Here is a 54177-nt window from a genome sequence, read left to right as displayed (position 1 = left end):
GAGTCGGCGTGAGGCGTTGCAGCCGGAGGACGTGGGTATGCCGCGTGGGCAGCGTCGTCGCACCAGCGGGCTGCGGCGGGAGGAGGTCGCGACACTGTGCAACATGTCGGCGGACTACTACTCCCGCCTGGAGCGGGAGCGTGGACCGCAGCCGTCGCTGCAGATGCTCGCGTCGATCGCGCAGGGCCTGCACCTGTCGATCGACGAGCGTGACCACCTGTTCCGGCTCGCCGGGCACAACCCGCCGGCCCGAGGCTCGTCGAGCGAGCACATCAGCCCGGGGCTGCTGCGGATCCTCGACCGGTTGGAGGACACTCCCGCGGAGATCGTCACGGAGCTGGGCGAGACCTTGCGGCAGACTCCGATGGGGGTGGCGCTGACCGGGGACACGACCCGGTTCACGGGGCCTGCGCGAAGCAATGGATACCGGTGGTTCACCGACCCGGAGGCGCGGGATCTCTACGCGCCCGAGCAGCACGCCTTCATGACGCGGATGTACGCCGCGGGTCTACGAGGACTGGTCACGTTGCGCGGCCCTGACTCCCGGGCGGCGTATCTGGCTGACCTGCTGCTGGGCAGCAGCGAGGAGTTCCGCCGGGTATGGGACGAGCACGAGATCGGGATCCGGCCGCACGAGGTCAAGCACTTCGTGCACCCCGAGGTCGGTGCCCTTGAGCTCACCTGCCAGCGGTTGGTCGATCCCGACCAGGCCCACGCACTGATGGTCTACACCGCTGTTCCCGGCTCCGAGAGCTACGAGAAGCTGCAGGTCCTGTCCGTCATCGGTACACAGACGCTCCGTTGACCCGGCGCCCCGGAGCGCTCGCCGGCGACCCGGCGGGCCGGCCGGTCGCGCACGCCCTACCCGCCACCAGGGAGAGACACCATGCCCAGTCGTATGAATGACGCGTCGGTCGACGACGCCCGCTCCGAGTCGCTGCTCACCCGGTCGCGATCCAGGACAGTGAGCTCGTCGTCGCTCACGCCGCCCCCTGGTCCGGCGGCCGGCGCCGTCACCGGCGCCGAGGCGTTGCTGCGGTCGTTGTGCCAGGCGGGGGTCGACGTGTGCTTCACCAACCCGGGCACGTCAGAGATGCACACGGTGGCCGCTCTGGACGCGGTGCCGCAGATGCGGGGGATCCTGTGTCTCTTCGAAGGGGTCGCCACCGGCGCGGCCGACGGTTTCGCCAGGATGACCGGGCGCCCGGCCGCGTCCCTGCTCCATCTGGGGCCCGGTCTGGCCAACGGAGTGGCCAACCTGCACAACGCCCGGCGTGCGCACAGCCCGCAGGTGGTGGTCGTCGGCGACCACACCGACGAACACAAGGCGCTCGACTCGCCGCTCGAGTCCGACATCATCGCCCTCGCCGCGACCTGTTCGCGGGCGGTGCGCAGGGTGGCCGGCGTCGACGACGTCGGACCCGCGGTGGTCGCGGCGGTGGCCGCCAGCCGCGCGGCCTGGGCTCCCGCCGACGACGATCCCGCGCACGTGGCGACAGGAACCTCGGGGCGGGTGTCCACGCTCGTCGTCCCGGCCGACGTGTCCTGGTCGACCGGAGCGCGGGACGCCACCGCGGTGGACGTCCCGGGCACCGCGGTGGCGTCGGACGAGTCCGTCGTGGACGCGGCCGTCGCGCTGCGGTCGGGGCGGCGGGCGGTGCTGCTCCTGGGCGGCGGGGCGCTCGGCGAACCCGGGCTCCGCGCAGCGTCCCGCATCGCACGAGCCACCGGCACCCGCCTGCTGGGTGAGCTGTGGCCCGCACGCCGCCGCCAGGGCGCCGGCGTACCTGCCGTGGAACCGCTCGCCTACCGGTCGGAGGCGATCGCGCGGCAGCTGCACGGCACCGAGCTGCTGCTGCTGGCCGGTACGGGCGTCCCGGTGCCGGCCTTCGCCTACCCGGGCGTCGACAGCCGGCCCGCGCCGCACGCCGCCGACCGGATGGTCCTGGGCGGGCGCACCGACATCGACGTCGAGGACGCCCTCGTCCGTCTCGCGGGCCTGGTGGCGGACGGCGTCGAGCCCGAGCCCGCCGCGCCGAGGCGGCCGGAGACCGGCAGCGGCGTCCTGACGCCGTCGAACTGGGCGCCCGTCATCGGCGCGCTCCTTCCGCCCGACGCCGTGATCAGCGACGAGTCGGTCACCTCAGGCATGGTGAACCTGAACGAGGCCCTGTCAGGCGCACCCGCGCACGACATCCTCGGGCTGACCGGCCTCGCGATCGGCCAGGGGCTGCCTGTCGCCACCGGTGCCGCGGTGGCCTGCCCTGACCGGCCCGTGATCTGCCTGCAGGCGGACGGCAGCGCCATGTACACGATCCAGGCACTGTGGACTCAGGCGCGCGAACGCCTCGACGTCACCACCGTCATCCTCAGCAATCGCTCCTACGCGATCCTGCGCACCGAGCTGGAACGGGTCGGGGCACCGCGCAACGGCGCGGCGACACGGCTGATGAACCTCGACGACCCGGCACTGGACTTCGTGGCGCTCGCCACGGGAATGGGCGTCCCCGCAAGCCGGGCGACGACCGTCGAAGAGCTGTACGACCAGTTCCGGGACGCCGTCGCCACGCCTGGCCCGCACCTGATCGAGGCGGTTCTCGCTCCCGCCTGACCTCGCACGCGGACGGTGGGCAGGCAGTGCCGAGGCATCGCCTGCCCACGGCGTCCGGGCCTTCCTTCAGACGGCGCCGATGGTGTTCTTCGTCAGCTGTTCGGAGACGTCCCAGACGCGTGCAGCCTCGTCCGTGCTGCGCAGCCGCGAGTAGAGCTTCTGCTCGGCGGGCGGCCCTCCGACGCGACCAGGCCAGCTCGGGCCGTAGAAACCCCCGGGCTTGGCGGCGGGGTCCGTGGCGGCCATCAGCGCGGGCAGCTTGGCCGTCTCGACCGTCCCGAGCAGGATGCCCCTCTCGGACAGGAAGCGGATCATCCTCCGGGAGGGAACCTCTTCGCCACGGCCGAGCTCGGGACGTGCCGCGAGAAGGTTCGTGGGAGCGACCCCAGGCTGTGAGAGATTGCTCGTGATACCCCAGCCGCTCGCCCGGCTGCGCCGGTCGAGCTCCAGGCCGAACAGGCCGACCGCGATCTTGGACTGGCTGTAGGCGTGCGTTCCGTCGTAGCTGCGTTCCCAGTTCAGGTCGTCCCAGTTGATCGAGCCCCGGTTGGCGGCGATGCTCACCTGCGAGGTCACCCGCGCGCGGCCGGCCCGCAGGAGCGGCATCAGGTGCGCGACCAGGGAGAAGTGACCCAGGTGGTTCGTGCCGAACTGGAGCTCGAACCCGTCGGCCGTGGTCTGCCGTTCCGGTGGGGTCATGACACCCGCGTTGTTGATCAGGAGATGAATCGGGCGGCCTTCCGCGCGCAACGTGTCACCGAGTGCGGCGACGGACGCGAGCGAGGACAGGTCGAGGTCCCGCAGCGAGACTCTCGCACCGGGCACGGACTTCCGTATGGTCGTGATCGCAGCCTCTCCCTTGCGGGGGTTGCGCACGGGCATGATCACCTCGGCGCCCGCCGCCGCGAGGCGTGCGGCCATGCCGAGGCCCATGCCGTCACTCGCGCCCGTGACGACGGCAAGCTTTCCCGACAGATCGGGGATCACGATATCGATGGTCTTGCGTGACATTGGTCCACTCCTAGAAGTCAGGCTGTCAGCTCCCACTGTGATTGACGTGGACCGCGTTATTCAGGGCCTGACGATCCGCCCTTGGCACGTACCCGCCTGGACCGGTGCGACGCTTTCGTGCTCAGGCGCCCAGCTGTTCCCTGGCGGTGTCGGTGTCCTGGAGGTTGGTCATGTTGACGAACCGCCCGTCGTGGACCCGGTAGAGGGCGTACTCGGTGATCTCGAAGGAGGCGCCGGTGGGAGCGACGCCGAGCCGTTCCTTGACCGGGGTGCCGGTGTTGGTCAGGCGTGCGGCGATCTCGTGGTGCTGTGTCACGCAGGTCGCCTCGTGTCGCCGGTGGCGATCGAGGTGCGGGCGCAGGGCAAGCCTGAGCGCGTGCACGGCTAGGATCCATAACGTGCCGTCCGCCGTTCCTTACGCATCGTCTACTTTCCTGTCCGTGCCGCAGGCGGGCAGGGTGTGCGAGATCGATCGTGCTGACACGGCACGGGCGGAGACGGTACAGACGGACCGGTGCTGGTACGAGACGACGCGGGGGACCACGGATGATGATCGACCGGGCTGGGCTGGCCGATTTCCTTCGACGGCGACGAGCGGCGCTCCAGCCGGAGGACTTCGGGATCGTGCGTGGTGCACGACGTCGGACCAGTGGGCTGCGGCGCGAGGAGGTGGCCCAGCTGTGCACCATGTCGGTGGACTACTACACGAAGCTCGAACGGGGGCGTGGGCCTCGGCCGTCGGAACAGATGGTCGCCTCGATCGCGCGAGGTCTGCGGCTGTCCGTGGACGAGCGGGCCCACCTGTTCCGGTTGGCTGGGCTGAACGCACCTCTCCGTGGTCCGGACGGCTCGCAGCTCAGCCCCGGTCTGCGGCACGTCGTGGACCGTATCGGTGACGTGCCCGCCGAGATCAGCACGGAGCTGGGTGAGACCCTCTACCAGAGTCCGCTGCACGTCGCGCTCACCGGGGACCGCACGTCGTATCGTGGGCCGGCGCGTAGTGTCGGTTACCGGTGGTTCGTCGATCCGGCCACGCGGCAGCTGTATGCGCGCGAGGACCACGTGTTCCTGACCCGGGTCTTCGTGTCCGGGCTGCGTCAGGTCGCGACGCTGCGCGGCCCGGGGTCCCGGGCGGCGTACTTCGTGGAGCTGCTCCTGGACCAGAGCGAGGAGTTCAGGCAGGTATGGCACAGGCATGAGGTCGCGATCCCGCCACTGGTGAAGCGCTTGGTGCATCCGCAGGTCGGTGCGCTGGAGCTGAACTACCAGTCGCTGGCCGACCCGGAGCGACACCATCGCCTGTCGGTGTATACCGCGGTGCGCGGGACGGAGAGCTCCGAGAGGCTGCAGCGGCTCATGGCTCTCGTGCCGTCCCCGGGGAGCCGCTAGGCCGGTCACGGTGGGCGAGCCCCGTGGTGGCAGCCGTAGGGAACCGGCGACAAACTTCCAGGTCAGGACCGGTATGTCGCCGATCCATACCGCGCCACGCGGGTCACGTTTCCGACTTCGGGGTCTTCGCTCCAGGTCGGGACCTGGCTGCTCCGCGGCGAACTGGCCGTCGGCCTAGGATCCGGGTCGTCGACCACGATGTTCGGGGTATCGGCTGAACCTTCCTGGGAGGGGACGCGTCATGGGGGACATGAGCATCCACATGCCGGAGCGGGCCGAGGTCCGTGTGGTCCGTTCCAAGGACCAGGAGTTCGTCGCGTTCGTCGGTCACGCCCGCCTGTACCTCTTCCGCACCGCGTTCCTGTTGTGCGGTGACCCGGACCGGGCCGAGGACCTGGTCCAGGGTACGTTCGAGCGCGTCTACCGGTCATGGCACCGCGTGCACGCCGAACCGCGTGCCTACGCCCGCCGTGTCCTCGTCAACCTGCGCACCGACACTTGGCGCCGGACCAGCCGCACCGATCTGCCCGGCGACGACGCGATCCGGCTTCCCGACACCCCGGACCACGCCGCCCGCGTCGCGGTCCGAGCCGAGCTGGTGCAGGCGCTGGCGCAGCTCCCGCTGCAGCAGCGCCGGGTGGTGGTCATGCGGCACCTGCTGGACCTGTCCGAGGCGCAGGTCGCCGATGAGCTGGGGAGGTCGGTGGGGACGGTGAAGTCTGCGAATGCACGTGGACTGGAGAACCTGCGTACCATCCTGGAGCGCGCGGACCTGGCGGACATCCCCGTGCCGCACCGTGACGCGGCGGAGACGCTCGGCGCGAGCCGGACCGCCCTGCGCAGGCGACGCACCGCGCAGGGAGTGCTCGGTGGCGTGGCGGCCCTCCTGGTGGCGTTCTTCCTGGCCGGCCCTGTCTCGCTCCCGGGCGTGGGCCCGGTCGCGCTGCCGGGCAGCGAGTGGTTCCGTTCGCTCGTGGGCCTGGAGCGGCCCGACGGCGACGCCGAGCCGTTGCTTGATGACTGTCCCGCCGAGACCTCGGATCTGGAGACCCCGCCCTGGCTGGAGGGGCGGTGCGTGTCCGGGATCGAGGTGGGGTCCGTGCCGGGTGCCGTGGAGGAGGGAGTGGTCGTCGGCGTCGGTGAGCCGACGGCGGGTAGCGCTCTGACGGACACCCTAGCGGCGGACGGCTCGGTCATGACGCTCACCGAGGTGGCCCCAGGACCGGACGACGGTGACGGCTACCCCGACCCGGAGATGGCGTTGGAGCTGCGTACTGCCGGAGGCGAGATCAGCCCGGTCGCCGTCAACGGCACCGTCGACGGCCACCGCGCTGAGGTCCCCGACGTCGCGCGGCAGGGCAACCGGGTCGCCTGGTTGGAGGTGGCGACGCGCGAGAGCGAGTCCTCGCCCTGGGCGGTCCGCGTCGTCGACGACGTGCGGAACCCCGAGGTGCGCACGCTTCTGGAGTCATCGGGCGAGCCGGTGCCGGTGGGGTACCGGATCGCGCTGAGTGGCGCGTACGTGCACCTGCAGCGGCTCACGGACGAGGGTGAGATCGAGCAGGTGCAGGTTTCGCTGGCGACCGGAGCGACCGAGATCCTGGCCATCGGCTCTACCGCGTTCGCAACTGCGCCGGAAGGGGTCGTGTGGGCGGCGAACAACGTCCGCACCGGGATCGAGCTTGCCGATCGTAGGGACGACGGCGTCCGGCAGGTGCCCGTGGAACTTGCGCCGGCTGGCGGCTACCCGCTCGAGATGGTGACGGAGATGGCGGCGTCGGATGCACTGTTGGCGTGGGGCGTGGCGGGCGACCTTCACGTGCTCGACCGGGAGACAGGGGCCATGACGCTGGTCGAGCTGGACGGGGAGGCAGGGGAGATCGACGTCGAGGGCCAGGCTGTGGTGTGGACAAGCACGCAGGACGACGTGGGGACCGGGTACCTGCTTCTCGGCGGCCGGGCGTATCTGCTGGAGGGCAGGGTGGTCGAGGTCGCCGTGGCGGGGGAGTGGCTGGCATGGGTCACTGCGGAGTCCGGCGGGTCCTCTCAGCGGCAGCACCTGGCGCAGATCGTGGTGGCAGGGCGTTGACGTCCTGGCGGTGCAGGACGTCGAGCCACTGCGGCTGGTTCGTCCCGGGGATGCCGGCATCCGGCCGATGTTGGTCGCGGTGATCGCGAATCTCCGGCCGTGCGGCGCAACCTCCGGGGTGAATCGTGCGTCATAGACATGGTGTCCGGTCCCGGACGCCGCTACGCACACCCAGGAGGACTTGCTCCATGAGCAGAAGATTCGTCGCCCGTTCTGCGACTGTCGCGGGCGCGCTGGCGCTCGCGCTGACCGGCGTGGCAGCCGCGAGCCCGACCGGAGCCGCGAGCCCGGCAGATTCCCTGGCCACGAGCGGAGGTGGCGAGGTGGAGCAGCACGTACCGCCCCGGGTGCCGACGTCGGTCGGGTACGGCGGCGCGGTCAGCTCGCTCGACCCGGTCGTGTCCGAGATCGGCCTGAAGGTGCTGCGCCAGGGCGGCAACGCCACCGATGCCGCCGTCGCCATGGCCGCGGCGATCGGCGTGACCGACCCGTACAGCGCGGGCATCGGCGGTGGCGGGTTCTTCGTGCACTACGACGCGTCCACCGGCGAGGTCGAGACCATCGACGGGCGTGAGACGGCGCCGGCCGCCGTCGGGCCCGACGCGTTCCTCGACCCGGCGACGGGGGAGCCGTACCCCTTCTACCCGGATCTCGTCACCGGCGGCGTCAGCGTCGGTGTGCCCGGTACGCCCGCCACGTGGGACCGCGCGCTGGAGCGGTGGGGCACCACCACGCTGGGTCAGGCGCTCCGGCCGGCGACGGCGGTCGCGGAGAAGGGCTTCGTCGTCGACCAGCTCTTCCACGACCAGACCGTGGCCAACCAGGCGCGCTTCGAGGCGATCACCTCCACGACCGACCTGTTCCTGCCGGACGGCGAGGCCCCCGCCGTCGGCTCGGTGTTCCGCAACCCGGACCTCGCCGCGACGTACCGGGCGCTCGCGGCCGGGGGTGTCGAGGCGTTCTACGAGGGCGAGCTGGCGCAGGAGATCGCGGGTGCGGTCCAGGCCCCGCCGGTCGCGCCCGGTACGACGCTGCCGGTCCCGGCCGGCTCGATGACGCCGGAGGACCTCGCGGCGTACGAGGTCGTGGACCGCGACCCGACGGTCTTCTCCTACCGGGGGTACGACGTCTATGGGATGGCGCCGCCGGCGTCGGGCGGCACCGCCGTGGGCGAGACCCTGAACATCCTGGAGCAGTTCGACCTGGCAGCCCTGGACGACGCGGCCGTGCGGCACCACTTCTTCGAGGCGAGCGCGCTGGCGTTCGCGGACCGGGCCGCCTACCTGGGTGACGGCGACTTCGTGGACGTGCCGGTCGACGCTCTCCTGGACGACACGTTCGCGAAGGAGCGGGCCTGCCTGCTCGACCCGCAGGTCGCTGCGCCCAAGCCGGTCGCCGCGGGTGACGCCCGCTCGTACGACGGCGTGTGCGACGGCACTGCCTCTCCCGGCACCGTGCCGGAGGACACCGAGAGCACGTCGACGACCAACCTGACGGCGGTCGACCGGTGGGGGAACGTGGTCGAGTACACCCTGACGATCGAGCAGATCGGCGGGTCGGGGGTCGTGGTGCCCGGGCGTGGGTTCCTGCTGAACAACGAGCTGACGGACTTCAGCATCGTGTACGACGCCGACGACCCGAACCGGATCGAGGCCGGTAAGCGCCCGCGCTCGTCCATGGCGCCCACGATCGTCCTGCAGGACGGGAGCCCGGTGCTCGCGCTGGGTTCGCCGGGCGGGTCCAACATCATCTCGACCGTCACGCAGATGCTGCTCAACCGGATCGACCTCGGCATGACGATCCAGGAGGCCATCGCCGCGCCGCGGGCGGCGCCGCAGAACGGCACGCGGACGCCGGCCGAGCGGGCGTACGTCGACGCCTACGGCACCGGCCTGGCTGCCTACGGGCACACGCTCGTGCCGACCGCCAACGCGATCGGTGCGGCGACGGCCATCGAGATCGGCCCGGACGGGCTGCTCACAGCGGTGGCGGAGCCGGTGCGGCTCGGCGGCGGCTCGGCCCGCGTGGTGCGGCCCGCCGGGAGGTGACATGAGGGCGGGGAGCCGGCACGCCGTACAGGCCAGCCCCCCGCCCCCCCTCGACGGCCTGGGGATCGGGCAAGGAGTTCGCGGCCGACGACGGACTGCTGGAGCACGGGGGGGCCTGAGCGTCCGCACCTGGTCGTCCGTGGTCGCTACAGTCGACGACGAGAGCGCTGCAGCGGAGGTGGACGTGCCAGTCCGAGACGGCAACGGCTTGACGGCCATGTACGGGTTGAGCGGACGGGTCGCGCTCGTCACGGGCTCGGTGCGCGGGCTCGGGTACGAGATCGCCCGCGGTCTGGCGCAGGCCGGAGCACGCGTCCTGATGAACGGGCGCGACCCGGCCACCCTGGGCCGGGCCGTCGAGGAGCTCCGTGCGCACGCACTGGACGTCCACGCAGTCTGCTTCGATGCGACCGACCCGGATCGGGCGGCTGCCGTCCTGGAGCAGCATCCGCCCGTAGACGTCCTGGTGAACAATGTGGGGCACCGAGACCGCCGGGGCCTGGCCGAGATCACGCCGGAGGCACTGAACCGGCTGCTCCAGGTGCACGTCGTGGCCGCCTACGCCCTCAGCCGCCAGGTCGCGACCGGCCTGATCGAACGGGCAGCACCCGGCGCGATCGTCAACGTCTCGTCCGTGATCGGGCAGCTCGGTCGCCGTGGCGACGTCGGCTACCCGGTGGCCAAGGCGGCGGTCGAAGGGATGACCAGGGTGCTCGCGGCCGAGCTGGGCGAGCACCGGATCAGGGTCAACGCGGTCGCCCCGGGTACCTTCGCCACCGAGACCAACGCCCCACTGGCCCAGGACCCGAAGTGGCAGCGGTGGCTGCAGCGGCGTACGAGCCTGGGGCGCTGGGGTCGCCCGCACGAGATCGCCGGTGCGGTCGTCTTCCTCGCGGGACCGTCCGCCGAGTTCATCACAGGCCAGACCATCATGGTGGACGGCGGGATGACGACCACCTTCTGAACGGCCAGGGGCTCTGGCAGACCACCGCCGCGGGCCGCGGCCGACGGCGTCGTGGTCGGTCTCGCCGGCATCAAGCGGGTACGTCGAAGCGCGGCGTCCCGGACAGCAGCTCGCTGACGTCGCCGCCCACCTCGCGCGGTGAGGCCCCGCGGGCGAACACGACCGCGGGCCCCGGCGCGTCAGCGCCGACGGCGGTGCCGCCGATGCGGGCGGTGCCGTCCTGGGCCGAGAGCCAGGTGCCCTCACGCAGACCCAGCACGGGTACGTCGTTGACCTCCAGGAACTCCGCGAGCCGCTGCTCACGGGTCTCGCCGCGATGGGTGCTGGCCGGGTCGGCGTCGAGGAAGTGCGGGTTGAGCTGGAACGGTACGAGGCCGAGGGCCTCGAACGACGCCGGTTGCGCGATGGGCATGTCGTTGGTGGTGCGGATGCTCGGCCCCGCGATGTTGGTGCCGGCGCTCGCGCCCATGTAGGGCATCCCGTCGACCGCCCGCGCCCGGAGCGGGGCGACGAGGTCCAGGCGCTGGATCGTGTCGAGCAGCCGGAAGGTGTTCCCGCCGCCTACGAAGACCGCCTCGGCGCGCGTGATCGCGTCTCGTGGGTCGTCCGCGGTGTGCAGCCCGGTCACGGGAACACCGTGCGGCGTCAGCGCGGCGGCGACCTTCGCGGTGTAGGCGTCGTGGTCGGCCAGCGCGTAGGGCACGAACGTCACGGTGGCGCCGTCGAGGAAGCCGAGCACGGTGTCGAGCGCGTGCTCGAGGTAGCCGGCGGCGTGGTTGGTGGAGTTGGACAGGAGCAGCAGTCGCATGGTGCCTACCGTTCGGTGGTCGGGGCGGTCGGGTGGTCTCAGGGGCGGGCCTGGAGCGAGCGCCCGCGGCGCCAGTCACGTTGCACCGGGCCGGGTGGCCGGTGCAGCAGGTTGGCGAGCGCAGTCGCGGCCTGCAGCAAGGCGGGGACCTGGTCGAGCAGGTCGTCCTCGTAGCGGAAGACCTTCGGTTCGATGACGGAGATCGAGCCGACGGGGTTGCCGCCGATCAGGACGGGTGCGGCGATCGCGCGGGTGGTCGAGTCGTACTCGCCCTCGGAGTGGGCCCAGCCGGTGCGGTAGGCCTCGTCGAAGAGCTGGTCCAGGCCCTGTTCGTCGACCTCGGTGAGCTCGGTGTACCGGGCGAACGGTCGTCCGGCGAGCATGTTGCGCCGTTCCAGCGGGTCGAGGAATGCGAAGTAGGCGCGCGAGGTGGCGCCGGCATGGGCGGGGTAGAGGTCGCCGACCAGCGGGTGCGAGCGGACCGGCCCGTTCTCGCCGTCGACGGCGGCGATGCAGCGCACGTGGAACCCGTCGGGGATGGTGAACGAGGCGGTGCGGCCGGTCGTGGCGGCGAGCTCGGTGAGCACCTGCTCGGCGAGGCGGGCCAGCCCGCCCCCGCGTTCCCAGAGCGCCGCCATGCGCCACATCGCAGGGCCGAGGCGGTAGCGGCGGGTGTACGGGTCGGCGGCGAGGAAGCCCTGGGCAGCGAGGGCAGCGAGCAGCCGCTGGCTGGTCGACTTGGTGATGCCGAACTCCTCGGCGAGCTCGAAGACGCCCCACTCGGTGCGAGTCTCGCTGTATGACAGCAGCACCTGCAGGGCCCGGTCGACGGTCTGCAGCGGCGAGCTGCTCCCGGGTTCCGGCCTGGCGTCCCGGGTCCCGGGGGCGTGCGGTGCGGGCACTGGCACTCCTGTCCACGTCAGTCCACGGCTCCACGTCAGAGCGGTCGTCCGGATATTAGGCCATGGCCCGAAATCTGAATGTAACTCCCAGATAGTGGGATCTCGTTGTGGGTCGGCGTCCTCGTGGCGCACCGTGCTCGTCAACGTTCACATCCCGGGCCGGCACCTGCGCCGCCGGCATCGCCCCGAAGGAGCACGCGTCATGGCAGCCTCACCCGTCACCGAACCCGCGCCCGGCGCGGCGACGGAGCGCCACCCGCGGGCTCTCGAGCCCCGCACGGCGATCATCACCCTCGCCATGAGCGTCGTAGGGGCCGTGATCGGCATCCACATGATCACCACGCTGGGCGTCTCGCCGAACACGAGCGTCATCGGTGCCGTCGTCGCGATGCTGATCGGCCGGATCGGGTTCGCGGGGCTGCACCGGATGCGTGACGTCAACCGGCAGAACCTCGTGCAGTCGGCTATCTCGGGGGCGACGTTCGCCGCTGCGAACTCGCTGCTGACGCCCATGGCGATCCCGTTCCTGTTCGGGCGTGCCGACCTGGTCTGGCCGATGCTGCTCGGCGCGAGCCTCGGACTGGCAGTCGACGTGTTCGTGCTCTACCGCGCCTACGGCTCACGCTTCCTGCCCGCCGACGCGGCGTGGCCGCCCGGCGTCGCGGCCGCGGAGACCATCCGCGCGGGGGACCGGGGCGGCAAGCAGGCCGCGCTGCTCGTGGGCGGCGGCGTCGTCGGGTTCGGCGCGTCGTTCCTCGGGCTGCCCATGTCGGCGGCGGGCATCGCCATGATCGGCAACGTCTGGGCGCTGCTGATGTTCGCCGTCGGCCTGCTGGTGGCGCAGTACGTGCCCGCGACCACGGGGCTGGACCTCAACGCGTACTACGTGCCGCACGGCGTGATGATCGGCGCGGGCCTCGTGGCCCTCGCCCAGATCGGCGTGATGCTGTTCGGCCGCCCCTCCCTCCGGGCGCAGGAGCGGGCGGCCGCGCTCGAAGAGGCGGCGAAGGACGATCCGGCCCTGGCGCCCACGGTCGGCGAGCGCACCCTGCGTCGTGCCCTCGGGTCCGGCTTCATGATGTTCCTGCTCGGTGCCGTGGTCCTGGCGATCGCGGGCGGGGTGTGGGTGGAGCTGCCGTGGTGGGGGATCCTCGGGTTCGCGTTGTTCGCGGCCGTGGCGGCCATCGTGCACGAGCTCATCGTGGGTCTGGCCGCCATGCACGCGGGCTGGTTCCCGGCCTTCGCGGTCACCCTGATCTTCCTGATCCTGGGGCTGCTGCTCCAGTTCCCGACCGTGCCGCTGGCCCTGCTGGTCGGGTACTGCGCCTCCACCGGTCCCGCGTTCGCCGACATGGGGTACGACTTCAAGGCGGGCTGGCTGCTGCGCAGGGATCGCCGCCCGTACACGGCCTTCGAGCTGGACGGCCGCCGCGAGCAGCTGCGGGCCTCCATCCTCGGGTTCGTCGTGGCCATCGGCATCGTCGCGCTGGTGTGGCCGACACTGTTCGAGAGCGGTCAGATCCCGCCGACCGCCGTCGTCTACGCCGACACCATCAAGGCCGGGATCACCGATCCCACGGTCCTCGTCAACCTCCTGGTCTGGGCGGTGCCGGGCGCGGTGGTGCAGGTCGTCGGGGGCCCCGGCCGTCAGCTCGGGGTACTGCTGGCCACCGGCCTGCTGGTGGCCACGCCGAACGCGGGCTGGCTCGTGCTCGCCGCCCTCGCGGCGCGCCTGGTGTGGCGGCGGGTGCGCGGCGAGGAGGGTGAGCGGGAGACCGCTCTGGTGGGGGCGGGCCTGATCGCCGGCGACTCCCTGTACTCCGTGGGACGGATGGTCTGGCGATGACGCACACCGGCACCCGGCTCGGGGTGGTCACCATCGGGCAGACGCCGCGCGTCGACCTCACCCCGGAGCTCGTCGGCCTGCTCCCCGGCGTCACGCTCGTGGAGCGCGGTGTGCTCGACGGCTGCACGCCGCAGGAGATCGCATCCTTCGCCCCCGAGCCCGGCGACCACGTCCTGACCACCCGGCTCGCCGGCGGCGGGTCGACGGTCATCGGCGAGGCCACGGTGCTCCGGCGGCTGCCCGGCCTCCTCGCGGAGCTGGAGCACGAGGTCGACGCCGTGCTCCTGGCGTGCACCGGGCCGTTCCCCGCGCTGGCGCACACCAAGCCGTTGTTCGTCCCGGACCGGATCATCGCGCACGCCGTGGCCGCCGTCGTGGACGACGGCGGCGCGGTGGGCGTCATCGCCCCGCTCGCGGAGCAGACCCAGGACACCACCCGGAAGTTCGCCCGCGTGCTGGGCAGGGGCACGCGCGTCGCGGTGGCCGCGAGCTCGCCCTACACCGACGACGAACGCACCCTGCGAGCCGGGGCCGAAGAGCTGGCCTCCGGCGGCGCCGAGGTGATCGCCCTGGACTGCTTCGGCTACACGGACGCGATGCGCGACGCCGTGGCCGAGGCGAGCGGCCTGCCCGTCGTGGTGGCCCGGTCGGTGGCCGCACGGCTCGCCGCGGAGGTGCTCGGCGCACGAGGCTCCGCGCCATCCGGGTCCTGACCTGGGCGACCGGCTCGTGGCCGCCCAGCTGGCCCACAGCGCCCGCGAGACCCGTGACCTGGTCACATCCGCGCCGCGGGCGGCCGCCGTCCGCGGCGCACTGACGACCACGTATCACCGCACCACCGCAACCCTGGAGGAGACACATCCATGTCCTGGAGCCATCTCGTCGCCCTGTACGACCTGCTCGACGACCCCGCCGTGCGAGGCACCGCCGTCGCCGACCACCTCCGTGGCCTCGGCGCGCCCGCCGACAGCATCGAGGTCGAGGTCGTGGACGGCCCCGGCGGGACCACCGACTTCGTCCGCGTCACCATCCCCGGCAGCGCCGGCAAGCGCGTCGGCGGCACGGCCCCGACGCTCGGCGTGCTGGGCCGCCTCGGCGGCCTGGGTGCTCGTCCCGAGCAGATCGGGTTCGTCAGCGACGGCGACGGCGCCCTGGCCGCGCTCACCGTCGCCGCCAAGCTGATCACGATGCGCGAGCGCGGCGAGCACCTGCCCGGCGACGTGGTCGTGGCCACCCACGTGGACCCCGACGCGCCAACCCAGCCGCACGACCCGGTGCCGTTCATGAGCTCGGCCGTGGACCAGGAGACCAGCAACCGGCACGAGGTGCTGGCCGAGATGGACGCCGTCCTGTCCATCGACACCACCAAGGGCAACCGCGTCTGCAACCACAAGGGCATCGCGATCACCCCGACGATCGTCGACGGCTGGATCGTGCGCGTCTCGGAGACGCTCCTGGACGTCGCGGCGCGGACGACGGGCCGGGCACCGGCCGTCATGCCGATCACGATGCAGGACATCACGCCGTACGGGAACGGCCTGTTCCATGTGAACTCGATCGTGCAGCCGGCGACCGCGACGGCGGTGCCGGTCGTGGGCCTGGCCGTCGTCACGGAGACCGCGGTGGCGGGGTCGGCCACGGGTGCCACCGACCTGCACGACGTCGAGGCCGCCGTCCGCTTCGCGATCGAGACCGCCAAGGACTTCGGCCGCGGCATCGTCACGTTCGCCGACCTGGAGGAGGTCGCCCGCCTGCAGGAGCTGTACGGCAGCATGGCCGGGCTGCGCACGGTGGGTGGCGTCGCGGTGTCCTGACCGCGCCGCCGACCACCGTGGCTCAGCGGCTCCGGCCCGAGCGCCAGTACGTGCAGAAGTCGATCCGCGCCTGGGGTACGCCGACGCTCAGGCAGTGCGCTCGCGTCGCCGGCGTGTACGACGCCTCGCCCACGACGTAGACGTAGGCCGCCGGGTCCACACGGGCCGTGCGCAGCGTGTCGAGCGCTGCGGAGCCGGCGGGCCGGCCATCCTCGCGCACCAGCCAGCGGGCGTCGGCGGCGGGCAGGGCTCGCTGGTCGGCCGCGTGCGGCACCTCCAGCAGGTCGGTGGCTGCGCGGCCCTCGAGGGTGTTCGCGATGCCTTCAATACCGGGCAGGCCGGACTCGTCGGCGATCACGAGCACCGGGCCGGTGTGCACGTCGGCGCCACGTATCGTGTCTGCGTGCCTGATTCTCTCGACGTGGTCCCGTGGCCGGTCCGCACCGAACGGCTTCGTATCCGGCGGGCGACATCGAACGATGCGGAGGCCTTGTGGCGGCATCGGCGGCTGCCCGAGGTCACGCAGTGGATCTCCAACAACCCGAAGGACCTTGACACGTTCCGTGCCGAGTTGATGCGGCCTGAACGCCTTGCGGTCCTGCTGGTCATCGAGCTCGTGACGGCCGAGGGCGCCACGGTCCTCGGTGACATGATGGTGCGCGTCGAGGACGGGTCGGCGCAGCGCGAGACCGTCGAGGCCGCCCGCAGCTCGCAGGCGGAGCTCGGATGGACGCTGAACCCTGTCTACGGTGGTCGCGGCTACGCGACGGAGGCCGTCCGGGCGATCGTCGGCGTCTGCTTCGGCGCTCTCGGACTGCGGCGGGTGCATGCGCGGTGCTTTGCCGAGAACGAGCCGTCGTGGCGGCTCATGGAGCGCATCGGGATGCGGCGCGAGGAGCACAGCCGCAAGGCGAAGCTGCACCGCTCAGGCGTGTGGATGGATGTCCTGCGGTTCGGGCTGCTCGCCGAGGAATGGCCGGCTTGACCCACGGTGAACCGCCCCGCTCACCGTAGGCGGCGGTCGGGTGAGGTGGCGGGCTGGTGATCCTCGACGGCGCCTGTTCCTGCGGCAGCGCCACCCTTCTCGCGGTAGCACCGCGCGACGAAAAGGTCAGAGACTCGTCGGGTGGGTGCCGCAGCTGGCGCGGAGCGCCACGGTGACGGGGAGGCTCCTGGTCACGGCGCGGCGGGCGGGCTCCGCGATCCGTGCGGTGAGGACCTCCACCGCCGCCCGCCCGAGCTCGGCCATCGGTTGCTCCACGGTGGTCAGCGACGGCGCGGACGTGCGGGCGGCCTCGATGCCGTCGAACCCGGTGACCACCACGTCGTCCGGGACGCGGATGCCGTACGCCGTGAAGACGTCGAGGAGCCCGAGCGCCGTGTTGTCGTTGCAGCAGACCAGCGCGCCAGGCAGTGCCACGCCGTGGCTCCGTCCTGCGACGAGTGCCTCTCCGATCTCCCGCCCGCGCCCGCGGCCCAGGTCACCCCGCAGCCGCGGAGCCTCGGGCGCCTCGAGGCCGGCCCGCAGCAGAGCACGGCGGAATCCGCGGAAGCGCTCGTCGTCGTCGGGTGTGCCGGCCCACGCGCCCACGTACTCGAACGTCGTGATCCCGTGGTCCGCCACGAGATGGTCGACAAGGCGCTCCACGCCTTCCGCATTGCTCACGGTCACGCGGTCGTGGGCGCTCGCCGGGCTCAGCCCGGTAAGAAGCACGACCGGCACGCGGCGGGCGACGTGGTCGAGCAGGTCCTCCGGGAGCGTCCCGCTGACGACGACCATGCCGTCGACCCGGCCGGCCATGTTGAGCACCCGCGCCTCGAGGTCAGGGGTCCGGGTCATCGCGACCGTGATCGCGAGCCCCGCGTCCCAGGCCGCGAACTCGGCGCCACGCACCACCTCGCCGAAGTACATGCCGCCCCAGGAGACGAGCGAGTCCGGCTCCGCGTCGACCACCATGGTCACCGCCTCGCCACCCGGAGCGCCGCGCACCGGGCCGGACGACCGGCGGTCCGCCAGGTCGGCGTCAGCCTCGACGACGGGCAGGCACAGACCGACCATCCCCGTGTGCCGCGATGCGAGGCCGCGTGCAGACGCCGACGGGACATAGCCGAGCTCGTCGATCGCCTGCTTGATCGCCGCACGCGCTCCTGCGCCGACGAAGCCGTTGCGGCTGATGAAGCGCGACACCGTCGTGGATGACACGCCTGCCAGGTCGGCGACGTCCCGCAAGGTCGGGGCATGTCCTTTCATCGCTCCTCCTCGGCTCGGTCAGCTGGTGCGATCCCATCATGGAACCGCTGCCATCCTCGGCCCTGGTCACGATGGACCGAACCAAGACGACCGACCCGCGAGCGCGGGGTCTTCGTCGACGGCAAGTACTCATCGAACACCCCCGCGGACGGGCTGGGTCCGCACCTGAATCTGGACGAGCTGGCCGTCCCGGAGACCCACCGCCGAGGGCACTGACAAAAAAGTAGGTACTTGTCGGTGGGAAGTAGCGGCAGGTCTACTCGATTCCGGCGCAGGCGAACAGGCCGAGCCGCCGAACTCTCTCCCACGGCGTCTGAGTGCCGGCGTGGGGGATGCAGACCACACGAATACATGAGAGGCACATTCATGCCTGGCACGTCCAGCACCACCGACATCGCCACTGCCGAGAGCCGGCCCGACCGCGTGCGCATCGGCGTCCAGCTCTGGCCCGGCGGCACACCGGACTACGCGACCTGGCGCCGAGCGGTGCAGCACGCCGAGGAGCTGGGCGCCGACGCAGTCTTCGGCTACGACCACCTCCACAAGCCGTTCGTCGACATCGTCGACGGCGTCCCGAAGCTGCACGAGGTGCAAGAAGACGTCAACAACTTCGAAGGGTGGACCGCACTGGCGACATGGGGCGAGATCACCAGCAGGGCGGAGATCGGGCTGCTCGTGTCGGCCGTCGCCTTCCGCAACCCGGACCTGCTCGCCGACATGGCGCGCACGGTCGATCACATCAGCAACGGTCGGCTCATCCTCGGTCTGGGGACCGGCTGGTACCAGAAGGACTTCGAGGTCTACCAGTACGACTTCGGCACGACGAAGTCGCGCTTCGACCACTTCGAGGAAAGCCTCGAGCGCATCACGAACCGGCTGCAGCAGCTCACGCCGGCTCCGGTGCGCGACATCCCCATCCTCATCGGTGGTGGCGGCGAGCGCCGTACCCTGCCGATCGTGGCGCGCTACGCCGACATCTGGCACAGCTTCGAGCCCATCGAGGAGTTTCGTCGCAAGAACGAATTGCTCAAGGGTCTCGTCGAGGAGGCCGGGCGAGATGAGGCGACGATCGAACGCGGAGTTGATTGGACCGACGAGGCCACCTCCGACGCTTTTGTCGCCGAGGGGGTGACCCTGTTCACCACTGAGATCCATCCCGACGAGAACGGGTACAACTTTTCCGAGCTGGAGAAGATGCTCGCCTGGCGGGACCGTTGACCGCCGAATCCACCCCTTCGGCCGAGAGAATCAACAGCGAGTTTCCGTCCCACGGGCGAGGCTTTTCCGTGGTGGCTGGTGGAAAGGTCGATCCAGATGACCGAGCGTGGGTTCTACTCCGGACTGGACGCCGCACTGTCCGTCGTCGGGGGCAGGTGGAAGTCCCTGGTGCTCTGGCAGCTCGCCGCACACGGCCCGCAGAGGTTCGGCCAGCTGCGCCGCCTGGTCGACGGCGTGACGGAGAAGGTGTTGATCGGCGCGCTCAAAGACCTTGAAGCTGCTTCCGTCATCGTCCGCAAGGACTTCCAGGAGCTTCCGCCTCATGTCGAATACTCCCTGACACCGTTCGGCGCGAGCCTCGCCGAAACGCTGCGCCCGCTGTGCGAATGGGGATACGCCAACATGGACCGGATCGGGCAGCTGACGAGCCAGCCCAGCGGATCCTGACGGTCGACGACACCGAGCCTGGTCCGCACAGGCTGGGACGCGTCGGCGGACACCGGGGCGCGGCGCTGTGGAGGCCACCTCGATGGCTCCGGCGCCAGGCACGACCTGGTGTCCGCGCAGACTGCTGCGGACACCAGGACTTGTTCCTGCCGGCTCACCTACTGTCGGACGCCGGTTCGCGCGGCTTGCTCGACCCGGGCGACCAGGCGGCTGTTGTGAGCGGCGTGCGCGAACCCAGGGGTGTGGTGGGTCCCGTCGGTGATGTCGCGCGCGAGGCTCGCGTACACCTCGCCCACGTTGATGGCGGCACCGGTCCAGATCTCGGCCGCGGCGGGTCCGGTTCCCGTGGCGACGGGGCTGTCGGGCGCCTCGTAGTCGACGTTCGAGGTCAGCGTGAGGTCGCCGACCTGGACGCCGGCGGGGTGGTTGCCGGTCAGCCTGAGCCAGCCGTCGGCGCCTCGGACCTCGAGGCTGAACCGGGCGTCGGGTACCGGGACACCGGCGAGGACCTGCACGCCGACGGCAGCTCCGGACGAGGTCTTGAGGATCGCGTCGAGATGGTCCGGTACCTCGCGGGTGGTGGTCGTGCCGGTGTCGGTCAGCTTCACCTCGGGCCAGAGCAGCTCCGTGCGTGCATCGATCTCGGTGATGTCACCGAGGATCGTCTCGATCACGTCCAGGACATGGCCTACCGCGATCGTCATGAAGCCTGCGCCGGCGTCCGCCTTGTCGAAGTACTCGTAGGCGCTCACCGACTCCGGGCCGTTCCCGAAGGTCGTCGCGGTCACTCGGGCTGACAAGAGTCGCCCGAGCCGGCCCTGGGCGATGATCTCGGCCGCCCGGCGTACCGACGGGTTGAGGCTCCCTTGCAGCCCGATCGCGGTGTGCAGGGTGCCGGCCGCCGCAGCCATCTCTTCCGTCTGGGCGACGCTCGCGCCCAGCGGCGACTCCGAGTAGACGGCCTTGCCCGCCGCGAGGGCCGCGAGCACGAGCTCGCGGTGTGCCGGAACCTTGACGGCGACGGTGACAAGGTCGATCGACGGGTCGTTGATCAGTTCGTACGGGTCGGCGTACCAACGCTCGGCACCGAACACCTCGGCGGCCTCCCGTGCGCTCTCCTCACGCCGGGTCGCCACCGCCGCCAGCACGAGCTGCGGTTGGGCCGCCAGCGCGGGGATGTGCGATGCGCCGGCCCAGCTCGCCTTCGTATCCGCGCCGATGATCCCGACACGAATCACACTGCTTGCCATGATCTGCTGCTCCATTCGATCTACTGCTCACTGTTCTGCGGTGGAGACACGGTCGTCTCGTGCGGTTCGGCTCGGTCGCCGAGCCGCCTTCACCGGTCGATGGCGGCCATACCGCTGCGGTCATGGCGGTCGCCGGACGCGGGCGTCAGGTTGTCCAGCCGGTTGACCTGGTCCGGGGTGAGCCGGATCCCGTCTGCAGCGATGTTCTCCGCAAGCCGTTCGACGCGTCGGGTACCGGGAATGGGGTTGATGTCCTCGCCCTTGGCCAGGAGCCAGGCCAGGGCGATCTGGGCCGGGGTGGCTCCGGTCTCGGCCGCCACGGCCCGGACCTCGTCGACGATGCGCAGGTTGCGTTCGAGGTTGCCGCCGGTGAAGCGCGGGTTGGTACGACGCCAGTCGCCGGCGTCCAGGCCGTCCAGGGAACGGATGCGCCCGGTCAGGAAGCCATGGCCCAGCGGGGAGTACGGCACCAGTCCGATCCCCAGCTCGCGCAGCACCGGAAGCACCGCCGTCTCGGGGTCGCGCGTCCAGAGCGAGTACTCGCTCTGGACCGCAGCAACCGGGTGGACCGCGTGTGCGCGGCGGATGGTGGCGGGGCCGGCCTCGGACAGGCCGATGTAGCGGACCTTGCCCTGGGTGACCAGGTCGGCCAGGGCGTCGACGGTGTCCTCGATCGGGGTGTCCGGGTCAACTCGGTGCTGGTAGTACAGGTCGATGTGGTCGGTGCCCAGGCGCCGCAACGACCCCTCGACAGCGAGCCGGACGTTCGCCGGCGTACTGTCGGCCCCGGGCCGGCCCGTGTGCGAGACCAGACCGAACTTGGTGGCGAGCACCACCTCGTCCCGACGACCCCTGACTGCGCGACCCAGCAGGGTTTCGTTGGCCCCTTCGCCGTACGCCTCGGCGGTGTCCAGGTGGGTGACGCCGAGGTCCAGAGCGCGCTGGATGGTGCGGACGGAGTCCTCCTCGGACTCGTCCTTGCCCGTGTAGAAGGCGGACATGCCCATGACTCCTAGGCCGAGGCGCGAGACCTCAAGCCCGCCCAGTGACGTGGTCTGCATCGAGTGTTCCTCTCGGGGGTCGATTCGCCAGGCCCACAGCCGGCACGTCGACCGGACAAGAACTTGACGCATCAAGATGAACTTGACGTGTCAAGTTCTACCCTCTCGAACTTGATGCGTCAATAACTGCCGTCGTAGGCTGGTCGCATGGCCAAGGCAGCGGGTGCTCAGGTGCACGACGAGAGGGCCGAGGAGGGCGGCTCCGTGTCCCGCGTGACACCGACGGCGGCCGCAGAAGAGCCCGACGGCACAGCGGCCGATGCGGAGCCGCTCGTCGGGACGGGCGACGAGCCGCGCTGGTTGAACAGTGATGAGCTGGCTGCTTGGCTGGCCAACTCCGCGATCATGATCAGCCTGCCCGCCGCCCTGGACGCGCGGATGCAGCGCGAGTCCCGGATGACCTTCTTCGAGTACATGGTGCTGTCGGTCCTCTCCGAGGAGCCGGACCGGACCATGCAGATGAGCTCGCTCGCTGTGCGCACGTCGGCGTCGTTGTCGCGCTTGTCGCACGTCGTCGGACGGCTGGAGAAGCGAGGGCTCCTTGCCAGGTCCCGGATACCCGGCGCAGGTCGCCGCACCAACACCACCCTGACCGATGCCGGGTACGAGGTCGTGGTCGCGGCGGCGCCCGGGCATGTCGCGGCAGTCCGCGAATATCTGATCGACTTGCTCGATCCGCGCGACCTGATGGCCTTGAAGCGCATCGGCGCAGCAGTGGACGCCGCGATCAACAAGGGACGAACCGCGCCCGCACGTGCGGCGACGGCTCACCTCGACGCTCCCGAGCCGTAGCAGACCGGGGCACACCACGGCCCTGACGAGACCTGTGCACCGGCCCGGCCGAGCACCAGAGGCGCAGGGAAGTGCCGTGGCGCCCCTGCCCTTCCGCCGCCCAGCGGCCTGGCCGGGACATCGAGACCGAACCCGCCGACGATGCAGCTGGTCAGAGGCGATCCTCGGGTGGGCGCGAGGCGGCCAGGGCAGCGAGGTAGTCGTCCAGAAGCTCGACCTGCCGCTGCGGTGTGAACGTCGCAGGGTCGAGCAGTGCTTGGACCACCAGGCCGAGGGTGAAGGACTGGGAGCCGGCCGCGATGTCTGCCGGGTTGCCTGGGGGAAGCTCGCCGAGCTCCTGGGCCGCGGTCACCCGTTCGCGCAAGGTGTCGCGGCTCTGGGCGTACTTGCGGGCGTAGTCGGCCTGCAGGGTGTCGTCGGAGAGCGCGGCGTCCCATGAGGAGACCCAGATCCGGTTGCTGTCCATGGCTTCCGGGGTCAGCGGCAGGATGTCCATCAGGGCGTGCCTCAGGGCGATCAGTCCTTTGCCGGCGGGGCGGCGCGGGCGGGCGATGGTCCGCCGTTCGAGCAGATCGAGGGCGTACGCGACGAGGGCCTGCTTGGTGGGGAAGTAGTGGGTGAGCAGGCCGGTGGTCGCGCCGAGCTCGGTCGCCACCGCGCGCAGCGTGAGGCCGGCGAAGCCGCGAGTGGCCATCACCTGCCAGACGGCTTCGGACACCTCACGGCGACGGGCCTCGTGATCTCCCTTGGGGCGCGGCATGCTGCCACGGTACATTGTCCAAACGCTTGTTATGCGAATGGAGGAGTCCTCATGTTCTCGCTGGTGCTGCGCGACGGTATTCACCTCGCCCCGCTGGAGGTCTGGCATGCCGAGGAGTTCGCGGCCCACATGGACCGAGCTCGTGAGCACATCCGACCGTGGGTCGGCCCCACGTTCGTCACCGACGATCTGGACGGGGCACGGAGCACACTCAGGCGGTACGCGGCGCGCCAGGCTGAGGACGGCGGCCGCCTGTACGGCATCTGGCGTGCCGGTGTCCTGGTCGGCGGCGTGATGTTCACCGATCTCGACGCCGGTTCCGGCGTGTGCGAGATCGGATGCTGGCTGGAACCGTCCGCCGAGGGGCACGGTCTGATCACCCAGGCGTCGGGTGTCCTGCTGGACTGGGCCTTCGCGTCGCGGGGGCTGCACCGGGCCGAATGGCACTGTCGTGCCGACAACGACCGCAGCTCCGCGGTGGCCAAGCGGCTCGGCATGACGCTGGAGGGCGTCCGGCGCGAGGCGTGGCCGTACGAGGGCCGGCGTTACGACAAGCAGGTCTGGGCGGTCCTCGCTCCCGAATGGCAGGCCTTGGGACGGTGAGGCAGCCGCTCGTCGGCGGCAGTCGTCCCGGCGTCGTGCGACGGACTCAGCTCGTGGGTTCCACCTCGCCGGCTCGCTCGAGCGCCGTGGCGAGGAGGCCCGCCACGTCCACGGACGCCTCACCACTCCCGCTGTGTGTCACCCCGACGCCGACGAGGCGTCCGTCCTCCGCCTCTGCGAACGCGATGCTGCCGACTTCCACCGGGTTCGACGACGCGCTCGTGAAGGTGAATCCCACGGCTCCGTCGGGTAGGCCGCCGATCTGCTCCCAGGTCGCCTTGCCGTAGTCGCCCTGCTCGGCGTCGGCCGAGCAGTCGTCGACAGCCGCCTGGATGGCCGCGAGCATCGATTCGGCATCGGGGTAGTACCCGCCCCCGGGAACGAACGCGGTGGCACCGACGACGTCACCGTTCTCGAGCGCGTACTGCTCGCCGGTCGTCCCGTCGGCGGCGTTCGACAGCTTCGACTCCAGGTAGCCGAGCGCGTCGCACCAGCCGGTCCCTGGTGCTCCCATGTCGCCATCGGTGGTCTCTTCGACCCGGGGGAGTGCGCCGGTGTCCAGCAATGTCGAGCCGGCACCGCAGGCGGTCAACAGGAATGGAGCCGCGCACAGCGTGGCGACCAGGCCGGACATGCCGCGTCGTGTCGAGGTCCAGGAACGCATTGTTGTAGTTTCCCTTGAAGTCGCCGCGGTCACATTCTCATCGAGGTAGCTACCGAAACTAGGCAACGCGCCTGGTGCCCCGGAATGGTGCACACCGCCGCGTTCCGGTGAGGCTGTCCTCCGCGGTGCACCTCGAGCGCCTGGACGGTGGACAAGATGCAGCTATATATTTCAGTCGTGACTGAAAAACATAGCGACGACGCCATGACCGAGGAGCGCCGGGACCAGCTCATGCGATGGGTGGAACAGGTGGCCACCTTCTGTGTGGAGGAGTGGGGGCTGCCGCCGATCACCGGGCGGGTCCTGGGCTGGTTGATGATCTGCGACCCGCCCGAGCAGTCCGCCGGCGAGATCGCGGACACCATCCAGGCGAGCCGGGCGTCTCTGACCTCGAACATGCGCCTGCTCACCGCCATCGGACTGGTGCGCAAGGTGCGCCGTCCCGGTGATCGCACGGCCTACTACCGCATCGAGGACGACGCCTGGCACAAGGTCGTCGAACGCAAGCTCGACAGCCTGAGCGCGTTCGGTGACATCGCCGACGAGGGCTTCGCCCTCGTCGGCCGCGATGGCGCCGGCCGCATCAAGGCGGCCCAGGAGTCCCTGACCTGGCTGCGCGACATCGCCGCCCGCAACCCCCTGAAGCGCTAGGAGAGCCATGCCGTCCCTCCAGCTCGACTTCAGCCCGGTCCAGGAGACGCTGCTGCTCACCCTGTACGCACGAGCACAGGACAGCAGGGCACCGGCTCCGATCCTCGGCGACACCCTCGCTGCAGCGATCGCGGACCGCATCGCCCAGGACACCGGCTACGACTTCGGCAGGCTCAAGGTCAGACCGAGCCTCGTCGCCAGCACCGCGCTCCGCGCCAAGAAGCTCGACGACGTCGTCCGCCAGTTCACCACCACGCACCCCGAGGCGGTCGTCGTCGACCTGGGCTGCGGCCTCGACACCCGGATGGCCCGCTGCACCCCACCCGCCGGCGTCGACTGGTACGACGTCGATCTTCCCCAGGTCACGGAGCTGCGCCAGCAGTATCTCCCGGGTCGGTCACACCTGGTCGCCACGGACATCACCGCGGAGAGCTGGTCGGAGGTCCTGCCGGACGACCGGCCCACCATGATCGTGGCCGAAGGCGTGCTGCCCTTCCTGCCCGGTGACTCCTTCCAGGCCATGATCCGCCAGCTGACCACCCGGCTCCGGGCCGGCGAGCTCGCGCTCAACGGCTACACCCGCTTCGCCGCCTGGGCGATGAGGTACGACGCCTCCATCAAGGCCCTCGGCATCGATGCCGCCCAAGGCTTCGACGACCCCCGCGAGCCGGAACGCTGGAATGCGGGCCTCACCCTCATCTCTGAACGGCTGCTCACCCGCGCCCCGGAAGTCGCAGCGTTCCCGCAGCCCGTACGTGCGCTGACTCGCCTCGTGGCGCACAGCACCGCGATGTCCCGACAAGGCGCGCGCATACTTCACTACCGGTTCTGAACGGCCTCAGCGGTTTCACCCGTCCTGGATCGAGCTCAGTGTCTGCGACCCGCGTAGGCTCCCCACAGGGCAGAGGCCCGGGAGATGTCTCGGGTCGGGACCCGAGCGAGGTGGTCTGGGCCCACGCTCGGGCAGGAGCTGGGACCTCGGCCTGGGGGCGGGGATCCCAGCTCCTTGGGTTCCACGGTCAGAGGCGTGCCCCCCAGGCGCCCGGCTCGCGGCGAGAGGCAAACGAGGGCGTCCCGGCCACCGCCCGCAGTCTGCGAGCCGCCTCCGGAGAGCTGACCGGTGGCGTCGGCGTCAGCCCGGCTCTCAGGCCTGCTTCTCCGCCTCGTCCTTGAGTTCCTGCAGCCAGATGTCCAGGCCTCCTCCGAGCATGGCGGCGACGGTCTCGTGGTCCGGCCCCTCGAGCGCGTCCAGGATCTCGGCGTCCCAGGACTCTTCGGTGTGCACGAGCGTGCCCTCGTCCGTCTCGGTGAACGTCCACAGGTGGACACCTCGGTCGATCGTGATCGACTCCCCGACGGCGGGTCCCTCCCAGAGGACGCACGTGCCGGGTTCCAGCTCCTGCACGCTGGACGTGATCGACAGCGTGTCCGCAGGGGCGAAGTCCGACTCGGGAACCGGCGTGGTCCATCGGAACCGCGAGTCGGACGCGAAGTCGCCCGAGTCGAGGCGGTCGACGGTCAGGACGGCGTCCTGCCACTCGTCCCAGGACTCGACGTCGGTCTGCACGTCCCAGACATGATCGAGCGGGGCGTCGATCAGGATCTCGGCGGCGCGGGTGATGGCAGCCGAGTCGTCGATGCCCTGCCCGGCGCACTGCTGGCTGGCGGACGGCGCCTGGACGTCCGGCGCTTGGACGTCCGCCGCCGAAGTGCTCGCGGGGGCGTCGGCGGCATGGTCCTGCGCGCCGGAGCATCCGGCGACGACGAGCGCGGTCGTCAGCGTGGTGGCGAGTGCGACGGTGATGCGGGAGGTGCGGGGCATGCTGGAGACGGTCATGTCAGTCCTTGGTTCGGGTCCGGCGGATCGCAGCGGAGGCGGTCCGGTGGCAGGGCTTCGAGCGGTGTCGAGCCGGACGGCAGGGGCGTCAGGCGTGGTGGTGCCGTGTGACGACGACGTGGACGTCCCTGGCGGCGGGCAGGCGCGTGCCGCGGCGCGCCCCGACGTCGAGCGTGCAGCGGGCAGTGCGTCGTTCCATGGGAGGAACTTCTCGCGTCGGCGCGGGTGGTCGCGTCGGTGAGACCTACGTAGGTAGGGAGCCGCCCGGCGCCGGGCGGTACGCCGGGGTCCGGCCCGACGTGGTCGCGCAGCCGGCGGCGCGAGGAGATGTCGGGCTTGCTCGAGGGCTTGCGCGATGCGAGCTCACTCGCTTCGCGGGCCGACTCCCTCCAGCGCCAGGGTGACAAGTCGTTCCGCCTCGGCCGCTCCGGCGTCCTGAGTGGCGAGCGAGATGGCGTTGGCGAGGGTCAAGAGGTCTGCCGTGGCGACGTCCGCTCGCACCGATCCCTGGTCGACCGCTCGGCGTCGCAGCGGCTCGCCCGCCGCGACCAGCATCGTCGCGCAGGAAGCACCGTCCTCGGGTGGCGCGTTCAGGATCGACGCAGCAAGGCCGCGGGTCGTCGTCGAGTACGCGGCCACTTCCCGGAGCCAGGACCTCAGCGCTTCAAGGGCGTCCGGAGCTGCCCGCAGCTCTTCGGCACGGGAGCACAGGGCTTGGACGCGGTCCCGGAAGACGGCCTCCAGCAGCGACCACCGGGACGGGAAGTGCCGGTGCAGCGTGGCCGAACCGACGCCTGCCGAACGCGCGATCGCCTCGAGTGACGCCTCGGCGCCGTACCGGGCGATCGCCTCGGAGGCCGCGCTCACGATGCGCTCGTAGTTGCGTTCTGCGTCAGCCCTCATGCTCCGCCGTTGCCACATCGGGATGGTGGCCCTTATGTTAGCCGGAGCGATAACCGGGGTACCACCCCACTTGTCTGGGAGGCAGCATGAAGGTTCTGGTCATCGGAGCGACGGGCAACCAGGGCGGGGCCACGGCCAGGGCCCTGCTCGACCGCGGGGTCCAGGTCCGTGCCCTCGTCCGCGACCCGCACTCGGCGAAGGCTCAGGCCCTGCGGGAACGGGGGGCCGAGCTGGTCACCGGCGACCTGGACGACGCCGGGTCGCTGCTCGCAGCGGCCGAGGGCGTGGACGGCCTGTTCTCCGTCCCGCACCCCGACGTCACGGACCCGGCGGGCGATGCGGAAGTGGCGCGGGGCCGCAACGTGGTCGAGGCCGCCCGCAAGGCGGGGGTCTCGCACGTCGTGCACAGCAGCGTCGACGGCGCCGGCGAGTTTCACCGGACCCAGCCCGGCTGGGCCGAGGGGCGCTGGGACGAGCACTACTGGGAGAGCAAGGCCGCTGTGGACGATGCCGTTCGTGCCGCCGGCTTCGAGCACTGGACCGTGCTCAAGCCCGCGACCTTCATGGAGAACCTGACCCACCGGTCCTACCTGTTCGGGGACTGGTCCAGCGGCACGATCATCACCGGGTTCGCCGCGGACACCCAGATCCCCTGGATCGCGGTCGACGACATCGGGGAGGCGGCGGCCGTCGCGTTCACGGAACCCGGCAGGTTCGACGGCATGGACGTGGAGCTCGCCGGCGAGATGCTGACGATGACCGAGACCGCCGAGATCCTCAGTGAGGTCACCGGCCGCACGATCAGCGCGCCTGTGCTCACCCCGCAGCAGGCCGTCGAGCGCGGCATGCTGCCCGCCGTGGTCAACGAGGTCGAGCGGATCAACCAGAACGGCACGCCCGCCCGGCCGGAACACGTCCGGGCTCTGGGCCTGCCCACCACGGACTTCCGCACGTGGGCGCAGCGGACACTCGTCTGAGGCGTCCAGCTCCCGGACGTCGACGAACCGACCGTCAGCGCGTCTCGCACGGAGCGTGTCCGCCGCACGGTGCCGCGCGCAGCCTACAGTTGGACCATGCCCGCCACCATGAAGGAAGTGGCGACCCGGGCCGGGGTGTCGCTGAAGACCGTCTCACGGGTAGTCAATCGGGAACCTCACATCCGCCCCGAGACGATGGCGCGGGTCGAGGCCGCCATCGCCGAGCTGGGCTGGATCCCCAACCCGAGCGCCCGGAACCTCCGGACCGGACGGACGGGCACCATCGGGATCGTCGTGGCCGAGCTGCGCCGCCCGTACCTCGCGATGCTCGTGGAGGCCCTCGTCCACGAGGCCGAGCGGCTGGGTCTCACGGCCACGGTCGAGCCGACGCACCGTCGTCCCGGGCGGGTCGCGGAGGTCCTGGGGGAGCGCGGCCACCTGTACGACGGCGTGCTCGTGATCGACCCGGAGGACCTGGAGCCTGTCGCGTGGGACCAGGCTCCGCAGCCCGTCGTCGTGGTCCAGGGCGGCCGGTGGCGGGCCCCGGTCGACCGCGTCGACGAGGACGTGGTCGAGGCCGCGGGGCTCGTGGCCCGGCACCTGGGCGTGATGGGACGGGTGCGGCCCGTGCTGCTGGGGCCCGACCGTGCACGGTCGGACCCGGACCAGGAGAGCCCGTCCGCGGCGCTCCGGGCAGCCTTCTCGGCCGTGGGGATCGAGGCGGGCGCGGTGCCCCGGGTCTCGTTGGGCGGCGTCGGTGACCGGCGCGCTGGTGCGCGGGCGGCGGCGAGGGCGCTCGACGTGCGCCCGGATCTCGACGCCCTGCTGTGCGTGAACGACGAGGTGGCGATCGGTGCGCTGTCCTGCCTGGTCGAGCGGGGCGTGGCCGTGCCGGACGACGTGGCGATCATCGGCTACGACAACCTGGCCGACGGTCAGTTCTCCACGCCCACGATCACCACGATCGACCCGTCCCCGGCGCGCCTGGCCCGCGCGGCCCTGGAGCTGCTCACGGACCGGCTGCGGGGCGGGTCGCCGGCTGCGGCCCGTCAGATCACGGTGCCCGTGACGCTGGTGCGCCGTGAGTCGACCATGGGGATGTCATGAACCGGCGCCCCACCCTGGAGGACGTCGCGCGGATGGCCGGCGTGTCCGCGAAGACGGTCTCCAACGTGATGCTGGACCGGCCGAACGTCTCGGAGAGCACCCGGGCCGCGGTGCGGGCTGCTGCCGCCACCGCGGGGTACCGGCCGAACCACGCGGGCAGGGGCCTCGCGTCGGGGCGCACCGGCCGCATCGCGGTGGTGGTGCCCAACCTCTTCCAGCCGTACTTCGCCGAGATGGCGGAGCGCCTCATCCTCGCGCTGGAGGACGAGGGGCTGACCACCACGCTGCGGATCGCGGGTGACGTCCACGCGGAGCTGGCGGCCGTCATCGGCTCCACCACGCGCGATGCCGACGCCGTCATGATCTGCCCGGCCCACTTCCGGGCGGCGGCGCTCGGCGGGCGGGCTCCTGACCGCCCGGTCGTCCAGGTGGGCGGCCCGGCCACCTCGTCCCTGGACTGCGTGGTCATGGGGGAGTACGAGGGGGCCGCCGCGGTCACGCGGCACCTGCTGGACACGGGCCGGCAGCGCCTGGCGATCATCTGGAACGGGCTGAGCACCGAGAGCGGGCGCTACACCGGAGTGGTCGACGCCCTCGCCGAGCGAGGGATGGAGCCCGACCCGGCGCTGTTCGCGGTCGGGTCGGACTGGGACCGCCGGGAGTCCGGGTACGAGGCGATGGTCGGGCTGCTGCGGACCGGCGTCGAGTTCGACGCCGCGGTGTGCGCGAACGACGCGACCGCGATCGGAGTCGTGCGTGCCCTGCGCTTCCTGGGCCGCCGGGTCCCCGAGGACGTCGCCGTGACCGGCTTCGACAACACGGACGAGAGCGAGTTCGCGAGCCCGCCGCTGACCTCGGTGAGCCCTGAACCGGAGGCGATGGTCTCGGCGGCCGTGCGCATGCTCGTCGAGCGGCTCGACGGGTACGACGGGCCGGCGCGGTCCGTGCGCACGGGTGCCGAGGTGATGATCCGGAGGTCGTCCGACCCGGTGTCGTGAGGCGTCAGGTGGCCGGTCCCACCTGGACGGTGACCAGCGACCAGGCCGGGACCGTGATCGCCGCCCGGCCGTCGGCGAGCTCCGCCGCGGTCGCGACGGGCTCGACCGGGCAGGCCTCGAACGGCCGCCCGACGTCGGGGGAGCCGCCCGCCAGCGTCGTGACCGTGGCCGGTGTCGCGCCGCGGGCGCCGTCGACGACCAGGTGCGCGGTCCGGTCCTCGTCGGCGAGGCTGACGAGCGTGACGTAGGCGCCGCCGTCCGGGCCGGTCGTGGCGCCCGCCACGAGGTCGGGCCAGGGGCGCAGGTCGTCCTCGTGGTCGTGGACGAGAGCGCCGTCCAGCCACACCCGGATGCGAGCGCCCTGGACGGTGACGCGGACGTGCAGCGGTACCTCCGTGCGGACGCCGCCGAACGGGTGCGGCCCGTCCACCTCGTTGCCGATGCCGTCGTCGCGCCGGGCGAGGATCAGGGACTCGTTGCGCCAGCCCCCGACCTGGAACTCGTGCACCGTCTCGCCGTCCGCCCCGCCGAACCCGACGACGAAGCCCTCCTCGCCGTCCGTCCGGGTGGCCACGAGCTCGAGCTCGGTGCCGTCGGTGACGAGGGACGCCGTGCCCTCGGTTCCCACCACCTGGTCCGGGTGTTCCGTGCCGCCCACCCGGATCGCGGTGAACCGGGTGGTCGAGCCGGAGGAGCGGAGCGTGACCCGCTGCATCGCGGGCGACGACTGCGGCCGCTCGGTGTGCCCCGTGGCCGCGCAGGCCAGGACCCGGTCGCCACGCACCTCGGCCATCATCCGCTGCACGTGATAGCTCGGGCTCGGCCGCACGTCGTCGTCGGTGAAGTAGACCAGGTCGGGCAGCCACTGCGTGCTGCCGACCCGGGCGAGCAGCGGCGCGTAGGACGACAGGCGCACCACGTCCGAGTTGCGCTCGACGGCGGTCATGTAGGCCGCCTCGGCGAGGGCCGAGCGCATGGTGGAGGAGTGGGCGGCCCACTCGCCGAGGTAGACGGCGGGCCCGGACCGGTCGTAGTGGTCGAAGCGGTCCAGGTGCTGCAGGAGCCACCGCGGGGAGCGGTAGCTGTGCTCGTCGACCATCGGCACCTCGAGACGACGGGCCAGCTCCCAGCCGGCGTCGTAGTCCGGGCCGTAGGGCTTGGGCCCGAGCGTGCCGATGACGGTGACGTCCGGGCACCGCTCCCGCACGGCGTCGAAGAGCTGCCCGAAGCGGTCGGCGAACTGCGCGTCGACGACGTCCTCGTTGCCGATGCCCAGGTAGCGCAGGCCGAACGGCTCGGGGTGACCCGCCGCCGCCCGGACGGCGCCCCAGCGCGTCTCCGGCCCGCCGTTGGCGTACTCGACCAGGTCCAGCACGTCCTGCACGTACTGGGGCATCCGCTGCTGCGGGATCGCCTGCGGCCCGCCGGGCACGTTCTGGCAGCACACGCCCGCCGCCACGACCGGCATGGGCGTGGCGCCGAGCTCCTCGCAGAGCAGGAAGTACTCGTGGTACCCGATCGCCATCGACTGGTGGTAGCCCCAGGTGTTGGGCATGGGCACGCGGTCCTCGCGGGGCCCGATGGTGCGCTTCCAGTGGTACATGTTGTCGAGGCCGTAGCCGTGGGCCACGCAGCCGCCGGGGAACCGGACGAAGGCCGGGCGCAGCGCCCGCAGCGTCTCGACCAGGTCGGGGCGGAACAGGCGGGCGCGGCCCTGGGAGTCGACGGGGCGCAGCTCGACCAGGTCGACGTCGACGGCGCCCTCGCCGACGTCGATGCTCAGGGCGGCGCGGGTGGTCGCGGTGCAGGTCAGGTCTACCTCGACCCAGCTCCAGGCGTCCGCGGCGGCCGGGATCTCGACCCGGGCGAGCGCGCCGCCGTCCGCAGTGGTCAGGGACGCGTGCGCGCTCGCCGACGGAGCGGCGCGGCGCACGGCGAGCCGGAGCCGGTAGGCGCCCTCGCGCACCAGCATGCCCTCAGGGTCGTAGCCCCGGTTGGTCAGCCGGGACCCTGCGCCGATCCGGACGTAGGTCGCGTTGGCGGCGGAGACGGGGCGGTCGCTGCGCACCCGGACACCGTCCGCGTCGGCCTCGGGGTCCCAGCCGGTCAGCGGGCCCCAGCCGGGGCGGTCGGCGCCGGTCGCCTCGAAGTCGCCGTTGCGGACGAGGTCGGCGTTGAGCCCGCCGTCCAGCGCGTAGTTGATGTCCTCCAGGAACAGGCCCCAGAGGTCCGGGCTCACCCGGGTGCCGGTGGGTTCCTGCACGTGGATCGTGACGTCGTTCCGGCCGGTGGTCATCGGTTCGCACCCTCTCTCGGGGCCTCGGGCGGCCCCGGCTCCGCGCTGCGTCGCGCGGTCGCCGGGTTGTCGCAGGCCAACGTACAGCGTTGTCACGAACTCGTCGACAACCATTGACAACGCTGAACCATCTTCGCGATCATCGTGCCGCTCGGGCACGACGACGGCGGGTCACCGACGACCCGACCGGCCCAGTGGTGCACGCGCACGACATCCGGAGGACTCAATGAAGAGCAGAACACGCCTGGCCGGCTCCGTGCTGGCGACCGGAGCGCTCCTCCTCGCCGGCTGCACCGGTGGCGGCGGCGACGACCAGGGCTCCGCGGACGGCACGATCGACATCCTCGTCGTCAAGCACGGGCTGACCGGCCCGATGGCCGACATGGCTTGGGTGAAGGACCTCGAGAAGAAGGCCGGCGTGACGATCCGCTGGGAGGAGGTCTCGGCCGACTGGAGCCAGAAGAAGGCCACGATGCTCGCCGCGGGCGAGGTGCCGGACCTCATCGTCGGCGGCAACGCGGTCACCAACGCGGACCTCGCCACCTACTCGTCCCTGTTCGAGGACCTCTCCGACGACATGGACGCGCTGCCCAACGTGCAGGGAATGCTCGACTCGCACGCCGAGCTGGCGGCGATGGCCACGCGATCCTCGGGCGAGATCTACGCCCTGCCGAGCTACAAGCGTTACTGGCCGGAGACGATCTCGCGGCAGTACATCAACCAGGAGTGGCTGGACAACCTCGGCCTCGACGTGCCGACCACCTGGGACGAGCTCTTCGACGTGCTCGTCGCCTTCAAGGAGCAGGACGCGAACGGCAACGGCGACCCGGACGACGAGATCCCCTGGGACTGGAACCCGGTGGACCCGGCGGGGTTCGCGGCCGGCCAGCCCACCATGCTGCTGAGCGGGCTCGGCCTGGCCACCACCTACGGCGGCGGTCAGGGGTACGTGGTCGAGGACGGCAAGGTCCTCAACTTCCTCGTGGACGAGCGGTACCGCGAGGTCATCGAGTTCACGCACCGCGCCTACGCGGCCGGGCTGGTGAGCAAGCAGGTGATGACCCAGGACTACTCGGCCTTCCAGTCCGTCGGCCGCGGCGACGGCGACGTCGCGAAGGTCGGCTTCAGCTGGGGCTGGACGGCGTCGGACCGGTTCGGCGCCCGGCTCGCCGACCAGTACACGTCGATGGCGCCGCTCGAGGCGGAGGCGGGACAGTCGACGCCGGTCACCTGGAACTACGACACCGAGAACTTCAGCCCCAACCACGTCGTGATGTCCGCGGGCACCGCGGACCGGGACGGTGCGCTCGCCGTGATCGACGCCTTCTACGACCCCGAGATCTCGGTCCAGGTGCTCTGGGGTGACCTGGGCGAGAACGTGGAACCTGACGGTGACGGATACCGGGTGCTGCCGCCCGCCGACGAGAACAGCGACCCGTCGACCTGGAAGTGGACCACGACGCTGGCCGACGCCGGCCCCCACTGGATCCGCGACGACGTCGACGTCGAACCGCCCGCAGACCTCGCCGAGGCCACCGAGCAGTCGGAGCCGCTGCGGGAGGCGCTCGCGACCGTGGACCCGGTCACGGACATCTACCCCTTCAAGTACGTGAACATCTCCACCGAGGACCAGAGCACCATCACCCTGAACGACACCACCGTGATGAACCTCGCCATGACGGCCTTCGGGCGGTGGGTGACCGAGGGCGGCGTCGAGGAGGAGTGGGACGACTACGTCGCGCAGCTGGAGTCCGCGGGCCTCCCGCAGAACGTCGAGATCTACCAGCGCTACTACGACGAGTACGTGGCGAGCCGGTCATGACCCTGCTCCGAGAACGGGCGGACCTGCCGGGAGCCGCGGCCGCCGGCCGGGGCGCGCCGCCGGGCCGGGCCGAGCGCGCCCGGCGGCACCTGGGTCGCTACTGGCAGCTGTGGGTGCTGCTGCTGCCGGCGATCGTCTTCACGGTGGTCTTCGCGTACGTGCCGATGTACGGGATCCAGCTCGCCTTCCGCGAGTTCGACTTCCAGGCAGGCCTGACCGGGGGTGAGTGGGTCGGGCTGAAGTACTTCGAGATCTTCTTCGACAGCCCGATGTTCGCCACGGTGCTGCGCAACACGCTGACCATCAGCATCGCGACCCTCGTCGTGGGGTTCCTGGCGCCGATCGCCCTGGCGCTGATCATCAACCAGATCGTGAACGCGACGCGCAAACGCTTCATGCAGACGGCGACCTACCTGCCGCACTTCATCTCGGTCGTCGTCGTGGTCGGCATGATCCAGGTGCTCCTGAACCCCTCGAACGGCACCGTCACCCGCCTGTTCAGCGGAGTCGGGCTCGACCTCGACCTCCTGGGCGACCCGGATCTCTTCGTCCCGGTCTACGTGATCTCCGAGGTGTGGCAGCACTGCGGGTGGAACTCGATCATCTATCTCGCCGCGCTCGCCTCGGTGGACACCCAGCTCTACGAGGCGGCCCGGATCGACGGGGCGAACCGCCTGCACCTGATCCGCCACGTCGACATCCCGGCGCTCGTGCCGACGATGATCATCCTGTTCATCCTCACGATGGGCGGGGTGCTCTCGACCGGCTTCGAGAAGATCTGGCTGATGCAGAACGCGCTGAACCTCCCCGTGAGCGAGGTCATCGCGACCTACACCTACCGGATCGGCATCCTCGGCAACCAGTTCAGCCTCGGGACGGCGATCGGGCTGTTCAACACGGTCATCAACTTCCTCTTCCTGGTCGTCACGAACTGGCTGGCCAAGAAGTTCGCCGACACGAGCCTGTGGTGAGGCACATGACACGACTGTCCGCGCTCCGCGCCCGCACGCCCGGCGACATCGCCTTCTCGGTGGTCCTCGCGATCGTCTGCGCCGCGATCCTGTTCGCGACGATCTATCCCCTCTACTTCGTGGCGATCGCCTCGATCAGCGAGCCCCGGCTCGTCGCCACCGGCCAGGTGACCTTCCTGCCGCAGAACGTGAGCCTGTTCGGCTACGAGCAGATCTTCGCCGACGAACGGATCTGGACGGGCTATCGCAACACCGTGGTCTACACGGTGGTCGGCACCGCGCTCAACATGGTCGTGACGCTGCCCGCGGCGTTCGCCCTCTCGCGTCGCGAGTTCCGGCCCCGGCGCGTGCTCATGCTGTTCTTCGCGTTCACGATGTTCTTCAGCGGGGGCCTGATCCCGCAGTACCTGCTGTACCGCGACATCGGGCTGCTGGACAACTGGCTGGTGTTCATCCTCCCGACGGCCCTGAACGTCTACAACCTCATCATCGCGAGAGCCTTCTTCGAGAACGCGCTGCCGGAGGAGCTCTTCGAGGCCGCCACCCTCGACGGGGTCGACTACTTCCGGTACTTCCTGAACATCGCCCTCCCGCTGTCCAAGGCGATCGTCTCCGTCATCGCGCTCTACTACCTGGTGCAGCACTGGAACGACTTCTTCACGGGCCTGATCTTCGTGCGTGACTACGAGCTGCAGCCGCTGCAGATCGTGCTGCGCGACATCCTGCTGTCCAACCAGGCGTTCGCCGGCGGGGCCGGCGGTGCGGGCGGCTCCGGCGGTGCCTACGGCCAGGACTTCGCCGACCAGATCAAGTACGGCGTGATCATCGTCTCCACGCTGCCGGTGCTCCTGCTGTACCCCTTCCTGCAGAAGTACTTCGAGAAGGGCGTCATGATCGGGTCGGTGAAGGGATGATCGACCGGCTCGTCACCCTGCACACCCACGTCGGCACCTGGGGCTGGCGCCTGCTGACGCTGCACCTGCTCTGGCTGCTGCACACGGTGCGTGGCGGGGTGGTCCTCGGCGTCTTCCCCGCGACCGCGGCGGTGCACGAGGTGCTGCGGCACGACCTGATGAGCGACGACATCGCGGAGCGGCAGGGGCTCCTGGCGGAGTTCGACGCCGCCTGGCGGGCGAACCTGCGCGGGGCGAACGTGCTCGGCTACGCGCTGACCCTGCTCTGGGCGGTGCTCCTGGTCGAACGGCAGCTGCTCGCCGGCGTGGGAAGCGGCCTCGCCGGTGCGGCCGGGAGCCTGCTGTGGTTCGCGGCCGCCTTCCTGGCCGTGGCCACCGCGCAGGTCTGGCCGCTGGCGGCGCACTACGACGAGGCGCCCCTGCGGCACCTGCGCCGCGCCGCCACGCTCGTCCTGGCACGTCCGGTGACCGCCCTCGGCACCGCCTCGGCCGGCGGCGTGATCCTCGCCGCCTACTACCTCGTGCCCGGTCTGGTCCCGGTGCTGGGAGTGGCCGCGCCCGCGCTCGCGACCACGTTCTGCCTGCGGCGCAGCGGCATCCTGCCGACGCCCGCCACACCGCACGGCCGCACGGCCGCACCGCACGACCTCACGAAGGAGAGCACGGTATGAGCACGACGACCACGCCGTCCGCGACCACCGGACCGCAGCCGGACGCCGCCACCCCGTGGCACGTCGACGGCGCCCGGCTGACCTGGCGCGGGGGCGGGGAGACGCTCGTCGTCGAACCCTGGGGGGCCGACAGCGCGCGCGTCCGGTCGGCGCAGGGGGAGGTCGTCGACACCGACTGGGCCCTGCTCCCGGCCCCGGAGGCGAAGAATGCCCGCATCGAGCTCGACGGACCCGTCGCCACCCTGGTCAACGGCGGTCTGCGGGTGGTCCTGACCGCGTACGACCACTACCACTGGCAGGGCGGTCAGCGCCGCTTCCGGTGCCACGTCAGCTTCCACGACGCCGACGGCCGCGAGCTGCTGGCCGAGCGCGAGTCCGGCGGGGCGCTCGCCCTGCGCGCCCGCCAGTACGACGCGCTCCCCGCGGGCGGCTGGCGGACCGCGCTCTTCCTGGAGAGCCCGGCCGACGAGAAGCTGGTCGGGATGGGCCTGTACCAGCAGGACCACATCGACCTCAAGGGCTGCTCGCTCGAGCTCGCCCACCGCAACTCCCAGGCCAGCGTCCCGTTCGTCATCTCGAGCGCCGGGTACGGCATGCTCTGGCACACACCCGCCGTCGGACGGGCGACCTTCGGCCGCAACGGCACGGAGTGGTCGGCCGAGGCCGCGCCCCAGATCGACTACTGGGTCACGGCAGGGGAGACACCCGCGCAGATCACCCGGGCGTACGCCGACGCCACCGGGCACGCCCCCGTGATGCCGGAGCGCGGGCTCGGCTACTGGCAGTGCAAGCTGCGCTACTCCTCCCAGGAGGAGCTGCTCGAGGTCGCCCGCGAGCACCGGCGCCGCGACCTGCCGCTGGACGTGATCGTGGCCGACTTCTTCCACTGGCCCGCCATGGGCGACTTCCGGTTCGACGACGAGTTCTGGCCCGACCCCCGCGCGATGGTCGACGAGCTGCGCGAGCTGGGCGTCGAGCTCATGGTCAGCGTCTGGCCCCAGGTGGCGCTCACGTCCGAGAACTTCGACGAGATGTCCCGCCAGGGCCTGCTCGTGGCCACCAACCGGGGCATCGACGTACAGATGTGGTTCGAGGGGCCCAGCCGGTTCGTCGACACGACCAACCCCCGGGCACGCGCCTACCTCTGGGACAAGCTCCGCGCCGGGTACGGGCGGCACGGCATCCGGACGTTCTGGCTCGACGAGGCCGAGCCGGAGTTCGGCCAGTACGACTTCGGCGCCTACCGGTACGACGCCGGGCAGGCGCTCGCGGTGACCAACATCTACCCGCAGACGTTCTCCCGCGCCGTCTTCGAGGGGCAGCAGGGCGACGGCGAGTCCGAGATCGTCAACCTGGTGCGGTGCGCCTGGGCGGGCAGCCAGCGCTACGGGGCGCTCCTGTGGTCGGGGGACATCCACTCCTCGTGGACGGCCATGCGGCGCCAGATCACGGCGGGCATCCATGTGGGCGCCGCGGGCGTCCCATGGTTCACGACGGACATCGGCGGGTTCGGCGGTGGCCGGACCGACGACCCGGCGTTCCAGGAGCTCCTGGTCCGGTGGTTCCAGATGGGGGCGTTCCTGCCGGTGATGCGCCTGCACGGGGACCGGGCCCCGCAGGTGCCCGTCGTGGCGGCGGACGGCAGCCGCCGCCTGCCCTCCGGCTCGGGGAACGAGCTGTGGAGCTTCGGCCAGGAGAACTACGAGATCCTCGCGCGGTACGTGCGGCTCCGCGAGCGCCTGCGTGACTACACCCGCGACGTCATGCGCGCCGCGCACGAGGACGGTCAGCCCGTGATGCGCGGTCTCTTCCACAACTTCCCGGGCGACCCCGAGGCGTGGGAGGTGGGGGACCAGTTCATGCACGGCCCGGACGTGCTGGTCGCACCGGTCCTCGAACCCGGGGCGACGTCCCGGGCCGTCTATCTGCCCGCGGGGGCGCGCTGGACCGACCTGCACACGGGCGCCACGCACGCCGGCGGGCAGTGGGTCGAGGCGGACGCCCCGCGTCACCTCGTCCCCGTCTTCACGCGCGACGGCGCCCTGTCCGGCCTGCGCGGGTACCTCGTGCCCTGAGCAACCGCCCGCCCCGCGCCGCCGTCCTGCCCTGCCGTCCTGCGCCGCCGTCCTGCCCCGCCGTCCGGCCGCGACCACCGACCACCAGGAGAACCCATGGCCACGATCACCGCCGTCATCGACCTCGACCTGCCCGGCCCCACCATCTCCCGCCATGTCTACGGGCACTTCGCGGAGCACCTCGGACGCTGCATCTACGGCGGCTTCTGGGTCGGTGAGGACTCCGACGTCCCGAACGTGCGCGGCATCCGGCGCGACGTCGTCGACGCGCTGCGCGCGCTCGGCATCCCGAACCTGCGGTGGCCCGGTGGGTGCTTCGCCGACGACTACCACTGGCAGGACGGGATCGGGCCGCGCGAGGAGCGGCCCCGCACGGTCAACTCGCACTGGGGCGACGTGGTCGAGGACAACTCCTTCGGCACCCACGAGTTCATGGACCTGTGCGAGCTGCTCGGCGCCGACGCCTACGTCAGCGGCAACATCGGGTCGGGCTCGGTGCGCGAGATGAGCGACTGGATCGAGTACCTCACGCGGGCGGACGACTCGCCGATGGCAACGCTGCGCCGGGCCAACGGCCGGGACGAACCCTGGAAGGTGCCCTTCTGGGGACTCGGGAACGAGGCGTGGGGTTGCGGGGGCAACCTCCGCGTCGAGCAGTTCGCGTCGCTCGCCCGCCAGTACGCCACGTACACGCGGGACCACGCCGACAACCGCGTGTACCGGATCGCCGCCGGTGCGCACGAGGACGACTACTCCTGGACGGAGACCCTGATGCGGTCCTTCGACCCGCTCGACCAGGACGACCGGCCGGCCACCCCGTTCCAGGCGGTGTCCCTGCACTACTACACGCGGACCGGCACGTGGGCCGAGAAGGGGAGGGCGACGGAGTTCAGCACCGACGAGTGGTATCTCGCCCTGAGCCGCGCGTCCTGGATGGAGGAGCTCGTCGCGCGGCACTCCACGGTGATGGACCGGTACGACCCGGCCAAGAAGGTGGGCCTGGTGGTGGACGAGTGGGGCACCTGGTGGGACGTGGAGCAGGGCACCAACCCCGGCTTCCTGTACCAGCAGAACACGCTGCGCGACGCGCTGGTGGCCGCCGTGCACCTCGACGCCTTCCACCGCCACGCCGACCGCGTCGTCATGGCGAACATCGCCCAGACCGTGAACGTGCTGCAGGCGATGATCCTCACGGACCCCGAGTCGGGCGCGCTCGTGCTCACGCCCACCTACCACGTCTTCGAGATGAACCGTGGGCACCACGACGCCGCCGCGCTGGCCGTGCACCTCAAGGGGGCGCCGGCGCGGGAGGCCGACGGGCGCTCGCTGACGCTCGTCTCGTCGTCGGCGTCCACCCGGGGAGACTCCGCCCTGGTCTCGCTGTCGAACCTCGACGCCGAGCGCGCGCACACCGTGACGCTCGACCTCCGGGGCCGGGCGGTCACGGGTCACCGGGCCCGGCTCCTCACCTCGCCGGAGCTTGCGGCGCACAACACGGCGTCCGCCCCCGAGACGGTCGTACCGCGCGAGCACGACGGCGTCCGGGTGCGCGACGGCGGGCTGGAGGTCGACCTGCCGGCCCACTCGTACGTGACCCTCGAGCTCGGCATGCGTGCCTGAGCACGGGCCCTGTCTCCCGTGCGGTCATCCGGCCGCGCGGGAGTCCGAAGCAGGCCCTGAGCCGAGCCGGCCGACGACCTGGTCCAGGTACTGCGTCGCGAGCCTCGCTGCGGCGTCGTTGCGATGGAAGGCGATGTCGATGCCGTCGGTCCACTGGTCGTAGAGGTCGACGCAGGCGAGCAGCGCTCGCCCGATCTCGCCGGTGTCACGTCCGCACACGGTCGCTTCGAGCGCCCGTGCGGCGTCGGGGTCTGTCGTCTCCAGGCGCCGCACTCCTTGGAGCAGCTTTCCGTGTCGGTACTGGATCAGAGGTCCGAACACGGTCTCCCGGAGATACGAGATGAAACCGATGGCCTCGAACAGCTCGCCCCTGGCCAGCTTTGTGGCGCCGTAGTGAATCCACACCCAGAACCGATCGTCGATCCACTGAAGGTCCAGCCGGGGAGGAGAAGGAGAAGTCGCTGCGAGCGCGGTCGAGAGGCGTCCGTCTCGCTCCCACAGCACCTGAAGCTCGTCGACTCGCGACGTGAAGTCCGTGTACCGGACGAACTTGAAATCGACGTGCAGCGCCTCGGGGCCCATGAGAGTGATGATCAACCGGGGTTCCCCGACGTGCTCTCCCGTGAACCCCGCGACGAGCGGCGACCATGCCTCGATGAGTGCAAGCCGCTCACGCATCACCTGATCGAAGGCGTCGTCCTCGACCGCGAGCACCAGGTCGACGTCGGAGTACTCGTCGGGGACGCCGTTGGCGACGGATCCGCCGGCAGCGACGCCGACGATGCGCGAGTCCGATCGAACGCGGGGGAGAAGACCGTCGAGGAAACGTCCGTGCACATCGGGGAGGGGCATCGCTCTTCTTTCCTGTCGAGGCAAAGTCGAGCAACGTAACATCCTGGTCAGACGCGGATCAAGCCGTCGACCACGTCAGCCGGTGGCGTCGATCGCGGACTGGAGCTCCTCGATGAACCGCTCGGCGGCGTCCTGCGGCGTGAGCTCGCCGAACTGGACCTGCTGGTTGTAGCGGGACAGCATCGTGTCGACCTCGCTGGCGCCGTTCGGGGTGATGGGCGGTGCGTCGCCCGCCTCCTTCGTCACCAGCTCCGTGAACGTCAGGGCCTTGCGGCCCGCCTCGTCGAGCGAGGGCTCGACCGCCGCCTGGAACTCCTCGCTCGCGGGGATCCCGCGCTCCGTGCCGAACGCCTCGGCGACCTCGGGGTCGTTGGAGAGGAAGTCGATGAGGAGCGCCGCCTCGGCAGGGTGCTCCGACTGGGACGAGCCCGCCCAGTACATCGACGGCTTGGGGTACTGGTAGCCCTCCTCGGCGTCGGGATCGGCCGGCCAGTTCACGATCTCGTAGTCGAAGTCGGGCGCGGCGGCGGCGATCGCCGTGAAGAGGCCGCCCGGCTGGAACTCCATCGCGGTCCCGCCCACGACCAGGTTGCCCTGGTCCAGGGGAACGCCCTGCTTCTCGCTCAGTGCGGCGGCGGAGGGAGACGCCCCCGAGTCGATCCAGTCGAGCCGTCGTTGCCAGTAGGCGGCCAGGACCGCGGGATCGATCGCCACGTCGCCCTCGGCGTCGAACAGCGTGTCGCCCTGCTGGCGGGCGAAGACCTCCAGGCTGAAGGAGTCCGCGCCGAACGGGGACACGCCGTGGACCTCCCCGCCGGAGGCCTCGGTGATCGCCTCGGCGGCGGCGTCGAAGTCGTCCCACGTCCAGGTGTCCGTGTCGGGGATCGGCACGTCGTACTTCTCGAACAGGCTCGTGTTCATCACCACCCCGTTCCCGGCCACGCCGATCGGGACGGCGTACAGGGTGCCGTCCACCCGGCCGGACCCCAGCACGTTCTCGGGCAGCGAGCTCGCGTCCACGAACTCCGACAGTGCGTCGAGATCGAGCAGCGCGCCACGGCCTGCGTACGAGGAGAGGTAGAGCTGGTCGAACTGGATGACGTCGGGCATGTCGCCCGCCGCCGCGGTGGTCGCCAACCGGTCCCAGTACCCGGCCCAGTCCGCGTAGGTGGGTTCCACGGTGATCCGCGGGTACTTCTCCTCGAACAGCTCGATCGCGTCGAGGGTCGACTGGTGGCGCGCGTCCGCGCCCCACCACGTCATCGTCAGGGTCACCGGATCCTCGCTGAGCTCCGCGTCGGCGGGGTCGGGCGCGATGCCGCACCCGGCCGCCCCGAGGCTCAGGGCAAGGGCGGAGCCGGCCAGCACACCCCGTCGCACGCGTCGTTCCATCGTCGTCCTTCCGTGGGTCGGGGCCGGTCGCCTCATCACTTGCCGCCCGTCGTCGCGATGCCACGCAGCAGGAAGCGCTGCCCGAACAGGAACACCAGGAACACCGGGACCAGCGAGACGACGCTCATCGCGAACAGGGCACCGAAGTCGGACTGCGACTGGGCGTCGATGAACTGCCGCAGGGCCACCGGGACCGTGTAGAGGTCGGGGTCGGTCACGAAGATGAGCTGCGAGAAGAAGTCGTTCCAGGTCCAGATGAACGTGAAGATCGTGGTGGTCGCCAGCGCCGGCACCATGAGCGGCAGGATCACCTGGAGGAAGATCCGGGCGTGGCCGGCGCCGTCGATCCGCGCGGCCTCGTCGAGCTCGCGGGGGATGCCGCGCACGAACTGCACCATGAGGAACACGAAGAACGCGTCGGTGGCGAGCAGCTTGGGCACGATCAGCGGCAGGTAGGTGTTGATCCAGCCGATCTGGGCGAACATCACGTACTGCGGGATGATCAGCACGTGCACCGGCAGCATGATCGTCAGGAGCATCGCGGCGAACGCGACGGTCTTGGCGCGGAACTGCAGCCGGGCGAACGCGTAGGCGGCCATCGAGCAGGACACGAGGTTGCCCACCACGGAGCCCAGTACGACCAGCGCCGAGTTGAGCAGGTAGCTGCCGAACGGCTGGCTCAGGGCGTTCCAGCCGTCGGGGTAGTGGCTCAGGTCGAACGTGTCGACCAGCAGCCCGGGGCTGGTGAAGATCTCGTCGTTCGGGCGCAGCGAGCTGGTCACCATCCACAGCAGCGGGTACAGCATCACGATCGCCACCAGGATCAGACCCACGTGGGCCAGGATCCGCGGGCGGCGTCGGCGCTGCCTGATGACGAGGGGGCGCGGGCCCGGCTCCGTTGTCGGTGCGGTGGTCGCGAGAGTCTCAGTCGTCATAGAACACCCAGTACTTCGAGGCCCAGAAGTTCAGGGCAGTGAACGCGCCGATGATGATGAGCAGCAGCCAGGCCAGGGCCGAGGCGTACCCCATGCGGAAGCCGGCGAAGCCTTCCTGGTAGAGGTACAGCGAGAAGAAGAGCGTCGAGTCGGCCGGTCCGCCGCTGCCGTTGGAGACGATGAACGCCTGCGTGAACGACTGGAAGCTGCCGATCAGCCCGAGCACCAGGTTGAAGAAGATGATCGGGCTCAGCAGCGGCAGCGTGATCTTGCGCAGCTGCTGCCACGTGTTCGCGCCGTCGGTCGACGCCGCGTCGTAGTACTGCCGCGGGATCTGCCGCAGGCCGGCGAGGAAGATGACCATCGGCGCGCCGAAGGTCCACACGTGCAGCACGATCAGGGTGCCCAGCGCGGTGTCCGGCTCGGCCACCCAGGCGGGACCCTGGATGCCGAACAGGCCGAGGAACGCATTGACCAGGCCCTCCCCGCCGAACACGAGGCGCCACAGCACCGCGATGGCGACGCTCGCCCCGAGCAGGGAGGGCAGGTAGAGCACCGACCGGTACAGGGCGAGGCCGCGGATGCCGCGGTCCAGCAGGAGCGCCAGGCCGAGGGCGACGGCGAGCTGGACCGGCACCGAGACCACCACGTAGGTGAGTGTCGCGACCAGCGACTTGCCCAGCCGCTCGTCGCCGACCATGCGCTGGATGTTCTCCAGCCCGGTGAAGTTCGGGTCCTGCAGCAGGTTGTAGTCCGTGAACGCCAGGTACAGGGAGGCGACCATCGGGCCGATCGTGATGCCGACGAGGCCCAGGAGCCAGGGTGCCAGGAAGACCGCCGCGGCCTTCGAGTCCCGGCGGCGTTCCTTGGCCAGGGCCTGCTTCTGGTCGGCGGTCAGACTGCCCCGGCCGCCGCGGCTCAGGGTCCGCAGCTCGCCGATCGCACTCACGACGTGGCCTCCGTGCTGGCCGGACGGGCGCGCCTGCCGGCGCCGGACCCTCCGCGGGGGATGGTGGGAGCTGAGGACACCGATACTCCTTCGGATCGTGTCATGCGTCGTCGCACAGGCGGGCGGGAATAGTGATCGTTCACTTTTCCACCCGGCGTCAACATAGTGAACGTTCACTATGCTGTCAACGCTGGTGTCGGTGCCTCGCCGGACGCCCCGAGCGAGAGGATGGCGGAATGTCCGACCACGCCGGGCGGCGGCCGACGATCGTCCAGGTCGCGCGCCTCGCACACGTCTCCCATCAGACCGTCTCGCGGTACCTGCGGCACAACGGCGGCCTCAAGCCCGAGACGGTCCGGCGCGTCGAGGCCGCCATCGAGGAGCTCGGCTACCGCCCCAACCTGGTGGCCCGCTCCATGCGCACCCGGCGCACCGGCCGGCTGGCCGTGCTGCTGCCCGCCCCCGCGTTGCTGCTGCCCACACGCCTGCTCAGCGCCGCCGCGGTCGTGGCCCACGACGCGGGCTTCCTCATCGAGGTCGTCAGCGTCGAGGGCGGCCCGCGGGAACGTGCCGGCCGGGCACTGGAGCTGATGACGTCCGGCCAGGTCGAGGGAGTGCTCTCCCTCAGCTCGCTGCCCGGGCTGACCGACCAGCCTGCGACGCCGTCGCGCGCCGCGTTCGCGGTGGTGGGGGAGTACGACGACGAGCTGCACGGCATCGGCGAGCTCGCGGACGCCTCGGTGGTCGCCGAGATCGTCGAGCACCTCGCGGACCTCGGGCACCGGCACTTCCTGCACGTCGCGGGGCCGGGCGCCTGGCCGTCGGCCCGGGCCCGCCGGCAGGTCTACGCCGAGGTGATCGAGCGGCTCAGGCTCGTCTCCCACGGCGTCGTCGACGGCGACTGGTCCGCGGAGTGCGGGTACGCGGCGGTGCGCGCCCTCCCCGGAACCAGCCCCGTCACCGCGGTGGTCGCGGCCAACGACCCGATGGCGACCGGTGCTGTCCGGGCCGCCCTGGACCGGGGCTGGGGCGTGCCGGAGCGGCTGAGCGTCGTGGGGTGGGACGACCTCGAGCTGGGCCGGTTCGCCACGCCGTCGCTCTCCAGCGTGGTCGTCGACCGGGAGGAGCAGGGGCGGGTGGCCATGGAGCGGCTGATCGCGCTGGTCCGCGGCGAGCCGGAACCCGAGCGCACGCGGCTGCCGCTGAACCGGCTGGTGCTGCGGGAGTCCACCGGGCCGGCGCCGGTGCTGGGCTAGGGACCCGCCCGGCGGTGGTGGTGCGGGTCCCGGTCACGGACCTCCTGGTCCGCGAGCTCTCGCCGCGGGACGCGGGCCCGGGCGCCGTCCCGCAGCCGCCGCGCTCCCTGACGGGGAAGCCCTTGTCATTGGACAAGATTCTTGACTATTCTCAACTGGTCAAGATTGTTGACTAATCTCAAGGAGGGGTCATGCCGGTGATGGAGGTGACGCGACTGCGGGTCGCGTCGGACAAGGCGGCCGCGCTGAGCGAGGCGCGGCCCGCGATGCTGGCGGCGTTCAGCGAGCGGCCCGGGTTCGTCCGCGCCGACCTGGTGCGGGTGTCGGAGAACGAGTGGCTCGACCTGATCGTGTGGGAGAGCTCGGCGGACTTCGCGGAGTCGCGGCGCCGTGGCGCGGACTCTGCGGCCGTGGCGACGTTCTTTGCCGCGATCGACGCCGTCGTCTCCGGTGAGGAGGGGCAGGTGTGGCAAGCATGACGCGCGCCGCCCGGGACGACGGTACTGGCCGGCAGGTCCGGCCGCGGACCGACCTGCCGATGGCGACGACGCGGCTGCTGCTCCTGCTGCAGGGCGAGATGTTCCGCCGGATCGCCGAGGAGGGGTACACGGACGTGCGTCCGCGTCAGGGCGCCGTGCTGGCCTACCTCACGCCCGAGGGGCGGCGCCTGTCCGAGTATGCGGAGCTGTCCGGTCAGCCCAAGCAGATCATCGGCACCATCGCCGACGAGCTGGAGGCAGCGGGCTACGTGGTGCGGCGGCCGGACCCCTCCGACGGTCGGGCCAAGCTGCTTGCCCCGACCGAGCGGGGGCTCGCCGAGCTGGAGGCTTCGCGGAACATCATCGCCGACCTGGAGGCGCGCGTGGCGGACGAGCTGGGCGAGGACGGCCTGGCGACGCTCATGGACCACCTGGTCCGGGCTGCGCGGGCGGTCCAGGCTGTGCGGGAGGACCGCGAGCCGTAGGTGCCACGCTGCTCTTCTTCACCGGGACGTGACGTCCGCGGGTTGGACCAGCCAGGCGCCGCCCGGACCGACGCCGGGCGGCGCCGAGATCAGGCGGCGCCGGAGTGCGCCTCAGCCAGCAGGGCCGGCAAGCTGCCGACGGAGTCGATGAGGTGGGTGTGCGGTGCTGCGGCGAGCGTGGCGCGCGGGACGCCGCCGCTCAGCACGCCGATCACGAGACCGGCGCCTGCGTTGCTGCCTGCCTCGAGGTCGAGCACCGTGTCACCCACGGTGAGCACGTCGGTCGCTCGCCACACGCCGGTGCGCTCCATCGCCCGGTGCACCATGTACGGAGCGGGCCGACCTGTGGGCACGTCGTCGGTGCACAGGACGGCGTCGACCGTATCGCCCTCACGCCATCCGAGGCGGTCGAGGAGCAGTCCGGTCACCTCGGCGGAGAACCCGGTGGTCAGGGCGATCTTCGCGCCGTGGGCCCGCAGTGCCTCGAAGGCATCCAGCACCCCGGGCATCGCCACGGGCGGCGTCTCGTCGTAGGCGATGCGGAGCAGGCGCTCGAAGTCGGCGAACGCCGCCTCGACGGTGTCTCCGTCGGTTGTGCGACCGATCGTGAGCAGGGACCGGATGGCGGTGCGCTTGTCGGCGCCCATCCAGCGGGCGACGTCGGCGACCTCTGCGGTGCTGCCGTGCGCGCACGGCGTCGTGCAGGGCGCGGTAGACGGCTCCGCCCTCCTCGACGGTGGTACCGGCGATGTCCAGTGCGGCCAGAGCGATCATGAGTCGTTTCCTCTCGGGTGGTGCAACATGCCTGGTTCAGGGGTCAGCCGGTGAGGCCGGCGCGGTCGAGCACGTCGGTGGCCAGGCCCAGGCCGGTGGTCATGCCGATTCCGGTGGTCACGGTCGCGACGTGCACGCCGGGCTCGGGTTCGGCCACCAGGAACTCGCGGCCCGGTGCGGTCTCGTAGGTGCCCTGCCAGCGTTCGACGACGTCGAGGCCGGTGCCCAGCAGGTCCGTCAGGAGACGCATCAGGACGGCGTTGCCGGCCTCGTCCTGGAACACGGGCGCGTCGACGGCGCGGACGTGCGTGTCGCCGACGATCAGCGTGCCGTCGGCCTGGGGTGTCAGCATGAGGTTGACGTCCCACGCGGCGGCCGAGTTCCCCACGACCGTCGTGGCAGCCCGGGCCGCCCGGGAGCACGGCCTGGCCGTGGTGGCGGGGGCGCCCAACGCGGTGCGGGGGAGCTCGCACACGGCGAACGTCTCGGCGCGCGAGCTGGTCGCGCTGGGGCTGGTGGACGCGCTCGCGTCCGACTACGTGCCCGCCACGATGATGGCCGCCGTCGCGCTGCTGGTGGACGAGAGGCTGGCGGACCTGCCGCGTGCGGTCGGTCTCGTCACCTCCGGGCCCGCGCGCGTGGCAGGTCTCACCGACCGCGGGTCGCTGACCGTCGGGGCGCGCGCCGACGTCGTCCTGGTGCGGTGGTCCGGGCGGTGGCCGGCCGTGGCCGCCACCGCGCGCGCGGCCCGAGCGTGAGATCAGCCGTGGCCCGGACTCATCCGCACCAGACGCTGTCCGAGTAGTACCAGGCACCGCCCAGCATCTCGTTCGTGGCGGCGTTGCGCCACGTCATGTACGCGCGGGCGCGCACCCAGAATCCCGCACCGCCGTTGCCGCAGTTGATCCCCTGCGGGTTGAGGCCGTAGTCGGTGCGGGGCCACCAGCCGTCGTACTGGTTGTAGACGGAGGTCCAGTTCACCCACGTGCTGCCGTCCCAGGCCTGCAGCCCGTAGCGGTTCGCCGCGACCTCGTAGTCGCCGCCGCCGGAGACGTCGGACACCGTGGCGGTCGAGCTCGTCCACCCGCTGTCGTCCCGGTACACGGCGACGCAGCGGGTCACCTGCTCACCCCAGCAGCTCCGCCCCAGGAGCTGGCTCGCGGACGCCGGGGCAGCGGTCAGCAGCGTGCACCCCAGCGCCAGCCCGATCCCCGCGGCGATGGTCCTCTTGATGTTCATGTCCGTCGTCCTCGATCACTCGTCCGTCGTCGGCCCCGTGGTGCGGCCCGTCCGGCGGCACCGGACCCGGCCGAGTCTGGGCATCGTGCCTATGCGCGGTCTACGCGCGGTCTACGTGCCGATGCCCGGCTGCGGGGCCGTCCGGCACAGATCCGGGTGAGGTCGGCCGTAGGACGCGGCGCCAGGCTCGCCTCTGTCATGTCCCGCATCGAGTGAGGAACGAGCATGGAGCTGGTGAGACGGCGCGTCGGCATGGCCCTCGGGGTGGTCCTGGCCATGGTGGCGAGCTTCCTGGTCGTGGCGTCGACGGCGGCACCGGCGCAGGCGTTGGGGGACAAGTGCCCCGGGACGCAGGTCAAGCGGTGCATCAGGGTGCTTCAGGTCGGCACGTCGTACTACGCGCACGCCGGGATCGAGGACGAGGACGGCGCGTACGACGTGGCCGTGAACAGCATCCAGCTGCAGCGGCACAACGGGAGCACGTGGGTGACGGTCAAGGAGAACGGCAACTTCGACGGGTGGGCCGCGACGCGCGACGAGGGTGACACGGGCTCGCACTCGTGCACCAGCGGCGGGCACAGCTTCCGGGCGCGGGCGTTCTTCCAGTGGTCCGGGCCGGACTCGGGCGAGCAGTGGCTCACGACCGACGTCGTCCCGATCTGTGCCGGCGCGTTCCAGGTCCCGTTCCCGTGCAGCGAGACCTGGACCGGGAGCACCCGCTCCGGGCACAGCCCGGCCAACGCCGTGGACTTCAACCGGAACCCCGACGAGGGGCAGCAGGTGTACGCGTCGGCCGGCGGCACGGTGACGACCGTGCGCGACCTGGGCGGGGTGTCCTACGGCAGGTACGTCGTCATCACGCACAACGGTGGCTACCAGACCCTGTACGCCCACCTGGAGAGCTTCGCGGTGTCGGTGGGCGACGCGGTCACGGTGCGGACGCCGATCGGCCGGGTGGGCAGCACGGGCGGCTCGTCGGGGCCGCACCTGCACTACGAGCAGCGGCTGAACGGCAACGACGTGCGGGTCAGGTTCGTCAACGCCGACCCGGTCTACTACGGGGACAAGAACCTGAGCCGAGACTCGGAGTGCCTCTGACGGCGGTGGCCGACGGCAGCGGTGATGGACAGGGTTTTGCCGCGATGCAATACTCGGGCACCTCAACGGTGAGAGGACCCACTATGTCCCGTTTTCGTCGGATGGCCCTCGCGGTCGCAGTGCTGATCGCCGCCACCCCGTTCACGAGCAGTGCCGCCGTGCCACCGGAGGACCCCGTACGAGCCGCAGCCGTGGTGAACACCTTCCGCAACCCCGTGAACCCGAGCGCCGACCCGTCGGTGATCTTCCACGAGGGCACCTACTACGCCGCCACGACGCGGGGCGATCGCATCAGCATCTGGCGCTCGCCGAGCATCGCCACGCTGCTGGCAGCTCCGGAGGAGGTCGTCTGGCGCGACTCCGACCCGACCCGCAACACCCAGATGTGGGCGCCGGCGTTCCGGCATGTCGGTGACCGCTGGTACATCTACTACACGGCGTCGGACGGCGTGGACAGCAACCACCGGATGTACGTGCTGGAGTCGGCCGGGAACAGCCCCATGGGCCCGTACTCGTTCAAGGCCAAGATCGCCGACTTCGGCGAGTACGCGATCGACGGCGAGCCCATCACCCACAACGGTCAGGACTACTTCGTCTGGACCGGCCCGGGCCGCGGCCAGGGTGGGCCCGCGCAGCTCTACATCGCGCGGATGAGCAATCCCTGGACGACGACCGGCGGCAGGGTGGCGATCCCCGCGGACGGCGGCTGCACCGAGGTCCGGGAGGGCCCGACACCGCTCTACCGCAACGGTCGCACGTTCCTGACCTACTCCACCTGCGACACCGGCAAGCCGGACTACCAGCTGTGGATGAAGAGCATCGCGAACGGCGCCGACCCGATGGTGGCGGGCAACTGGGTGCAGCACGCCGGGCCGGTCTTCTCCCGGAACGACGCGACCGGCGTCTGGGGGCCCGGGCACCACTCGTTCTTCCGGTCTCCCGACGGCACGGAGGACTGGATCGCCTACCACGGCAAGAACACCAGCACCAACACCTACTCGTTCCGGACGACGCGGGTCCAGCGCTTCACCTGGAACGCGGACGGCACGCCGAACTTCGGCCGTCCCCTGGCTGCCGGCGCGACCCAGACCCTGCCGTCCGGTGACCCCGGCGCGGCCACCCGGGCGATCAACGACTTCGACACCGGCACCGGCCTGTGGCAGGTCCAGTACGCGGGCTCCTGGCAGTCCGGCTCGGGCTGCGGCGTGCAGTGCTTCTGGAGCGACGACCACTGGAGCGGCGCCACGAACGCCACCGCGACCATCAGGTTCAACGGCACCCAGGTCGCACTGCTGAGCGTCCGGGACAGCGGCAACGGTATCGCCGCGATATCGATCGACGGTGGCGCCGAGCAGCGCGTCGACCTCTACAGCGGCATCCGTGTCGGGGAGCAGCTGAACTACCTCAGCCCGGTGCTGCCGCCCGGGGAGCACACGCTGCGGGTCCGGGTGACCGGGGAGCGCAACCCTGCGTCGACGGCCTCGGTCGTCAGCATGGACCGGATCGAGGTCTACGGCGTCGGCTGAGCCGGGCGGTCGTCAGGGTGGGGACCGTAGCTGGATGAAAGACCTACCACCTGGTGTTGAGGCACTCTGCAAGGCCGAGTTTCGAGCTTGCACCCGCTCCCTCGCCGTGCTCGGTGAGGGCCACGACGGATCGTCCGGCACGTACCTGCCGGTGGAGGGATGTTTTCTCATGGCTACGGTCACTTTCGACCACGCGACGCGCGTCTACCCGGGCACCGAGACCCCTGCGGTCAACCAGTTCACCTTGGAGGTCTCAGACGGCGAGTTCCTGGTGCTGGTCGGGCCCTCGGGTAGCGGCAAGTCGACAGCCCTGCGCATGCTGGCGGGTCTGGAGGACGTCAACGGCGGGCACATCTTCATCGGTGACCGGGACGTCACCGACGTGCAGCCCAAGGACCGCGACATCGCGATGGTGTTCCAGAACTACGCGCTCTACCCCCACATGTCCGTAGCGGACAACATGGGCTTCGCCCTGAAGATCGCCGGCACCCCGAAGGCCGAGATCCGCCAGCGGGTCGAGGAGGCCGCCAAGATCCTGGACCTGACCGAGTACCTGGACCGCAAGCCCAAGGCCCTCTCCGGTGGTCAGCGTCAGCGTGTGGCCATGGGCCGCGCGATCGTGCGTCAGCCGCAGGTGTTCCTCATGGACGAGCCGCTGTCCAACCTGGACGCCAAGCTGCGCGTCCAGACCCGTACCCAGATCGCCTCGCTGCAGCGCCGCCTGGGCGTGACCACGGTCTACGTGACCCACGACCAGACCGAGGCCCTGACCATGGGTGACCGCATCGCGGTCCTCAACGGCGGCATCCTGCAGCAGGTCGGCACCCCGCGGGAGATGTACGACCGCCCGAGCAACGTCTTCGTCGCCGGCTTCATCGGCTCCCCGGCCATGAACATCGGCACGTTCGACGTCAAGGACGGCAGCGTCAAGGTCGGCTCGGCCAGCGTCCCGCTGGAGCGGTCCATCGCCGGCGCCATCCCGGACTCCGACGGCGGCAAGGTGACCCTGGGCTTCCGCCCCGAGTCGCTCGACGTGGTCCCCTCCGGCACCTCCGGCTCGTTCGAGGTCGAGGTCAACCTCGTCGAGGAGCTCGGCTCCGACGCCTTCGTCTACGGCTCCCTCAAGGGCGACGCCGCCGACGTCGACCTCTCCGCCGGCGACACCAACCAGGTCATCGTCCGTATCGACCCGCGCGGCGTGCCGGACAAGGGCGACGTCATCAACGTCGCCATCCAGGCCGGCCACTCCCACGTGTTCTCCGCGACCTCGGGCGAACGCCTCGGCTGACCCACCCCGCCCGCGGCGGAGCGGTGACATCGTCTGCGAAGGGACACGACCCGATGGATCAGCAACAGCACCAGGCGCTGGACGCACTCGTCGACCAGGTCCCCGAGGGATGGTCCCGGGTGCGGGTAGAAGGACAGGCCTGGGGCGTGACCCGCACGACGCGTGCGAACGGCAAGGTCGTCACGATCAGCGCCGAGCGCCTCAGCGACGCGCAGCAGCTCAGCGCGAACGTGTGGGTCACCACCCGAGGGGCCGTGCTCAAGCCGTGCGAGGTGCCGGCCGAGGCCGTTGTCGAGTTCCTGCAGTCCGCCGCGCCCGAGCTCGCCGGTGATCGTGACGCCGCGCGTGCCGATGCGTCGGTCGCGCGGACCAGGCGTGGGTCGTCCGCAGCTGGAGGCGTGGCTCTCGTGCGCTGAGATGCTTGTCGCCGTGGGGGGGGGGGGGGGGGGGGGGGGGGGGCCCCCCCCCCCCCCCCCCCCCCCGCCCCCCCCCCGGGCCCCGGCCCCCCCCCCCCCCCCCCGCCCCCCGCCGCCC

53 protein-coding genes (1 of these 53 only partly in view) are annotated in these 54177 nt (G+C 71.1%); 33 read left to right on the top strand and 20 right to left on the bottom strand.

Annotated features, from left to right (window positions below):
* Together ACIBBF_RS17570 and ACIBBF_RS17565 are read left to right on the top strand one after the other, a co-directional pair.
* On the top strand, positions 1-805 hold the 3' portion of the coding sequence (locus ACIBBF_RS17570; RefSeq protein WP_397415717.1) for a helix-turn-helix transcriptional regulator. Its footprint begins 35 nt before the window's first position; the window shows 805 of its 840 coding nt (coding positions 36-840); its start codon lies beyond the left edge, outside the window; it ends in the stop codon at positions 803-805.
* 81 nt (positions 806-886) lie between these two features.
* A complete protein-coding gene (locus ACIBBF_RS17565) occupies positions 887-2611 on the top strand; it encodes an acetolactate synthase large subunit (RefSeq protein ID WP_397415715.1) in 1725 nt (574 codons plus the stop codon).
* Positions 2612-2677: 66 nt separating this feature from the next.
* Here the strand turns inward: ACIBBF_RS17565 and ACIBBF_RS17560 are convergent, their stop codons facing one another.
* Together ACIBBF_RS17560 and ACIBBF_RS17555 are read right to left on the bottom strand one after the other, a co-directional pair.
* A complete protein-coding gene (locus tag ACIBBF_RS17560; protein ID WP_397415713.1) occupies positions 2678-3622 on the bottom strand; it encodes an SDR family oxidoreductase in 945 nt (314 codons plus the stop codon).
* A gap of 121 nt (positions 3623-3743) precedes the next feature.
* The gene (locus ACIBBF_RS17555; RefSeq protein WP_397415710.1) at positions 3744-3938 is read right to left on the bottom strand and encodes an ester cyclase; all 195 of its coding nucleotides are present in this window, start codon (positions 3936-3938) and stop codon (positions 3744-3746) included.
* A gap of 233 nt (positions 3939-4171) precedes the next feature.
* Here ACIBBF_RS17555 and ACIBBF_RS17550 point away from each other — a divergent pair, with 233 nt between their 5' ends.
* The 4 genes from ACIBBF_RS17550 to ACIBBF_RS17535 all read left to right on the top strand — a co-directional run bounded on the left by ACIBBF_RS17550 (position 4172) and on the right by ACIBBF_RS17535 (position 10112).
* Positions 4172-5011, top strand: coding sequence for a helix-turn-helix transcriptional regulator (locus ACIBBF_RS17550; protein ID WP_397415958.1), 840 nt, complete (start codon positions 4172-4174; stop codon positions 5009-5011).
* Positions 5012-5252: 241 nt separating this feature from the next.
* Complete coding sequence (locus tag ACIBBF_RS17545; protein ID WP_397415708.1) at positions 5253-7100, top strand: SigE family RNA polymerase sigma factor; 1848 nt, start codon at positions 5253-5255, stop codon at positions 7098-7100.
* Positions 7101-7288: 188 nt separating this feature from the next.
* On the top strand, positions 7289-9148 hold the full coding sequence (gene ggt / locus ACIBBF_RS17540) for a gamma-glutamyltransferase (RefSeq protein WP_397415706.1): 1860 nt from the start codon (positions 7289-7291) through the stop codon (positions 9146-9148).
* A gap of 184 nt (positions 9149-9332) precedes the next feature.
* Complete coding sequence (locus ACIBBF_RS17535) at positions 9333-10112, top strand: SDR family oxidoreductase (protein ID WP_397415703.1); 780 nt, start codon at positions 9333-9335, stop codon at positions 10110-10112.
* Between the two features lie 70 nt (positions 10113-10182).
* Here ACIBBF_RS17535 and pepE read toward each other — a convergent pair whose 3' ends face one another.
* Together pepE and ACIBBF_RS17525 are read right to left on the bottom strand one after the other, a co-directional pair.
* Complete coding sequence (pepE, locus tag ACIBBF_RS17530) at positions 10183-10920, bottom strand: dipeptidase PepE (protein WP_397415701.1); 738 nt, start codon at positions 10918-10920, stop codon at positions 10183-10185.
* Between the two features lie 38 nt (positions 10921-10958).
* Positions 10959-11822 carry an IclR family transcriptional regulator gene (locus tag ACIBBF_RS17525; protein ID WP_397415699.1) on the bottom strand — a complete coding sequence of 288 codons (864 nt, stop codon included), beginning with the start codon at positions 11820-11822 and terminating at the stop codon, positions 10959-10961.
* Positions 11823-12024: 202 nt separating this feature from the next.
* On the opposite strand from ACIBBF_RS17525, the gene ACIBBF_RS17520 reads away from it, so the two are divergent.
* The 3 genes from ACIBBF_RS17520 to ACIBBF_RS17510 all read left to right on the top strand — a co-directional run bounded on the left by ACIBBF_RS17520 (position 12025) and on the right by ACIBBF_RS17510 (position 15482).
* Positions 12025-13668 carry an OPT/YSL family transporter gene (locus tag ACIBBF_RS17520; RefSeq protein WP_397415697.1) on the top strand — a complete coding sequence of 548 codons (1644 nt, stop codon included), beginning with the start codon at positions 12025-12027 and terminating at the stop codon, positions 13666-13668.
* On the top strand, positions 13665-14381 hold the full coding sequence (locus ACIBBF_RS17515; protein ID WP_397415695.1) for an AroM family protein: 717 nt from the start codon (positions 13665-13667) through the stop codon (positions 14379-14381). The genes ACIBBF_RS17520 and ACIBBF_RS17515 overlap by 4 nt, the downstream gene beginning before the upstream one ends.
* 150 nt (positions 14382-14531) lie before the next feature.
* The gene (locus tag ACIBBF_RS17510; RefSeq protein WP_397415693.1) at positions 14532-15482 is read left to right on the top strand and encodes a DUF1177 domain-containing protein; all 951 of its coding nucleotides are present in this window, start codon (positions 14532-14534) and stop codon (positions 15480-15482) included.
* A 22-nt stretch (positions 15483-15504) separates the two neighbouring features.
* Here the strand turns inward: ACIBBF_RS17510 and ACIBBF_RS17505 are convergent, their stop codons facing one another.
* The gene (locus tag ACIBBF_RS17505; RefSeq protein ID WP_397415691.1) at positions 15505-15861 is read right to left on the bottom strand and encodes a siderophore-interacting protein; all 357 of its coding nucleotides are present in this window, start codon (positions 15859-15861) and stop codon (positions 15505-15507) included.
* 42 nt (positions 15862-15903) lie between these two features.
* On the opposite strand from ACIBBF_RS17505, the gene ACIBBF_RS17500 reads away from it, so the two are divergent.
* Complete coding sequence (locus tag ACIBBF_RS17500) at positions 15904-16467, top strand: GNAT family N-acetyltransferase (RefSeq protein WP_397415688.1); 564 nt, start codon at positions 15904-15906, stop codon at positions 16465-16467.
* Positions 16468-16593: 126 nt separating this feature from the next.
* Here the strand turns inward: ACIBBF_RS17500 and ACIBBF_RS17495 are convergent, their stop codons facing one another.
* Positions 16594-17733 carry a LacI family DNA-binding transcriptional regulator gene (locus ACIBBF_RS17495; RefSeq protein ID WP_397415686.1) on the bottom strand — a complete coding sequence of 380 codons (1140 nt, stop codon included), beginning with the start codon at positions 17731-17733 and terminating at the stop codon, positions 16594-16596.
* A gap of 366 nt (positions 17734-18099) precedes the next feature.
* Here ACIBBF_RS17495 and ACIBBF_RS17490 point away from each other — a divergent pair, with 366 nt between their 5' ends.
* Both ACIBBF_RS17490 and ACIBBF_RS17485 read left to right on the top strand, forming a co-directional pair.
* Positions 18100-18951, top strand: a complete 852-nt coding sequence (locus tag ACIBBF_RS17490) for an LLM class F420-dependent oxidoreductase (protein ID WP_397415684.1) — start codon at positions 18100-18102, stop codon at positions 18949-18951.
* Positions 18952-19047: 96 nt separating this feature from the next.
* A complete protein-coding gene (locus ACIBBF_RS17485; RefSeq protein WP_397415682.1) occupies positions 19048-19398 on the top strand; it encodes a winged helix-turn-helix transcriptional regulator in 351 nt (116 codons plus the stop codon).
* 158 nt (positions 19399-19556) lie between these two features.
* Here ACIBBF_RS17485 and ACIBBF_RS17480 read toward each other — a convergent pair whose 3' ends face one another.
* Together ACIBBF_RS17480 and ACIBBF_RS17475 are read right to left on the bottom strand one after the other, a co-directional pair.
* Positions 19557-20648: a Gfo/Idh/MocA family protein gene (locus ACIBBF_RS17480; RefSeq protein ID WP_397415680.1), complete on the bottom strand. Its 1092-nt coding sequence runs from the start codon at positions 20646-20648 to the stop codon at positions 19557-19559.
* An 89-nt stretch (positions 20649-20737) separates the two neighbouring features.
* The gene (locus ACIBBF_RS17475; protein ID WP_397415678.1) at positions 20738-21709 is read right to left on the bottom strand and encodes an aldo/keto reductase; all 972 of its coding nucleotides are present in this window, start codon (positions 21707-21709) and stop codon (positions 20738-20740) included.
* A 147-nt stretch (positions 21710-21856) separates the two neighbouring features.
* On the opposite strand from ACIBBF_RS17475, the gene ACIBBF_RS17470 reads away from it, so the two are divergent.
* Entirely contained in the window at positions 21857-22501 is a 645-nt protein-coding gene (locus ACIBBF_RS17470; protein WP_397415676.1) for a MarR family winged helix-turn-helix transcriptional regulator, read from the top strand.
* A gap of 151 nt (positions 22502-22652) precedes the next feature.
* Here the strand turns inward: ACIBBF_RS17470 and ACIBBF_RS17465 are convergent, their stop codons facing one another.
* The gene (locus ACIBBF_RS17465; protein WP_397415674.1) at positions 22653-23261 is read right to left on the bottom strand and encodes a TetR/AcrR family transcriptional regulator; all 609 of its coding nucleotides are present in this window, start codon (positions 23259-23261) and stop codon (positions 22653-22655) included.
* A gap of 51 nt (positions 23262-23312) precedes the next feature.
* Between ACIBBF_RS17465 and ACIBBF_RS17460 the strand changes: the two genes are divergently transcribed.
* Positions 23313-23864 (top strand): GNAT family N-acetyltransferase, encoded by a 552-nt coding sequence (locus tag ACIBBF_RS17460; RefSeq protein ID WP_397415672.1) that lies wholly within the window; start codon positions 23313-23315, stop codon positions 23862-23864.
* Positions 23865-23910: 46 nt separating this feature from the next.
* Here the strand turns inward: ACIBBF_RS17460 and ACIBBF_RS17455 are convergent, their stop codons facing one another.
* The gene (locus tag ACIBBF_RS17455) at positions 23911-24498 is read right to left on the bottom strand and encodes a hypothetical protein (RefSeq protein WP_397415670.1); all 588 of its coding nucleotides are present in this window, start codon (positions 24496-24498) and stop codon (positions 23911-23913) included.
* Positions 24499-24705: 207 nt separating this feature from the next.
* Between ACIBBF_RS17455 and ACIBBF_RS17450 the strand changes: the two genes are divergently transcribed.
* Complete coding sequence (locus ACIBBF_RS17450; protein ID WP_397415668.1) at positions 24706-25179, top strand: GbsR/MarR family transcriptional regulator; 474 nt, start codon at positions 24706-24708, stop codon at positions 25177-25179.
* Between the two features lie 7 nt (positions 25180-25186).
* Positions 25187-26011: a class I SAM-dependent methyltransferase gene (locus ACIBBF_RS17445; protein ID WP_397415665.1), complete on the top strand. Its 825-nt coding sequence runs from the start codon at positions 25187-25189 to the stop codon at positions 26009-26011.
* A 312-nt stretch (positions 26012-26323) separates the two neighbouring features.
* Here ACIBBF_RS17445 and ACIBBF_RS17440 read toward each other — a convergent pair whose 3' ends face one another.
* Entirely contained in the window at positions 26324-27016 is a 693-nt protein-coding gene (locus ACIBBF_RS17440) for an SRPBCC family protein (RefSeq protein ID WP_397415663.1), read from the bottom strand.
* Between the two features lie 363 nt (positions 27017-27379).
* Complete coding sequence (locus ACIBBF_RS17435) at positions 27380-27919, bottom strand: TetR/AcrR family transcriptional regulator (protein ID WP_397415661.1); 540 nt, start codon at positions 27917-27919, stop codon at positions 27380-27382.
* 86 nt (positions 27920-28005) lie between these two features.
* On the opposite strand from ACIBBF_RS17435, the gene ACIBBF_RS17430 reads away from it, so the two are divergent.
* The 3 genes from ACIBBF_RS17430 (at position 28006) to ACIBBF_RS17420 (ending at position 31001) form a co-directional block, all read left to right on the top strand.
* Entirely contained in the window at positions 28006-28896 is an 891-nt protein-coding gene (locus ACIBBF_RS17430) for an NmrA/HSCARG family protein (RefSeq protein WP_397415659.1), read from the top strand.
* Positions 28897-28992: 96 nt separating this feature from the next.
* A complete protein-coding gene (locus tag ACIBBF_RS17425; protein WP_397415657.1) occupies positions 28993-30003 on the top strand; it encodes a LacI family DNA-binding transcriptional regulator in 1011 nt (336 codons plus the stop codon).
* Complete coding sequence (locus ACIBBF_RS17420) at positions 30000-31001, top strand: LacI family DNA-binding transcriptional regulator (RefSeq protein WP_397415654.1); 1002 nt, start codon at positions 30000-30002, stop codon at positions 30999-31001. The genes ACIBBF_RS17425 and ACIBBF_RS17420 overlap by 4 nt, the downstream gene beginning before the upstream one ends.
* A gap of 4 nt (positions 31002-31005) precedes the next feature.
* Here the strand turns inward: ACIBBF_RS17420 and ACIBBF_RS17415 are convergent, their stop codons facing one another.
* Positions 31006-33297 carry an alpha-L-arabinofuranosidase C-terminal domain-containing protein gene (locus ACIBBF_RS17415; protein WP_397415652.1) on the bottom strand — a complete coding sequence of 764 codons (2292 nt, stop codon included), beginning with the start codon at positions 33295-33297 and terminating at the stop codon, positions 31006-31008.
* 226 nt (positions 33298-33523) lie between these two features.
* Between ACIBBF_RS17415 and ACIBBF_RS17410 the strand changes: the two genes are divergently transcribed.
* The 6 genes from ACIBBF_RS17410 (at position 33524) to ACIBBF_RS17385 (ending at position 41370) form a co-directional block, all read left to right on the top strand.
* Positions 33524-35119 (top strand): extracellular solute-binding protein, encoded by a 1596-nt coding sequence (locus tag ACIBBF_RS17410; protein ID WP_397415650.1) that lies wholly within the window; start codon positions 33524-33526, stop codon positions 35117-35119.
* Positions 35116-36090: an ABC transporter permease gene (locus tag ACIBBF_RS17405; RefSeq protein ID WP_397415648.1), complete on the top strand. Its 975-nt coding sequence runs from the start codon at positions 35116-35118 to the stop codon at positions 36088-36090. Before ACIBBF_RS17410 ends, ACIBBF_RS17405 begins: the two co-directional genes overlap by 4 nt.
* Before the next feature lie 5 nt (positions 36091-36095).
* Positions 36096-37004 (top strand): carbohydrate ABC transporter permease, encoded by a 909-nt coding sequence (locus tag ACIBBF_RS17400; protein WP_397415645.1) that lies wholly within the window; start codon positions 36096-36098, stop codon positions 37002-37004.
* On the top strand, positions 37001-37675 hold the full coding sequence (locus tag ACIBBF_RS17395; protein WP_397415643.1) for a YesL family protein: 675 nt from the start codon (positions 37001-37003) through the stop codon (positions 37673-37675). Before ACIBBF_RS17400 ends, ACIBBF_RS17395 begins: the two co-directional genes overlap by 4 nt.
* The gene (locus ACIBBF_RS17390; protein ID WP_397415641.1) at positions 37672-39750 is read left to right on the top strand and encodes a TIM-barrel domain-containing protein; all 2079 of its coding nucleotides are present in this window, start codon (positions 37672-37674) and stop codon (positions 39748-39750) included. Before ACIBBF_RS17395 ends, ACIBBF_RS17390 begins: the two co-directional genes overlap by 4 nt.
* A gap of 96 nt (positions 39751-39846) precedes the next feature.
* The gene (locus tag ACIBBF_RS17385) at positions 39847-41370 is read left to right on the top strand and encodes an alpha-N-arabinofuranosidase (RefSeq protein WP_397415639.1); all 1524 of its coding nucleotides are present in this window, start codon (positions 39847-39849) and stop codon (positions 41368-41370) included.
* Between the two features lie 24 nt (positions 41371-41394).
* On the opposite strand, the gene ACIBBF_RS17380 is transcribed toward ACIBBF_RS17385, so the two are convergent.
* From ACIBBF_RS17380 to ACIBBF_RS17365, 4 genes are all read right to left on the bottom strand, one after another.
* Positions 41395-42222: a nucleotidyltransferase domain-containing protein gene (locus ACIBBF_RS17380; protein ID WP_397415637.1), complete on the bottom strand. Its 828-nt coding sequence runs from the start codon at positions 42220-42222 to the stop codon at positions 41395-41397.
* A 75-nt stretch (positions 42223-42297) separates the two neighbouring features.
* A complete protein-coding gene (locus tag ACIBBF_RS17375) occupies positions 42298-43614 on the bottom strand; it encodes an ABC transporter substrate-binding protein (RefSeq protein WP_397415635.1) in 1317 nt (438 codons plus the stop codon).
* 35 nt (positions 43615-43649) lie between these two features.
* Positions 43650-44549, bottom strand: coding sequence for a carbohydrate ABC transporter permease (locus ACIBBF_RS17370; protein ID WP_397415632.1), 900 nt, complete (start codon positions 44547-44549; stop codon positions 43650-43652).
* On the bottom strand, positions 44539-45498 hold the full coding sequence (locus ACIBBF_RS17365; RefSeq protein WP_397415630.1) for a carbohydrate ABC transporter permease: 960 nt from the start codon (positions 45496-45498) through the stop codon (positions 44539-44541). The genes ACIBBF_RS17370 and ACIBBF_RS17365 overlap by 11 nt, the downstream gene beginning before the upstream one ends.
* Before the next feature lie 236 nt (positions 45499-45734).
* Between ACIBBF_RS17365 and ACIBBF_RS17360 the strand changes: the two genes are divergently transcribed.
* From ACIBBF_RS17360 to ACIBBF_RS17350, 3 genes are all read left to right on the top strand, one after another.
* Positions 45735-46754: a LacI family DNA-binding transcriptional regulator gene (locus ACIBBF_RS17360; RefSeq protein WP_397415628.1), complete on the top strand. Its 1020-nt coding sequence runs from the start codon at positions 45735-45737 to the stop codon at positions 46752-46754.
* A 191-nt stretch (positions 46755-46945) separates the two neighbouring features.
* Positions 46946-47233 carry an antibiotic biosynthesis monooxygenase family protein gene (locus ACIBBF_RS17355; RefSeq protein ID WP_397415626.1) on the top strand — a complete coding sequence of 96 codons (288 nt, stop codon included), beginning with the start codon at positions 46946-46948 and terminating at the stop codon, positions 47231-47233.
* The gene (locus tag ACIBBF_RS17350; RefSeq protein WP_397415956.1) at positions 47230-47718 is read left to right on the top strand and encodes a MarR family winged helix-turn-helix transcriptional regulator; all 489 of its coding nucleotides are present in this window, start codon (positions 47230-47232) and stop codon (positions 47716-47718) included. The genes ACIBBF_RS17355 and ACIBBF_RS17350 overlap by 4 nt, the downstream gene beginning before the upstream one ends.
* An 89-nt stretch (positions 47719-47807) precedes the next feature.
* Here the strand turns inward: ACIBBF_RS17350 and ACIBBF_RS17345 are convergent, their stop codons facing one another.
* Positions 47808-48365, bottom strand: a complete 558-nt coding sequence (locus tag ACIBBF_RS17345; RefSeq protein WP_397415624.1) for an HAD family hydrolase — start codon at positions 48363-48365, stop codon at positions 47808-47810.
* A 170-nt stretch (positions 48366-48535) separates the two neighbouring features.
* Positions 48536-48844, bottom strand: coding sequence for an FAD-dependent oxidoreductase (locus tag ACIBBF_RS17340; RefSeq protein WP_397415622.1), 309 nt, complete (start codon positions 48842-48844; stop codon positions 48536-48538).
* Here ACIBBF_RS17340 and ACIBBF_RS17335 point away from each other — a divergent pair.
* Positions 48843-49250 carry an amidohydrolase family protein gene (locus ACIBBF_RS17335; RefSeq protein WP_397415619.1) on the top strand — a complete coding sequence of 136 codons (408 nt, stop codon included), beginning with the start codon at positions 48843-48845 and terminating at the stop codon, positions 49248-49250. The genes ACIBBF_RS17340 and ACIBBF_RS17335 overlap by 2 nt on opposite strands.
* Positions 49251-49269: 19 nt before the next feature.
* Here ACIBBF_RS17335 and ACIBBF_RS17330 read toward each other — a convergent pair whose 3' ends face one another.
* On the bottom strand, positions 49270-49731 hold the full coding sequence (locus tag ACIBBF_RS17330; protein WP_397415617.1) for a hypothetical protein: 462 nt from the start codon (positions 49729-49731) through the stop codon (positions 49270-49272).
* 225 nt (positions 49732-49956) lie between these two features.
* Here ACIBBF_RS17330 and ACIBBF_RS17325 point away from each other — a divergent pair, with 225 nt between their 5' ends.
* From ACIBBF_RS17325 to ACIBBF_RS17310, 4 genes are all read left to right on the top strand, one after another.
* Positions 49957-50829, top strand: coding sequence for a M23 family metallopeptidase (locus ACIBBF_RS17325; RefSeq protein ID WP_397415615.1), 873 nt, complete (start codon positions 49957-49959; stop codon positions 50827-50829).
* Positions 50830-50912: 83 nt separating this feature from the next.
* Positions 50913-52355 carry a family 43 glycosylhydrolase gene (locus tag ACIBBF_RS17320; RefSeq protein WP_397415613.1) on the top strand — a complete coding sequence of 481 codons (1443 nt, stop codon included), beginning with the start codon at positions 50913-50915 and terminating at the stop codon, positions 52353-52355.
* Between the two features lie 169 nt (positions 52356-52524).
* Positions 52525-53643, top strand: a complete 1119-nt coding sequence (locus ACIBBF_RS17315) for an ABC transporter ATP-binding protein (protein ID WP_397415611.1) — start codon at positions 52525-52527, stop codon at positions 53641-53643.
* Positions 53644-53696: 53 nt separating this feature from the next.
* A complete protein-coding gene (locus ACIBBF_RS17310; protein ID WP_397415609.1) occupies positions 53697-54059 on the top strand; it encodes a hypothetical protein in 363 nt (120 codons plus the stop codon).
* Positions 54060-54177: the final 118 nt, after the last annotated feature.

The sequence above is a fragment of the Promicromonospora sp. NPDC050880 genome, from assembly GCF_044456525.1.
Classification (GTDB): Bacteria; Actinomycetota; Actinomycetes; order Actinomycetales; family Cellulomonadaceae; genus Promicromonospora.
The sequence above is the reverse complement of the archived record's forward strand: the minus strand, read 5'-3'. Positions and strand labels throughout refer to the sequence as shown.

What these genes read in the sequence shown, in the direction of transcription:
- ACIBBF_RS17415 (WP_397415652.1), bottom strand. Translation starts at nt 33,297, where the DNA reads ATGACCACCGGCCGGAACGACGTCACGATCCACGTGCAGGAACCCACC.
- ACIBBF_RS17380 (WP_397415637.1), bottom strand. Translation starts at nt 42,222, where the DNA reads ATGCCCCTCCCCGATGTGCACGGACGTTTCCTCGACGGTCTTCTCCCC.
- ACIBBF_RS17495 (WP_397415686.1), bottom strand. Translation starts at nt 17,733, where the DNA reads ATGAAAGGACATGCCCCGACCTTGCGGGACGTCGCCGACCTGGCAGGC.
- ACIBBF_RS17510 (WP_397415693.1), top strand. Translation starts at nt 14,532, where the DNA reads ATGTCCTGGAGCCATCTCGTCGCCCTGTACGACCTGCTCGACGACCCC.
- ACIBBF_RS17315 (WP_397415611.1), top strand. Translation starts at nt 52,525, where the DNA reads ATGGCTACGGTCACTTTCGACCACGCGACGCGCGTCTACCCGGGCACC.
- ACIBBF_RS17405 (WP_397415648.1), top strand. Translation starts at nt 35,116, where the DNA reads ATGACCCTGCTCCGAGAACGGGCGGACCTGCCGGGAGCCGCGGCCGCC.
- ACIBBF_RS17565 (WP_397415715.1), top strand. Translation starts at nt 887, where the DNA reads ATGCCCAGTCGTATGAATGACGCGTCGGTCGACGACGCCCGCTCCGAG.
- ACIBBF_RS17325 (WP_397415615.1), top strand. Translation starts at nt 49,957, where the DNA reads ATGGAGCTGGTGAGACGGCGCGTCGGCATGGCCCTCGGGGTGGTCCTG.
- ACIBBF_RS17490 (WP_397415684.1), top strand. Translation starts at nt 18,100, where the DNA reads ATGCCTGGCACGTCCAGCACCACCGACATCGCCACTGCCGAGAGCCGG.
- ACIBBF_RS17515 (WP_397415695.1), top strand. Translation starts at nt 13,665, where the DNA reads ATGACGCACACCGGCACCCGGCTCGGGGTGGTCACCATCGGGCAGACG.
- ACIBBF_RS17435 (WP_397415661.1), bottom strand. Translation starts at nt 27,919, where the DNA reads ATGAGGGCTGACGCAGAACGCAACTACGAGCGCATCGTGAGCGCGGCC.
- ACIBBF_RS17385 (WP_397415639.1), top strand. Translation starts at nt 39,847, where the DNA reads ATGGCCACGATCACCGCCGTCATCGACCTCGACCTGCCCGGCCCCACC.
- ACIBBF_RS17520 (WP_397415697.1), top strand. Translation starts at nt 12,025, where the DNA reads ATGGCAGCCTCACCCGTCACCGAACCCGCGCCCGGCGCGGCGACGGAG.
- ACIBBF_RS17460 (WP_397415672.1), top strand. Translation starts at nt 23,313, where the DNA reads ATGTTCTCGCTGGTGCTGCGCGACGGTATTCACCTCGCCCCGCTGGAG.
- ACIBBF_RS17440 (WP_397415663.1), bottom strand. Translation starts at nt 27,016, where the DNA reads ATGACCGTCTCCAGCATGCCCCGCACCTCCCGCATCACCGTCGCACTC.
- ACIBBF_RS17335 (WP_397415619.1), top strand. Translation starts at nt 48,843, where the DNA reads ATGAGGTTGACGTCCCACGCGGCGGCCGAGTTCCCCACGACCGTCGTG.
- ACIBBF_RS17550 (WP_397415958.1), top strand. Translation starts at nt 4,172, where the DNA reads ATGATCGACCGGGCTGGGCTGGCCGATTTCCTTCGACGGCGACGAGCG.
- ACIBBF_RS17445 (WP_397415665.1), top strand. Translation starts at nt 25,187, where the DNA reads ATGCCGTCCCTCCAGCTCGACTTCAGCCCGGTCCAGGAGACGCTGCTG.
- ACIBBF_RS17430 (WP_397415659.1), top strand. Translation starts at nt 28,006, where the DNA reads ATGAAGGTTCTGGTCATCGGAGCGACGGGCAACCAGGGCGGGGCCACG.
- ACIBBF_RS17560 (WP_397415713.1), bottom strand. Translation starts at nt 3,622, where the DNA reads ATGTCACGCAAGACCATCGATATCGTGATCCCCGATCTGTCGGGAAAG.
- ACIBBF_RS17485 (WP_397415682.1), top strand. Translation starts at nt 19,048, where the DNA reads ATGACCGAGCGTGGGTTCTACTCCGGACTGGACGCCGCACTGTCCGTC.
- ACIBBF_RS17465 (WP_397415674.1), bottom strand. Translation starts at nt 23,261, where the DNA reads ATGCCGCGCCCCAAGGGAGATCACGAGGCCCGTCGCCGTGAGGTGTCC.
- ACIBBF_RS17545 (WP_397415708.1), top strand. Translation starts at nt 5,253, where the DNA reads ATGGGGGACATGAGCATCCACATGCCGGAGCGGGCCGAGGTCCGTGTG.
- ACIBBF_RS17480 (WP_397415680.1), bottom strand. Translation starts at nt 20,648, where the DNA reads ATGGCAAGCAGTGTGATTCGTGTCGGGATCATCGGCGCGGATACGAAG.
- ACIBBF_RS17370 (WP_397415632.1), bottom strand. Translation starts at nt 44,549, where the DNA reads ATGACGACTGAGACTCTCGCGACCACCGCACCGACAACGGAGCCGGGC.
- ACIBBF_RS17470 (WP_397415676.1), top strand. Translation starts at nt 21,857, where the DNA reads ATGGCCAAGGCAGCGGGTGCTCAGGTGCACGACGAGAGGGCCGAGGAG.
- ACIBBF_RS17360 (WP_397415628.1), top strand. Translation starts at nt 45,735, where the DNA reads ATGTCCGACCACGCCGGGCGGCGGCCGACGATCGTCCAGGTCGCGCGC.
- ggt (WP_397415706.1), top strand. Translation starts at nt 7,289, where the DNA reads ATGAGCAGAAGATTCGTCGCCCGTTCTGCGACTGTCGCGGGCGCGCTG.
- ACIBBF_RS17345 (WP_397415624.1), bottom strand. Translation starts at nt 48,365, where the DNA reads ATGGGCGCCGACAAGCGCACCGCCATCCGGTCCCTGCTCACGATCGGT.
- ACIBBF_RS17410 (WP_397415650.1), top strand. Translation starts at nt 33,524, where the DNA reads ATGAAGAGCAGAACACGCCTGGCCGGCTCCGTGCTGGCGACCGGAGCG.
- ACIBBF_RS17420 (WP_397415654.1), top strand. Translation starts at nt 30,000, where the DNA reads ATGAACCGGCGCCCCACCCTGGAGGACGTCGCGCGGATGGCCGGCGTG.
- ACIBBF_RS17375 (WP_397415635.1), bottom strand. Translation starts at nt 43,614, where the DNA reads ATGGAACGACGCGTGCGACGGGGTGTGCTGGCCGGCTCCGCCCTTGCC.
- ACIBBF_RS17475 (WP_397415678.1), bottom strand. Translation starts at nt 21,709, where the DNA reads ATGCAGACCACGTCACTGGGCGGGCTTGAGGTCTCGCGCCTCGGCCTA.
- ACIBBF_RS17390 (WP_397415641.1), top strand. Translation starts at nt 37,672, where the DNA reads ATGAGCACGACGACCACGCCGTCCGCGACCACCGGACCGCAGCCGGAC.
- ACIBBF_RS17455 (WP_397415670.1), bottom strand. Translation starts at nt 24,498, where the DNA reads ATGTCCGGCCTGGTCGCCACGCTGTGCGCGGCTCCATTCCTGTTGACC.
- ACIBBF_RS17400 (WP_397415645.1), top strand. Translation starts at nt 36,096, where the DNA reads ATGACACGACTGTCCGCGCTCCGCGCCCGCACGCCCGGCGACATCGCC.
- ACIBBF_RS17330 (WP_397415617.1), bottom strand. Translation starts at nt 49,731, where the DNA reads ATGAACATCAAGAGGACCATCGCCGCGGGGATCGGGCTGGCGCTGGGG.
- ACIBBF_RS17340 (WP_397415622.1), bottom strand. Translation starts at nt 48,844, where the DNA reads ATGCTGACACCCCAGGCCGACGGCACGCTGATCGTCGGCGACACGCAC.
- ACIBBF_RS17320 (WP_397415613.1), top strand. Translation starts at nt 50,913, where the DNA reads ATGTCCCGTTTTCGTCGGATGGCCCTCGCGGTCGCAGTGCTGATCGCC.
- ACIBBF_RS17355 (WP_397415626.1), top strand. Translation starts at nt 46,946, where the DNA reads ATGCCGGTGATGGAGGTGACGCGACTGCGGGTCGCGTCGGACAAGGCG.
- pepE (WP_397415701.1), bottom strand. Translation starts at nt 10,920, where the DNA reads ATGCGACTGCTGCTCCTGTCCAACTCCACCAACCACGCCGCCGGCTAC.
- ACIBBF_RS17310 (WP_397415609.1), top strand. Translation starts at nt 53,697, where the DNA reads ATGGATCAGCAACAGCACCAGGCGCTGGACGCACTCGTCGACCAGGTC.
- ACIBBF_RS17395 (WP_397415643.1), top strand. Translation starts at nt 37,001, where the DNA reads ATGATCGACCGGCTCGTCACCCTGCACACCCACGTCGGCACCTGGGGC.
- ACIBBF_RS17425 (WP_397415657.1), top strand. Translation starts at nt 28,993, where the DNA reads ATGCCCGCCACCATGAAGGAAGTGGCGACCCGGGCCGGGGTGTCGCTG.
- ACIBBF_RS17350 (WP_397415956.1), top strand. Translation starts at nt 47,230, where the DNA reads ATGACGCGCGCCGCCCGGGACGACGGTACTGGCCGGCAGGTCCGGCCG.